Below are 57,671 nucleotides of genomic sequence, written 5' to 3'. Positions count from 1 at the left end.
TTGCAAAATGATGTAAATCTCCGTGGTAGCGGTAGCTCTAATTTTTGCCCTTCGGCCTCACGCTCTCCATCATGTACCCTGTGCGGAAACCTATCCACTAGCTGAACCTGAATCTTTACGTTCCTCCACCACAAATTCATCGAGCAGCGCACGTGCTCCACTTGTTGACTTCGCGTTCATTAAGCTATTTCTTAATTCACCTGCTCCTCGGAATCCACGAACATAGATTTTGAAGAAACGCGTGAGAGCGCTGAACGAACGTGGAATCAGTGCTGAATAATGATCATGGAGATCCAGATGCAGCCGCAGCAGGTCTAGCAATTCATCACTGCTGTGCTCCTTCGGCTCCTTCTCAAAAGCAAACGGATTCTGGAAAATACCGCGTCCAATCATAACTCCATCTATACCGTATTGTTCAGCAAGCTTCAAGCCAGTCTGACGGTCAGGAATATCCCCGTTAATGGTTAAAAGGGTATCTGGTGCCACCTCGTCTCGAAGTTTCTTAATCTCGGGAATTAGTTCCCAGTGAGCGTCTACTTTGCTCATTTCCTCTCTTGTCCGCAGATGAATGGACAAATTAACAATATCCTGCTTCAGAATATGGGTTAACCAGTCGCGCCATTCGTCTACTTCAGTGAAGCCGAGCCTTGTTTTTACGCTGACGGGCAATCCTCCAGCTTTGGCAGCCTGGATAATATCCGCTGCAACTTGGGGACGGCAGATTAGACCGCTTCCCTTCCCATTCTCTGCGACATTCGCTACGGGACAACCCATATTGATATCGATGCCTTTAAACCCTGCTTTCGCCATGCCGATACTCATTTGACGGAAGAATTCCGGCTTATCTCCCCAGATATGAGCTACAATGGGCTGTTCATCCGCTGTAAAAGTCAAACGTCCGCGCACACTATGGTTCCCCTCCGGGTGGCAATAGCTCTCTGTATTCGCAAACTCCGTAAAAAACACATCCGGTCTGGCTGCTTCACTTACAACATGGCGAAACACAACATCCGTCACATCTTCCATGGGTGCCAGTACAAAAAAAGGTCGTGGTAGATCACGCCAAAAATTATCCATTATATCAAATACCTCTCTATACAATTTACGCGGCTAACCATTTATCCGACGATCATATTGATCTCTTCCAACTTTTCATCAAAAGAAATCGTCAGATCTTTGCTGTCCAAGTACCAAAGATTATCTTCTTCCATATAAAAATGAATGCCCTCTACCGTATGGGTAAGTCCGGGACTTGTAGGTTCATCCTTCGTAACACCAAGTGATAATCCAGGGCACACACTTCCGCAACCACCCATCTTTACGAAAATCCGCAAGTTGTCACCGTCTACTAACTCCATCTGCTCTTTGTACCAACGTGCCGCCATTGTTTCTACTACTAATTTCATCTCTCTCAACTCCTTGCTCTATTTCTGTTTCTTCTATTGTAACCCGATTGTACCATTATAAATGACAAATAGAGAAACAAAGCAACTTCTTGGCCATTTCCTAAAACAACCTTGCAGAATCGCTAGGAACAAGAGAAGCAAGTTGGGTTCGTAAACTCTACGGAGCGTTTATTGAAAGAGATACTTAGAATTGGTACTCTTCATGTACAGGAGGCGAACCCTATGGATTGCAGTAAAGTCGGAAGAGAAGCAGTTATTCGCTAGGTTACAAAGTAGAATTAGTTGAAGATTGCCATAGTACGTATCATTCCGATGTGTTAACCGCCGAGCAAATAATAGCCCATCATAATGAGATCCTTGCCCCATTTTCTACCCTTGTTCGCACAAATGACGTCCAATTTTAGAAGCCGACTTACGTTGGACGAACCACATAACCTTTTAGATTACAAATCACCCTCTGTATGAAGCGACCGACACCTTTACACTTAGTAATTTTGTCTTATCTAACCACAACACTCCATATGAATGAGGTGTCGGTCACTGTACGCTAAGCCTCTTCTTATTATTCAATGACTTTTCTAACTTACAATTCTCCAAATATATGATACTATCTCCGCATCAAATGTGAAAACTTTCACGGATAATAAGTGAATGCTTTCGCTATGAGGAGGATGGCTATGAGGACTGAGCAACTACTGTTAATCGGAAATGGCATGGCAGGCGTAAGAACGATTGAAGCAATCTTAGAACGCAACTCCACCAAATATGAAATCACGATTGTCGGCGAAGAGCCATACACCAACTACAATCGCATTATGTTATCCCACGTATTGCAGAACAAGATGACGGTCGATGAGATTATTACCCACCCCATGCAATGGTACAAAGACAATGACATTCAGCTAATCCACCACGATCCTGCGGCACGAATAGATACAGACAACAAACGAGTAATAACTGCAAGTGGAGTATGTATACCGTATAACAAATGTATTATAGCAACAGGCTCAAGATCGTTTATTTTACCCATTGAGGGTGCACAGCTTCAAGGAGTGGTAGGCTTCCGAACGATTGACGATACGATGCAAATGATAGAGCAGGCGAAAAGCTGCAAACGAGCAGCCGTCATTGGCGGAGGATTGTTAGGCCTTGAAGCAGCCAAAGGTTTAATCGATCAAGGCATGGAAGTAACCGTTGTACATTTGGAAAAATGGTTAATGGAAACCCAACTCAATGAGCAAGCAGGACAATTGCTGAAAAAGGATTTGGAACAGCAAGGCATCCAATTTTTAATGGAGAAAAAGACAGCTCGCATACGAGGCACTACAAAAGTAGAAGCACTTGAATTTAGTGACGGTACTGTTCTTGAAGCAGATTTGGTTGTAATGTCCGTTGGCATTAGACCCGTAACTGGGATGGCCAAAGAAGCGGGTCTGCATGTTGAACGTGGGATTGTTGTCGATGACTTTATGGCGACGAGTGCTGAGGGTGTCTACGCTGTAGGCGAATGCGCCGAGCATAATCAGATGACATACGGACTTGTGGCTCCACTTTATGAACAGGCAAACGTATTGGCAGATGTTTTGACAGGTCGAGTAACAGAAGGCTATCGCGGCAGCACCGTCTCCACTTCTTTGAAAGTATCGGGTTGTGATCTTTTTTCAGCAGGAATTATCCATGAGCGTGATGATATAAAAGCGATCGAAGCCTATAATGGCTTGGCTAATAGCTATAAGAAGCTGTTTATTCAAAATAATAAAGTGGTTGGCATCGTGCTTTATGGGGATACGACAGAGGAAAATCGATATTACAAAATGCTGCGAGATAAGGTGGATATTACGACACTGAATCCTGTGACACTACTCGCTTCAGCGTGTGGCGAGGCAAGCATAAGTGTTGCGAATTGGGATGATGCAGATACCGTGTGCGGCTGTAATGGGGTGACGAAAGGTACCATTGTTCAGGCGATTCATACGCAGCAATTAACATCTGTTGCGGAAGTTACACGCTGCACCAAGGCGGGCAATTCCTGTGGCAAATGTAAATCTACCATCAGCGAACTATTAACGCATGTGATCGGAGATAAAGTGACAGCAGCCCCTACGGGGATATGTGCATGTACGCATTTAACGAGAGACGAAATTGTACTACAGATCCATGAAAAAGGCTTAACGACAACGAAAGAGGTATTTCAAGCGCTCCATTTCCGTAACGCTGAGGGATGCTCCAAGTGTCGTCCTGCCATCAATTTTTACCTTCATGTTACCTTCCCCAGAGAACATACAGATGAAAAAGAATCTCGCTTTGTTAATGAACGTATGCATGGCAACATCCAAAAGGATGGTCGCTTCTCTGTCATTCCGAGAATGAGAGGCGGACAAACAACAGCACAACAATTGTTGAAAATCGCACAGGTTGCAGACAAATATAAGGTTCCACTTGTTAAAATAACAGGCAGTCAACGGATTGGCTTATTTGGTGTAAAGAAGGAAGATCTGCCTGATATGTGGGAGGAGCTAGATATGACATCTGCCTCCGCCTATGCCAAAGCAGTACGCTCGGTCAAAACTTGTGTCGGTGCTAATTTTTGTAGGTTTGGTACGCAGGATTCCATGGGGCTGGGCATTAAACTAGAGGAACGCTTCGAATATATTGATACACCTCATAAATTTAAAATGGGCATTTCCGCTTGCCCTCGCAGCTGCGTCGAGAGTGGAGTGAAAGATTTCGGGGTCATAGGCTTGGAGAACGGCTTCCAAATCTTTATCGGAGGAAATGGTGGAACCGAAATAAAAGAGGCACAGCTGCTAACAACGGTCGAGACGGAGCAGGAGGTAATTGATCTCTGTGGAGCGATGATTCAATACTACCGCAAAACGGGAATTTATACGGAACGTACTGCACCATGGGTGGAAAGACTTGGGTTCGAGCACATTAAATCCGTCCTGCTAGACCAAGAGCAGTGCAATAGTTTGCTTGCAGAGCTGGAAGAAGCCGTCGCTGGCAAACGCAATGATCCTTGGACAACGATTCGTGAGAATGAAAGCATGGAAAAAGAACTCTTTACTGTAGGGAGAGGATAACTATGGCCATGACTACATCCAAGCAAAAAGTATTTGTCGCAAACTTTGATGAGATGCAGCAGCGAATTGGACGTGAAATCGTTGTAGATGGCATTAAAATTGCCGTTTTTCGCTTGCTGGATAATCGTATCAAGGCAATTGGTGGGGTTTGTCCTCATACCCATGGGCCGCTTGCAGAAGGCATTGTTTCTGGTGAGTATGTGTTCTGCCCTCTTCATGATTACAAAGTTTCCTTGCTCGATGGAACCGTCCAAGAGCCAGATGATGGATCTGTAGCAACCTACGATACTTCCATTGATGAAGGCAAGGTATACATCTTTGTTTAGCCATGATTACACCTGAGTAGCTACGAGCTTGAAAGCTTGAAAGCTTGAAATCCTACGTGAAAGAGGAATAAACATGTACAAACAAAACGTAGAAACGATTGCTGAAGCAGGTGCAGCAAAGCGTGATCATATGAAGCAGCAGCCCTTCGGTTATTTTATTGCCACTTTATTAGCGGGAGCCTATGTCGGATTAGGCATTATTCTTATTTTTTCTATTGGAGCACCGTTAGCACAAGCGAGCTCGCCCTATCAATCGCTAGTTATGGGAGCGAGCTTCGGGATCGCGTTGACGTTAGTTATTATGGCTGGGGCAGAATTGTTTACGGGCAACAACATGATTTATACGATTAGTACGCTAGCAGGGAAAACAACGATAAAGGATACGTTGTTGAATTGGATCATTGTATTTCTCGGCAATTTGCTAGGAGCCCTTATACTTGCGTTACTTGTAAAAGCAGCAGGACTATTTGATGCCGCACCCGCTGATCATTTAATTTTCAACGCTGCTACCAAGAAGATGACGGCACCATTTAGCGAATTGTTTTTCCGAGGAATACTATGTAATTGGTTAGTTTGCTTGGCCATTTGGATGAGTATGCGCTTGAAAAGCGAAGGAGCGAAAATGTTCGCCATATGGTGGTGCTTATTTGCCTTTATTAGCAGCGGATATGAGCACAGTGTTGCCAATATGACGCTTCTAAGCGTTGCCATGCTTCTGCCTAATCATCCTGAAACCATTCATCTAGCAGGCTGGCTGCATAATATGCTGCCTGTCACACTTGGAAATATGGTTGGAGGTATTTTATTTGTAGGCTTCACCTATTGGACAATTTCACCCGTAAGAAAATGATAGATTCTCTTCAAAAATGAGTTGCATTCACATAGAGAGAAGGCCCGATTTTACTCGACACCTTCCAATTTCGTAACACGGTACACTCGACGCACATCATTCCCAATTTTGCATCCGCCTCCACAATTCAGAGAAAAAGCCTGTTCTACGGATAAACTCACGAACAGGCTTTTTCTGACGATCCGGTTGCCGTTATTCGTTCAAATAGGTTTTGGCCCGATTCTGAATCAGCTTTGCCACAGTATCCGCTGTTTTCTCTCCGGCAAAGAATGCAGCCGTTTCGGTTTCCACGATATCCATCAATCGGGGATCGCTGCCATGGAAATACCCTGGTTGGCCGATGAAGGCCATCAGTCGTTCCTTCTCTTGTGCCGTGACTTCTGTCGGTTCCTTCGCGTTTGCGCTCGACTTATCCGTGGTTTCAAACTCCATCATTCCCGATCCGTCCCTCTTCAGCTTAGCGGCGACGGCAGCTTTATTCATCGGTAACCCCGCCCACATGCCGGGATTCGACTGCGCCTTTTCCGATAGCAAATAGCTTATAAATTTCCACGCTTCTTCGGTCACTCCGGATTTGGCGTTGATCGCCAGCATCATGTTGGATGAGAAGCGTAATCCCGAATGCTTGCCGTTCCCGGGCGGGTTCCAAATTTGCCGCTTGGACTGCAGCGTTTCCAGACCAATCATGGGAGTAAAAAGCGACTGATCGCGAAAAATATCCCTGTTTTCTACGAACTTATTATGGTTGTCAGACAACATTCCCGTGCCATACAGTTCCTTCAACTGATTCAATAGCCCGATAAACTCCTCGGTATCAAAGCTGGCCGTTTTCTCCTCCTGGTTGATGTAATGGTCATAGTCGGACATCACGATCTTCCGCAGCAGCGCTGCAGGCGCAACACCTCCCATAATTTCCAGTTCTCCAGGCAGATCCTTCGCCAGCTCCGCCCCCTGATGCAGCAGATTACTCCACTTCCAGCTTGCGTCCTCCACCTTCAATTGCTTCGGCTCCAGTGCACTGCTCACGAAGTGAATGTCATACCAGATCGGTACGACCACCTTCTTGGCCCCTCCGTTGGCCGCCTCTATGACATTGCCAAACAGTTGCGCAGGGTCAAATTCCGGGTCCTTCTCCATCAAATCTCCAAGGTCGGCAAGTACTCCCTTGTCCGCATATTTCTCAACATTCAGCTCACTAACAGAGATAATGTCGGCTCCCTTGCCAGACATGAGATCGGTGTTTATCGCGTTCCGATATTTCTCTAGGTCAGCCGGGCTGACCTCGCCCATTACGTTTACAACCTTGCTGGGGGAGCGCTCAGGCAGCGCCACATACTCCTTGATGACGATATCCACATTCGGATTCTTGCTTTCATAAGCCTTCTCAGCTTGCTCCAGCCACCCTCCTGGGTCTTTCTGCACAACAGCCATCGTCACAACCGTTTTCCCTCCGGTTGATTCGTTCGATCTCTTATTCCCATCGATCTCATTAGTATCATTCGAGCTCGAGCAAGCCGTTACAGCAACAGCTAGCACAAGCAATCCAATCCCCCAAGTCCATCTTCTCATCTCACAAACTCCTCTCCTATTCTTCCACCTACATTCTGACCAAATCGCCATCTTTCACAGGCTCGCTGCTTTCCGCCACAATCTTCTCTTCCCCAATCAATCCGTCCAGTATCACCTGGTTCCGCTCATCCATATCTCCAAGCTTGATATAACGTTTCCGGATCATAAATGTATTCCCCAGCGGTCCCTTCCGTTCTTCCACGATGTATACAAAATGGCCTTGCGCATCGCTATGCACGACTTTTTTCGGCACCGTCGCCATCGCTAGTTCGGACTTTCGCTCCCAATGAATGCCTACAGCTTCACCCCCTTTCAGCTCCGCAGCGCTAACTCGAAAGGCAAGCTGCTTCCCGGCTGCGGCATTCGCAGTCGCTTCCGCATCCTTAATGTCGGCCACGATAGCTCGAATCAAGTCTTCCTGGTTCCCGTTCATATAGAGCTCGACCTCCTCGCCAACCTTTAGTCCGCGAACCTGTTCATTCGCAACCGCCAGCGTCCAGCCAAGGCCCTGGCTCAGATCCGCAATTTGGATGACAGGCTTCCCCGCCGCAGCGGGCACTCCAAGATCGGCAGCCACCTCGGTCACGATTCCGTCGAGCGGCGCAATCACATATTGCTGCTTACTTAAGGCTTCCCGCATACGACTCAGCTTTCGTTCCTGAATCTGCATATCCAGTTGCAGATTTTCCATATCCGTTCGTACCTGAAGATGATTTACTTCCGGCGATGGATTGTAGTGGGCGCCTTTATACTTAGTCTGCAACGTCTCCATCCCCAGTTGATTTTTCTTGTATAGCGCCTCTTCATCGAGCAGCGCGTTGCGGGCCTCGGTTGTATCAAGTGTCAGCAGCCTTTGCCCTTTCTTCACCTTATCCCCCACCTCCACTTCGATTTGGATCACCTTCCAACTGGAATTGTCGTATACCGATTTGATCTCTCGCGGCGTCAACGTGCCTTCCCCTTTAATCACATAGCTCAACTGCTGATACACGGCCTTCTCGGTTCGCACTTTCGGATACGTTAACTGCTGAATGGTGTTGGAGAAGAAGGTCGTCAGCAGCATTAGCCCGAAAAACAGAGCTGCAGCGATGCGGATGTTTCGTTTACGCCTAGTACGAAGTACATTCCCGATTTCCATCATTCAACCTGCCTTTCTACCCTTTCACACCCGATAACTGAATGCCTCCAATCAGATCATTCTCTGCGTACAAGAAGACGAACACCATCGGGAGCATATACAACACGGCTGCGGCAAAGGCCAACCCAAGCTCCCCTTCATTAATTCGGGACAAATAAATGGACAACGGCTGCTTGAACGCGTCATGCAGGAAGATCAGCGGCTGCTCCACCATATTCCAATAATCAACGAACGTCAGAATGACCAGCGCGGCAATGCCGGGACGCGACATGGGGATAATGATACTCACGAAGATGGTCACATAACCGGCACCGTCGATTTTCGCAGCCTCTACATAGGAGCGCGGGATTCCAATCATGAACTGCCGAAGCAAGAAGACACCGAAGGCAGAGAAGATGCCTGGAAGAATAATCGCCGCGCGGCTGTCCAGCAAGCCGAGCCAGTCCATGGCCAAATAATTCGGCACTAAGGTCACTTGAAAAGGCATCAGCATCGTTATTATGTAAAGGAAAAACAACGTTTCTCTGCCACGAAATTGAAATTGCGATAGCCCGAATGACGCCATGGTCGCCACGACGACTTGCCCCACCACAATTGGCACGACCAACAGCAAGGAATTCCAGAACATGATCAAAAATTGCATGCGGTCAAATATCAGCGCCTTGTACTGCTCCAGACTGACCCAGTCAGGAATCCATTTCAGATTGACGTAACCAGTATCTGTTTCTTCCTTGCTGTAATTAAACCGAATTTCACCTTCTGTCATAAAGGAATTACTGACCGTAAACACAAGCGGAAATAGCATGATCAATGCCAGGATGAGCAGAACGGAGAAGCGCGCGCCTATTTTCAACGTATCCTTCATACGTCCCTCCATTACGACACACTTCCGTGAAATTTCCGTTCAAAACGGAACAGGATCACGACCACAAGGATAATCGCCGCAGCCATCAGGAAGGATGCAGAAGTAAGCTTCTGGTAATCCAGAGCCTGGAACATATTATTCATGTAATGCTGGAGAAAATAGATGCTTTCATGTGGATAATCTCCCGCAATCAGATACGTCTCCCGAAACACCTTGAATGAACTAATGATCGACATGATCGCCACGAAAAACGTCGTTGGCGTCAAATAAACCAGTGTAATGGAACACAATTGCCGGAACGGCCCGGCACCATCCAGAGCGGCCGCCTCGTAGTAGTCCTTCGGAATGTTCTGCAATCCAGCTAGAAACAGGATCATGTTATAGCCAATCGTCTTCCACAGATAAACCAGCAGCACAACGACGCGAGCCCAAGGCGAGTTCATCCAGTCTACAGTCGCGCCTCCCCATAGCGTCCAGAGCGCATTGACTGCGCCAGAGCTATCGAACAACAGCTGCCAGACCAGAACAATCGAAGCCACCGGCACTACAAGCGGCATCACATACGTGGCCCTGAGCCAATTGCGCAAGGGCAAGGCGCGATCGAGCATCAAGGCCAGCGCCAGCGAGATCGCCATTACGAGAGGTACGCCCATTACGGTGAACAGTCCGGTGTTCTGTGCGGCAAGGCGGAAGGAGTCGCTCTGCAGTAGTTCCCTGTAGTTGGCCAAGCCAACAAACGAACCTTGTATGGGACTGTCCATCAAGGAGTAATAAAACCCGGCGCCAAACGGCAGCAAATAGAACAGGGCAAATCCCGCCAGACTAGGCGCCAGAAATAACAAGGCGATGTTCGTCTCGCGATAAAATATCTTTTTTACTATGTTCCTCATGGGCATCCCTCCTCGGAACCCATCTTACGGCGGCCATGTGAAATCCGTATGAAAACCGTTTGAAATTCACAAGAAGATGATTGGAAGGCTCTTTTTTCATATAAAATTCATATCGACATGGTATGATCAGGAAATAAAATCCCCCATTAAAGAAGGTGCCTTATGTCTGAAGCCATATTAATCGTTGAAGACGACCGCTATATTCAGGAATTGATTGCGGAATATCTAAAAGTGCAGGGGTACGATGTGGATGTTGCCAGCGACGGAGCTGAGGGATATCGGAAGTTTACCGAGGGGACATTCGATCTTGTGCTGTTGGATGTTATGCTGCCGAATATGGATGGATACTCGATCTGCCGAATGATTCGCAATCAGAGCCAGACACCAATTATTATGATGACTGCCTTAAGCGAGGAGAAGGATCAATTGCAGGCCTTCGAGCTTCTGGCCGATGATTATATTGCTAAGCCGTTCTCCTTCAATGTGCTGGTCAAAAGGGTCGAAGCAGTCTTGCGAAGATCGCGCTCGGAATTGAAACCGAGGGAATTGCAATACGGCCGCATTCGTCTGGATTGCGACAGCTATAAGGCTTTTGTCGATGACGCATTGGTTGAATTGACCGTCCGTGAGTTCTCAATCGTTGCCTATCTAATTGAAAATGCAGGGAGAACCATTACCCGCGAGATGATTCTGGATCGCGTATGGGGATACGACTTTTTCGGCGATACGCGTCTGGTCGATGCCCATATTAAAAACATTCGTAAAAAAATGAAAATCTCATGCATTGAAACGATTAAAGGTATCGGCTATTTGATGGAAGGGCGGTTGACATGAGCAAGTATAGAAGCATAGCTTTTAAAATTTTTGTGTTAACCAATCTCGTCCTTATTGCTTTCGCGCTATTGTTGTATATAACTTTGTATTTTATTTTGCCGTCCTTTTATTTGCAGAACAAATCCGACGACTTGAATCAGGGCATCACTCGCTTGCTAGAAACATTCCCGCAAAAAGACTGGACAGAAGCTGTCAAACGGCTGGATAACTTCTCCTTGCGTTACAATGCCTCCTTGTCGGTACAAGACAGCGAGGGCAAATGGGTGTACCCTGTCCATTTCACCAAAGTTCCTTTGCTGCCGAGTCAGGTATGGGAACCGATCACGCATAAGAAGGACGTTGCTTCCACTATCCTCATTTCCGCTCCAGAGTATCTGAGTGCACCGTCGTCTAAGGGTACAGAGTTGATATCCCATGCAAATCTACCCTTGCCCGGATACGAATCTAGCGGTTATACGTTATCTGTACTAGCTTCTCTGCAGCCGATTGATGAAGCGATGCAAATGCTCCTGCGGCTCCTCCCGTATATGGCACTTATCATTCTGGTGATTGCCGTACTGGGGGCACTTATCTACACACGCCTGATCGCCCGGCCGCTAATCGGCATCAGCCAAGTAGCCAAGCGACTGGCCCAACTGGATTTCTCGGAGCGCTCCCGCCATGATTCCCGTGATGAGATCGGCGATATTTCCCGCTCACTGAATGAGCTTTCCATGAATTTGCAGCATGCCATGCAGGATCTTACTGAGGCCAATGCGCAGTTGAAAGATGATATTCAACGGAAAGAGGAAGAGGAGGCATTAAGGCGGGAATTTATGGCCATGATCTCCCATGAGTTAAAAACGCCCATTACAGCCGTATCTGGACAGCTTGAAGCGATGTTGCACAATGTGGGGCCTTATAGGAATCGGGACAAATATTTGGCCCAATCCCATCACATTCTGAAAGGGATGGAGAAGTTGGTCTACGAAATTCTTGATATTTCGCGGCTGGAGAATCATCACTTTCAGCCGAGCATGGCTGCTGTGGATATGTCCGAACTCCTTCAGGATGCAACCGAACAAATCCAGTACATATGCGAGCTGAACGGCATTGAGCTGGAGGCCGAGCTCGCTCCCAACCTATGGATGACAGGAGACAAGAGTCTGCTGTCCAAGGCCGTCTCCAACATAATGAACAATGCGGTCCACTATACCCGCCGCGGTGAGCAAATTCGGATCACCCTGCAAGCCGATGCGGGACTTGTGCACTTACGTGTACTGAACACCGGAGCATATATAGAGCCAAGCGAAATATCCAAGCTGTTCAAGCCGTTCTACCGCATTGAGAAATCCCGTAGCCGCACAACCGGAGGCAGTGGTCTGGGGCTGTATATCGTCAAAACCACATTGAATATCCATCAGGCGAAATTCAGCCTGTCCAATACCGAAGAGGGGGTGCTGTTTTCAGTTCGATGGAAGATTGATAAATAACCTAGAGGCCGATTTTACAGCAAATTCACTCTCTCACCGCAACATTTAAAGCCCCTCCTCTCCGCCGCATTCAGCTGTGAGGAGGGACTTTGGCGGTACAGCACCGTACCTAGAACGAACGATGTAGCTCTTCCAGATACAGCGTCACTTTATTTTGCAGAACTGACGCAGCTGATTTGCGGGCTTCTCGCCGCATACAAATTTTAGCCTACATCATCACTAGCCGCCTGTCCATTTGACGAGCGGTACCTTGCCCATAAGTCCTCCATGACTATTCACGGATAACAGTATGCAAACAATCCACTTTGATATTTTTCAAGAATCAAGAAGCTTCCTGATCTATTTCATTTCATTATGAATGACGACGTAGTTCATAAAAATACTGCACAATAGGATGCTTTAACTTCATCTTCTCGGACATGTTTAAAATTCGCTTTTTTCCAACTCTTCTGTCCACCAAAGCTAAAATATTTAACATAATATCATTGCTCTCTATGCTTTCCTCTATAGAAGTAGATAGAAACTTATTAGCTACAACGATAAAGTTTGATTTACTTAATGCTGCCTGTGCGGATAAAAGCTCCTTCGCATATTCCGTTATTTTTCTATTTCTTGCAATTACTTTTAGACGATCCTCCGGAACACTCCCCTTGGTCTCTTTTCGGATCGCTTCAATTTCTTCATCACTGATAGGAATTCGGACATCTGGATCATTTTTAATTTCCTGCTCCGTCTGATACCATCTGATTGAGCTGGAACTATCACTCATACTGAATACGTTCTTTTTATCTACCGTAATATAACAAATTCCAGATTTCCCAGGTAAATAAAAGTAGCTAGTTGCACAGTACTCGACCTTTCCATTTAACGCTGGATAAAGAAAGCTCTCCAATTGTTTCTTCAATTTGCTCCAGGACATATACTCCTCCTATATTCTAAAAGCCTGACTACCCGCGTTTGTGGCTTTCTAGTATTGTTCAATTCCCTATTTATCGACGAGAAACAGCCTCTTATGCTTATTGAAAAAATCAAAGTATACTTTTGCGTTCTCCAATTCCCACCATTGCTTTATATCGACTGGATTCGTGTCTAGATCATATATTTTTGTAAACTCCATTGCCAGTAAAAATGGTGAGTGAGTTGCAATAATAAATTGACACCCACAATAGCGAGCCATTTGTTCTATCATTTTGACAAGTTCAAGCTGCATTCTAGGAGATAGACTATTCTCTGGCTCATCCAAACAATATAATGTGTCATTTTTTAATTTGGAATTAAAATAACTCAGGGCTGTCTCTCCATTACTGTTCAGCTTAACTTCAGTGCCAGCGACTCTGCGAATAAACTCCCTGCGCGAAATTGATTTTTTTCTTGAAAGCACCTGTAACCTCAGTGCTTCATAGTCGTCCAAACTATTCATTTTCACGGTTTGTCCGTATTTCAGACTTCCGTTCTTATCTCCCCATTCGGATCTTATATCTTCTACACTATCAGAGATTTCATCATTGTTTGTGCGGACTGTAAGCATATAATCAAAGATATCATCGCTTGTAATTATTCTGCTCCCATTGGGAATTCGATGTTTAAATCCCTCATCGTCAATTCCAAGTTCAAACTTACAATGTTCAACATATAAATCAAACATTTCGCTTGAATTGTATGGTGCAATGCGATTTAATTCTAATTTATTCGATATGAGATTTAGAAGTGTGCTTTTTCCCGAGCCGTTTCCTCCATATAAAATAGTGATTTTTGAAAAATTCAATTCGGAAAACTGACTTTTGGAGAAAATACCACATGGGTAAGCATTGTCGATATATCCAAAGCTACCACCATTGTGTGCCATTCTTTGTTCTATCAATGAGGATTCTTCATCAATTGGTAATGTGAATTTATTTAGATACATTGCGCTCCTCCTTGTAGCATTGATTCTAGTCTGGCGATCTACAGGCTATTTAACACATTTAAAAAAAACAATACCCAAACAATAATAGAAGATACTTTTCCCTACTAAGTTAAAGGAAGTAATTGCTTATTAGAAAAGAAGAAAAACCCTTGGTATAACAAGGGTTTTTCTTACTCAATTAAGTTGAAGTAGCGACACACACTCCACATGCGGTGTATGTGGGAACATGTCCACCGGCTGCACGATCTTAACCGTGTAGCCGCCGTCCGCTAGCACACGCAAATCGCGTGCAAGCGTCGATGGGTTGCACGATACGTAGACGATGCGCTCTGGGCGCATCTCAAGCATCGTGTCGAGCAATGCCGGGTCGCAGCCCTTACGGGGCGGATCGACCACGATCACGTCGGCGGTAATGCCAGCCGACTTCCATTGCGGGATTACCACTTCCGAGGCGCCAACGGCGAACTCGGTATTGGTGATCCCGTTCAGCGCCGCGTTGCGGCGCGCATCGGCGATGGCTTCCTCGACGATTTCAACGCCTAGCACGCGCTTCGCGCGCTGGGCGAGGAAGAGCGAGATCGTGCCGATGCCGCAGTAGGCGTCGATGACCGTCTCCTGACCGGTCAATCCCGCCAACTTCACAGCTTCCTCATACAGCACTTCGGTCTGTACCGGGTTCACTTGATAGAACGAACGCGCCGAGATCGCAAACTGCAAATCTCCGATATAATCGGTAATCGTCTCGCTGCCCCACAGTACTTTCGTTTTATCGCCCATAATAACATTCGTCTGCTTTGTATTAATATTTTGACAAATGCTCTTCAACTGCGGCAAACGATCCACAAGCGCATCAACGATCACTTCTTTTTGCGGCAGACGCTCGCCATTCGTCACAAGTACAATCATCATTTCATTCGTATGGAAACCGTAGCGAATAACGACATGGCGCAGTAATCCTGTATGCGTTTCTTCGTTATATGGCGCTACACCATATTGTCGCGCTACATCCTTAACTATCTTCATCGCCGCATCCATAGCTTCATGCTGAATCAAGGAAGCATCTGTATCAATAATGCGATGACTCGCACGCGCGAAGTAGCCACCGATCAGTTCACCTGTACGTGCATCTTTGCCTATCGGAATTTGCGCCTTATTGCGATAGCGCCACGGGTTGTCCATCCCAAGCGTAGGCAATACCTGAATTGATTCAATCGTAGCTCCTGTGTCAGCTGAATCTACACCATTCGTAGTTCCGTTAATTGCATCACTCATATCGAACGCACTTGCTCCACAGCCAACTCCAGCCTCACGATCGTTCGCCGCCTCAAGCTCAGTCGCACCTTCAACCTTTGAACCAGCCTCTGTCAGCTTGCTCACTTCAAATTTCCCGATCCGCTCCAGCACATCTACCACATGCTGCTGCTTCCAGCGAAGTTGCGCATCATAGGACATATACTCCAACTGGCAGCCGCCGTAGTGCTCAGGACGCCCCGTCACTTCTACCCGATCCTCACTATCTGTAAGACGCTTCTTCAATTTGGCATATCCATACTGCTTCTTCACTTTCAGTACATGCGCAACAATACGCTCACCTGGCAATGCATCCTCTACAAATAGCGTAAATCCTTCAACACGCCCTACACCGTCACCTTCATGCGTTAAGCCGATAATGTCCAATGTAACTTCATCATTTTTTTGCACGGGAGCTGTTGACGCCGCCTTAGAAGCTGCACTCGAATTGGCTCTTCCTCTTCCAGCGTTATTACGCATTCTTCCTTTTCCTTGTCCCTGCTCTTGCCCTCTTCTGCCTGACTGGCCAGGCTTCTTGCCTTGATTATTCATACCGTCCTCCAAGCTGCTGCTTCATTCGTTCTATTTGTAAACATACATAGTATCAAGAATCAAATTCATAATGTATCAACTAAAAAAGCGTACGCTTCTGCACTTCGATTTTTGTCATTTTTCAAACCTTATGTGGCCTGTTTCGACTTGTAGATCCGTATAATGAAAGTTTTTAACTTCCCTATCTTATATCATCACACCATACTCAGGAGCGACAGGCATTACTGTCTGTATGTTTCATAGTACTCCGCCCCTTCGTCCTCAATCTTTATAGAAGTTCGATTTTGGCTTTTCGTCTAAGATAGTGACAAATATGCAGTTATTTAATCTGAAAGTATCCTTATTCGGGATATTATCGGCAAAAATACAGTTATTTTAGTACCACTTCCTATTTTAAGTCCAAATCGAGAAAAATAACTGCACTTTTGTCCTTATCTGGCTAAAAATGATGATTTCTAACTAAAATAGCTGCATTTTTGTCCATAAGCCCCATTTTACACCGTATAAACAGCCATTGTGACTATGAACATCAAGAAGCGGCCATCTCCTTCATCCTGTGCTGTATCAGCTTAGGACTTCATATGAGATCGACCGCCATGTTCCGTTCTTTCTATCATACCTTAACTTGCTGCCTTCGTATACTAGCTGCCTTTTATTCGATGCTCACCATTGTTTATTAAACTTACACCGAAAGAGATATCGATAACTCTAATAGCAATAGCAATAGCAATAGCAATAGCAATAGCAATAGCAATAGCAATAGCAATAGCAATAGCAATAGCAGCACCTAATCAAACTACCTCATAGAAAAAGTGCCGGAGCTTCAACTTCAACTAATCAAACAACCTCATTGAAGCAGCGTCTGAGCTGTTAGCGTCAGCTTCAATTTCAACTAACCAACATTAACTTAACTACTCCACTTTAAGCCGCCCACACAAAAAAACACGCCTACTTCAAAAAGTAGACGCGCCCTCTCTTCAAGTCCATTACATTCGGCACATTCATTACAAACAATACACCCATTACATATGATACATTCTTTACATTCTTTACATTCTGTACATTCTTTACATCCATCGCATTCGCATATGTTCTACCCGTCAGCAGTAGCGGATTATATGATAATGTACAAGTAGCTACTCCCCCATGCAATTGAGGACAAAATGCCACCCCACTAACCTATTACCGATTCGCTATGCAATCAGCGATACGAAGAAGTCCCTGTCGGATCTGCGAAAATATGCAAATGACTCGGCAGCACCTGGAATACAGCAGGCAGCGTTCCACCTAACTCACCGTCCAGATTCAACTGGACATAATCCGGTGACGTCACTTCAATGCGCTTCGATTGCAAATGAACAATATGCGGATCATTCAAATGCTCCCCTCGCAATGCCAGCGTAGCAATACGCAGGAACTCCGCCAAGTTGCATTTTTTCATCATCAAAATGTCCAGCAATCCATCATTAATTACCGCATCTGGTGCCAGCTTCTCGAAGCCGCCAACCGAATTACTATTTGTAATTAAGAACAGCATGAACTCTCCGTTGAACTGACCGTGTCCTTCGATATTAAAATGCAGCTCCGTCGGAGCTAATCGAGCCACTTTCTCTAGCCCCTTCACATAGTAAGCCAGCTGCCCCATTAGCGTCTTCAGCTTGCTAGGCACTTCATACGTGAGCTCCGTAAGAGAGCCCCCACCTGCAATATTAATAAAATACTTATCATTCGCCTGACCAACGTCAATCGGCATCGTCTGCTGACGCACAATCAGGTCGCAAGCTTCCTCCCATTGACGAGGAATGCCTAATGCCCGTGCAAAATCATTCGTCGTGCCGAGCGGTATAATACCGAGCGGCGGACGATGCGCCTTAGCAGCCATGCCATTGATTACCTCGTTCAACGTTCCGTCCCCACCGGCAGCAATAATAATATCATAGCCATTATCTATCGCTTCACCGGCGCTACTAATGGCATCGCCTTCTCCTTCAGTCGCGCGCGTCGTCGTCTCAATTCCGCCTGCGTCCAATCGCTGCAAAATATCAGCCAATCGTCGCTTTCCTTCTTCGCGTCCCGACGTTGGGTTATAGATAAGCCTCGCTCTTTTAACCATCCATGCGTCACCCATTTACAATCTATTCAGAAACGATACGTTCCACAACCTCTAATGCTCATTTATCCATTAGATAGAGACTCTTCAAGCCTGCTTAATACACGTTGGCTCTCCTGTTCCAGCCATATCGACAATGCCGGATGCGGCAGAAGCGGCTCACCATCATAAAGGATTCGCCCTTCCCACGCCGTAACCAATGAGTGCGGCATAATAGTACCATTATCAACAGACGCACCAACACGAAAAGAGTGAGGTTGCAATTGAAGACGCTCAGGTATCGCCTTAGTCGTAAAATAGCCCTTACTAAGGAAGATAGGCACTACCGCTACCACAGCGCTATCAGCTCGCTCAAGCCCCTCATCGTGTGTATCTAGCTGTTCGCCCTGCTTATCCAGCTTAGCAGAATCCAAACTGTTCAACGCCTGCTGCACCGCATCAGGCAGCGAATCACAGCAAAGTAGAGCATGCGCAGCGCTTATGCATTTCTCATCCTCTACAAGTCTAGCCGCAATGCGATTCAAGCCCTCTCTCCACCAAGTCTGAAATGGCATATGGGGACTCCCGTGGGCTACTAACAGCACCGCATCACGTTGTGCCACCACACCTAAACTTTGTAATCGGTCACTTACCATAGCGATCATCGTGTCATCATCGTCAATAGGCTGACCATATATGATATGCGCCTTTGTATGAAACGGCTCTAAATCTGTCTCGCACAAAGGCTCGGACTTAGCACCAAGGGCATATGCGATCTCGTCCACATGCGTACTTCCAGATGAGACAAATAACGGTACGACTCCTATGTGGTCCACACCTAGGGCTTCCAACTGATCGATACCATCTTGAATGCTCCGATCTGGAACGCCCTCCAAAAAAGAAGAAGCGACCGGCAAGCCTTCCGGCCATCGTGCCCCTGCAATCGCTTCATCAACCAGTGTAACCCATGAACTGTCTTTCGAACCGTGGCTGACAATTAATAAGCCGATTCGCATCCCTTATCTACCCAAACGATCCAATGCCATCTTATAACCATCGTTACCATAGTTCAAGCAGCGTTTAACGCGAGAAATCGTCGCTGTACTCGCACCCGTCTCTGCTTCGATCTGGTTATACGTGCTGCCTTTTCCGAGCATACGTGCAACTTCAAGACGCTGTGAAAGAGATTGAATCTCGTTCACCGTGCACAGATCATCAAAGAAAATATAGCATTCTTCTACAGATTTAAGTGTAAGAATCGACTCAAATAACTGTTCAATCGATTTATCATTCAACTTTTTCAGTTGCACATCGTTCACTCCTAGTGTACAAAATATGTACTTCATTACCAATATTGTACGACCTTTAGATTACCTTTTCAAGCGGTAAAGTTTTTATGCGTTAGCGAACTACCGTACCTATTCAGGCCCTTTTTCACCGTACTTATTACGTTGGGCGTTCACCCACGGGCGAACGTCCACACGAGTTGTTCGCCTACGACATACAGTATAGCAAACAGGGGCATTTGCCAACCCCTAATCTCATTTGAAAAGGGTGATACCATGAATCAGTCGCGGCCCCCGTATGCATCGCCATCTATCCCGGGCATTCCTCATATCCCAACGATGCAGTCTCCATCTCAGCCAGTAGTGCCGCAGCCAGCTTACACAGTGCCTTCTTTTAACTACTCGCCTACGCCAGCGAACATACGGAACCAACCTGCTCCGTCGACATACAATTATCCTCCTGCAGCACCTGTTCAACCAGCGAGGAGTTTCACACCGCATCCGAACAACAATCCGGCCCCCATCACACCGCCTACAACCGAAGTCGTCCCGTACCAAGCACCAGAAGCAGCCGTAACGCCTGCAGCAACTGCTGACACAACTGCACCATCCAAGAAATCGAACTTCAATATAGGCGACATTAAAGGATTTATTGATCGAATGGGTGGTATCGATGGACTCGTTAGCACGATGCAAAAAGTCCAGAAAGTCGTGCAGGGGTTCCAACAAATCGCCCCTGTAGCCAAACTGCTGGTCGGATCATTTGCCTCAGGTAAATCGAAGAACAAAGATGAAGACAACGAAGAAATGTTCTACACACCACCCAAAAAACGTCCAAAAAAAAGACCTCCAGCAAACAAGCGCCGCCCGAATAAAAAACCTGCGTCCAATCTGAATGGGCAGCGTCCAAGAAAAGGCACCGCCAAAGCGTCCAGTCGCCAGAAATCTGTACCGAGTCAGCCGCACATCTTCTAATAGAAGATACTCATTTCCAAACTGTTCATAGGGCACATCATTTCATCTATATGGATATAGATACGTACAAAAAGAACCTTCTGCTCCACAGTTAGTGGTTGGAAGGTTCTTTTTGTACTCTATTTTAATACCTACCGTACTCCAATGAGCTTAGCGTAAGAATAAAAGATCAATCAATTTAAAGGTAACTATCGCTAGTCCCGCACAGATCGGAATCGTGATGAACCATGTAACAACGATTCGTCCTGCCACACCCCATTTAACAGCGGAGAAGCGCTTTGCAGAACCTACACCGAGAATGGAAGACGTGATCGCATGCGTTGTGCTTACTGGAAGACCTATAAATGTTGCACCCATAATGACGGACGCAGCGGAGAAGTCAGCTGCAAAGCCGTTAATCGGTTCAATTTTAAAAATCTTCGTACCCATCGTCTTGATAATCTTCCAACCACCGACAGCTGTACCTAATGCCATAGCAATCGCTGCAGAAAGTTTAACCCACGTTTGAATTTCCATATCACCACTAGCTTGGAATCCGCCAGCGATAAGTGCAAACGTGATGATACCCATCGCTTTTTGCGCATCATTCGTACCATGCGTAAACGCTTGGAATGCAGCTGTAACGATTTGCATAGAACGGAAGCCTTTATTGACAGTGTGCGGACTGCGTCTGCCAAATATCCATTTTAAAATCGTCATAATACAATAACCAATGGCAAAGGCAAGAATTGGTGAAACAATTAGCGCAATTACGATATTTTTGAACCCAGCCATATTCAGTGCATCCATACCTGCTCCTGCATAAACGCCACCTGCCAATGCACCGATAAGTGCGTGGGAGGAGGATGATGGAATACCGAACCACCATGTAACCAAGTTCCAAATGATCGCTGCAATAAGTGCAGCTGCTACGATTTCTACCCCAAACTCCAGCTGAGCAGGGTCAGCGATACTACCACCGATCGTCTTCGCAACACCTGTAAACGCAAGTGCACCAACAAAGTTCATCACCGAAGCCAAAATAATTGCTCTACGCGGTGTCAATGCACGTGTCGATACCGAAGTTGCAATCGCATTAGCTGTATCGTGGAAGCCGTTGATGAAGTCGAACGCCAAAGCCAAGAAGATGACGAACGAAATCACGATTAAACCCATATCTATTGTCATAGTAAACGATTGCTTAGCAATGCTCAAATGAGTGACTGCCCGCGCAACCCTAGACCTCCTTCAATCCTTAAAATACCTGCCAAGGGCTGCTTAGGAATTACGCATTACGATCGATTCAAGAATATGTGCAACGTCTTCACAGCTATCTGTCGTTTCTTCAAGACGCTCATAGATCTCTTTGTATTTAATGAGTGTAATAGGATCTGTAATTGTTGCGAACAAATGCTTAATACCGCGACGTAGAAGCTCGTCCCCTTCGTTCTCCAGATCATTCACTTTGATGCTATGTTCACGGATTGCCAACAGCTTCTTTTGAGTCATCAAACGAATTGCCTTTTGGATCTCATATGTGCTGCGTTTCAACACATCTGCAAAAAGAATACAGATTTCATCACGTTCGGTTACTTGATACATGTCAAAACGAGAAGCACACGCTTCCATACCATCTAGTACATCATCAAGCGCAGTTGTTAAAGCCATAATGTCGTCACGTTCGATAGGAGTAATGAACGTCTTGTTCAGCTCCTTCAAAATCGTATGTGTAAACACGTCACATTTGCTTTCAAGTTCTTTCATGTTTTTTGCAAACTCAGACACATTGTCCATCGTTTCTACACCTTTTACAAACACCTCAGACGCCTGCACCAGTGTATCCGCCATGTTTTGCAGCGTTTCAAAAAACACGTCTTTTTTCTTGAACATTTCTGAAATCTCCTTTGCAATCAAGTTGCATATGTGTTGGTTTATATTGGTTAAACCATAGGATATCTTATCACAAACTATAGCCTCTTTGTAAAGAATTATATGCGCATAATTCTGCAAAATTTGACGATTTATTTGAGATTAACGGATAATGCCTCGAAATAGGTACCAACTCTATCGACATTTATACGACAAAACGGCTAAAAACCGCGTCATATCGCCTTTTATTGCGCTTTCCACACAGCACGATCTTTACTCGATTTATCATCTGTAATGATTAACATATGAGTCGTTCCAGGCTTAAATAATGCTTTTTGTCCATCAACCTTGAATTCAAATGAACCATTTGACCGCAGCCATTCACCGTTTACCGCTTGTCCATCACGAATGATAACGGCTCGCCCGCCTGCGCGCACATCAACTTCAAGCCGTCCGACATCATCGAGTACTCGGTGCTTCGCATATATAAGAACAAGATTGGCTGCCTTTAGCGCTTCACCGCTAATTTTGTCCGTATGCGGAGCTCCTGCCATATGCCGGATATAATGTCCACTACGCTCTTCGTATTGATACTCAACCAATTCGGAATGATTGGAGAAGGCGACACGTAAGTGCTTGGCAGGCTCACCTGCCATAGCAGCGTTCGTATCGTCTGCACGATTATTGCTCACAAATGAAAATGCTGGGACATCTGCAGTCATCTCATATTTTTTCTTCGTCATGCCTTGCACGATCTTTTCTGCATTTGTATATAAGTTATGAGGAGCTCTCCGCTGCTTGTCTCTCCAAAAATAAGGTCCTGCGTTGCTGATTTCATCTAAATAGTCTTTATTTTGCCGCTGCAAAATACGATAGCCATCTGGGCTTCCACCCGCATGAACGAGCGCAGCACCAAAGCTCTCCCCAATATCGATCAGATACGGTCTAATACTGCGTACGGGGCCTATCTCACCTTTATAAGTACTGTCACTGTGATAAATAGCTACTAGTCTTGTTATACCGCCTTCCGCCAGTACTTCAACTAATACATCTGCCTGCTGTAGGCCAGACTGCGGGCGCGCTCGCTTCTGATTGTTTATCATCACTGCAATTGGGCGCTTCGTTGGTTCACCAGCTTCCCAAGCCAAACCGGTTAACGGTGCAATCACCGCCTCTTCTTGCGGTTCTTCTGGCGTTGGTATAGGTTCAGCAACTTGTGGGGGAACAACAGGTGTTGTTTCTTGAGGTTCTGGCTTGCTATTGCATGCGGATAATAAGATGGTCACACCTAATAATACGAACATCAACCTTTTTCTACGCTGTATAAAATGAGGCACATAAGAATAAAACGATGGTTCAGCCAAATGTGACACCTCCCTGATTATACTGCCGAACATTTCCAGCTATTTCACGCCTAATTATGGAGGAAAAACTACACCTTGTCTATGAACAACAAAAAGAGCAATCCTTGTTAGAGAATTGCTCACGTCTCTCATTTTTAAATACTCCAATGTGCCCAACTCTTCTGACGTTGTTCCCATTGATTCAACCATTCCACCGTACGTTCAAATACTACACTGCGATGCTCTCCCGACGAATACGTATGATCGGCTTGGAACACAATCTCCTTATCACATTGTCCGTCACTGCGCATCCAGAAAATTTTCTGGTACAAGAAACTGTAGTCCGCGGGTATGACATCATCAGATGTTCCGTGGATAAGCAGCACATCGCCTGCAAACCTCGATGCTTCTTGAAACGGCTGGTGCTTGCCAAGTGTATCAAAATATCGAGGTGTAAATGTATAGCCTGCATAGTCAGTCTCACCACGCTTAATGGATTCATCATACCGAGCACGACCAATAATGTTGACAATATCATTGAACGGGTAGGCAACAGGAGACCACAGCACAAGGCGCTTTACGCGTTGATCACGCACCGCAGTAAGCAAGGCAACGGCTCCACCCAGACTATGTCCGAGCAGCGTCACACGCTGTGGATCTACATCGCCGCAGCTCAATGCATAATCAAGTACCGCTTGAGTCTGTTCGATCATCGCATCGATACCGAGGTCACCGTATGTTCCCGTGCTCTCTCCGCAGCCTGCATAGTCAAAGCGCACAACAATATGCCCTTCATTCGCCAATCGTCGCGATGCATTTACGAACAATCGATCGACACCGATACGACTACCGATAAAGCCATGGCATATGACCGTCAAAGGCACTCGACGACTCGAACCTTCTTCGGATCGCTCCTCATACGGCCCTCGCTTCTCTGGATAATGGATCGATGCGACGATCCGTTCCTGATTCCACTTCAAATCAACTACCCGCTCCATACGTCACACCAGCCTCCATATATATCTTATAATTCCGATTAAATTACTTGTATTTAAGTTATAAGCATTTTATCATTCCAAACAAACGATGTCAATAAGCTTATTTCCATATGTTAACTCCCCTTGAACCCAATTACTTTAAGCTAAATGAACTCACCTCTTTCACTGACAATTGAACAATAAAAAGCCACACCTTCTTAAAAAGGTGTGGCTCACTGCTCCAGAATTGTTCCTCAATCATGCATTCCATAAAACCAATTGAGCATATGCTGGGTTTCCTTTGCCCCCGCTTGCCAGCCATCATCAGATGCCGTGTCAGACGACACGGGATCAGCGGCTCCAAACTGTGGTGCATGCTCCCCAGAACTAGATAGAGCTGCTTGCTGCCCCGCACTACTGTTAATACTAACACCCGCTTGTTCTGAACTGTTAGTGTCTACACCGTAACTTAACCCAGCCGTTCCGCTAGTCGACGCAGTTACAGCATGCAAGGAAGAGCCAGCGACTCCTTCCGTATCGATACTTAACGCTTGGCCAGGTTCACTTTGCACAAAAGACTGATAACGCACTGCCTCATCGGAACCTCGCAAGTTCTCCTCTGATAAAAACTGCTGAGTTAATGCCCAGCCTTCTTGATCGTAGTTGTCATATTCATAGTTAGTCATACGAAGTCCCCCTCCACTTGTTCACGCACAGTCCTATCGTTCAACATTATGATGATACGCAGGAATATGCGAATGCCTGTCGTTAGAATAGGCTTAGTATGAGATGGTTATGCTGCCGCTATTCGTCTATATGCTCAAGAGATGGAGGAACTTTTGCTCACTGACACAAAGTCGCCACAAGCTACAAACAAAGCAAAGAAGCCGTCTCCCCCATTCACAATCGAAAGGGAGAAACAGCTTCTTGACGTTAAGTCACCCTATTACAGCACCGTTCAGCGATTTTTCCGCAATGTCGTTTCGATACTGCATGCCTTGAAATGATACTGCCTTTACCGCTTCATAAGCAGCTTGCTGTGCACCACGAACATCTGCACCACGTCCGACTATGCCAAGCACACGCCCGCCATTTGTCACAAACTGACCTTCGCTATTACGCTTCGTACCTGCGTGGAAGACAAGTGCATGGCGAGCAGCTTCTTCTAATCCTTGAATGACATCGCCTTTGCGAGGCTTGTCTGGATAACCTTCTGCTGCCACAATCACACAAACAGCAGCTTCGTCATCCCACTCTAATTCGATCTGATGCAATGTACCATCGACAACCGCGTTAAAGACAGTAAGCAAATCTGTCTTCAAGCGTGGCAGTACAACCTGTGTCTCAGGATCACCGAAGCGAGCATTGAATTCAACTACCTTAGGCTTGCCTTGCGGCGTAATCATAAGACCTGCGAATAATATTCCTTTGAAAGGACGTCCTTCCGCAACCATCGCCTTAGCAGTTGGCTCAATGATTGTGCGCATCGCTTCCTCTACAATACTATCCGAAATATGTGGCAAAGGACTGTATGTGCCCATACCACCCGTATTAGGTCCACGATCACCGTCGAATATCGGTTTATGATCTTGTGCAGGCGCACAAGCACGTACCGTTTCTCCATCTACGAAAGCCAAGATCGACATTTCCTGTCCCTGCATGAATTCCTCAATGACGATTCGACTTCCCGATGTACCAAATTTGCCGTCCACCATTATTTCTTGCAGCGTTTGCTCTGCTTCCGCCAACGTTTGGGCAATGATTACGCCTTTACCAGCCGCCAATCCATCCGCTTTGATGACAATCGGCAGCGCTTGTTGACGCACATACGCTAATGCAGCATTTATATCGTCGAACGTTTCATAAGCAGCCGTAGGAATCTCATATTTGCGAAGTAAATGCTTCATAAATACTTTGCTGCCCTCGATCTCTGCTGCCGCCTTATTCGGCCCGAACACGCGTAGATTATGACTTTCTAGCACATCTGTAATACCCCCTGCCAGAGGGTCATCCGGTCCTACGATGACTAATTCCACACCTGTTTCCACCGCATAGGCCGCCATTCCTTCAAAGTCGCTGACAGCGATGTCCACGCACTCAGCCATCTCTGCTATGCCCGCGTTTCCAGGCGCACAGATAACCTCTCTTACTTGATCGCTTTGCAGCAAAGACCATACTAATGTATGTTCACGTCCCCCGCTGCCGATAACCAATACTCTCACGTCGACACCTCCGCCTTTAATCGGTCCCTAACACACAATTTCTTAATGTTTAAAATGACGTACACCCGTCATGACCATGGCTATTCCGTAATCATTCGCCACTTGAATGGACTCTTCATCACGAATCGAGCCACCAGGCTGAATGACTGCTGTAATACCTGCTTTGGCAGCTAATTCAAGCGTATCTCCCATCGGGAAAAAGGCATCAGAAGCAAGTATCGCGCCGCGTGCCTTCTCTCCTGCTTGCTCAATCGCAATTTTCGCTGCTCCGACACGGTTCATTTGACCTGCTCCAATTCCTACCGTCATCCCATCTTTCACAAGTACGATTGCATTGGACTTCACATGCTTCACTACATTCCAGCCGAATTGCAGCTGCTCCAACTCAGACTCCGTTGCTTCACGGCTCGTAACCGTTTGAAGCTTGTCAGCTTGTAGCGTATGAACATCTGTCTCCTGAACGAGCAGGCCACCCGCAATGGAAGTATACTGCCAAGCTGCACGACGTGCCTCTGGCGTTGGCTGTACCCCTGTGCGAAGTAAGCGAAGATTTTTTTTCTGTTTCAATATATCCATTGCCTCTGTTGTAAAATCAGGTGCAATAACGATCTCAAGGAATATCTCATTAAGCATTTGTGCCGTATCAGCATCAATAGGACGATTGGCTGCCACGATACCACCAAAGATGGATGTCGGATCAGATTCATAGGCTTTGCGGTAAGCTTCATAAATGCTTGCTCCAATGCCAATTCCACAAGGATTCATGTGCTTAACAGCCGCAACAGCTGGACCTTCAAATTCAGACACGATCGCAATTGCCGCATTCGCATCCTGGATATTGTTGTAAGACAATTCTTTACCATGAAGCTGCTCCGCTGTAGGCAACGAACCACGCTCAGCTAATGGAGCACGATAAAAGGCGGCCTGTTGATGTGGATTCTCCCCATAGCGTAGAGATTGTGATTTTTCATAAGTTACCGTTAGACGTTCTGGGAAAGTCTCGCCTACTTGTTCAGTTAAATAGCCCGAGATAAGCGCATCATAAGAAGCTGTATGACGGAATACCTTCGCCGCCAAGCGCTTGCGTGTTTCAAGCGTCGTATCGCCTTCTGCTTGAAGTTCACTGATAACTTGGCCATAATCTGCCGCATCCACCACGACTGTCACAAAGGCATGGTTCTTTGCCGCAGAGCGAAGCATCGTTGGACCGCCAATATCGATGTTCTCGATTGCATCTTCATACGTTACATCTGGTTTCTCAATCGTTTCTTGGAAAGGATACAAATTCACGACAACGAGGTCGATATAAGAAAGCCCTAGTTCCTGCATTTGCGCCTGATGATCAGCATTGTCGCGCACCGCAAGCAATCCACTGTGTACCGCGGGATGCAGCGTCTTCACTCGCCCATCCATAATTTCAGGAAAGCCTGTCACTTCTGAAATGCCGATAACAGGTACTTGAGACTGCTCCAGCAGCGTTTTTGTGCCGCCTGTCGAAATAATTTCTACACCTGCATCTGCCAACGCACGCGCAAACTCTACCACACCAGATTTATCTGATACACTTATAAGCGCTCTCTTAATCGACATTACTTTCTCTCCTCCATGATAACTTGATTGAGATTTTCTATCATTTTACATGCGTTATCCCTTAGCATGCTACAACATCTACAGCAACGCTGCGAAAATGATTGCTATACGACTCTCTCTATAAATGGTAGTCAGCGGCTCGATAGCCTTTCATCTCTTTAGCTGCTCGATTCACAGCTTCTTCAAAACTATAAGTTTGCATCGGCGCTACACGCTTGACTCTACGCTCTACTTGGACTCAATTTGCCTGCCACTACGTCAGCTACCGCAGCTGGATAAAGCTCATGTTCAGCAGCATGAATACGAGCAGCTAGCATCTCCTCGGTGTCTTGCTCCTCCACAAAAACAACTCGCTGTGCCAATATAGCACCTGTATCCATTCCTTCATCAACGAGATGTACGGTAACCCCTGTCACACGCACCCCATAATCAAACGCTTGCTTCACTGCATTCAATCCAGGAAATGCAGGTAGCAGCGAAGGATGGATGTTCAGCATGCGCCCACCGTAAGCACTCAACAACACAGGTGTGATAAGACGCATGTACCCTGCCAGCACAATCCAATCAATCCGCTCTTCACGCAGCTTCAGCAATACATCTTTCTCATACTGTTCTCGACTCGAATAAGCCTTTGGTGTGAAGCATGCCGCAGGTACCCCCGCAGCCTCGGCACGCTTCACAACATTAGCTTGCGGCTTATCGCATATGAGCAGCATAATATCGCACCCGTATCGCGCTGGCTCTGCTTGAAAAGCATCAACGAGAGCTTGAAAGTTAGAACCTAATCCAGATGCAAACACAGCAATTCTCGGACGACGCTTCATGCTCTCCTCTTGCCTGATACTACTTCTATCCGTTCCATTCACAACTTGCAACCCCTGTAAACTCATAGCCCTAATGTAGGAATACGTACTTTTCGGGAACCTTCCTGTACCGTACCGATCCGGTACACCGCTTCTCCGTTCGCTTCCATTAGCTCCATCGCACGTACCGCATCAGACTCAGCCACAACAACAATCATACCGATTCCCATATTAAACGTCATGTACAATTCTTCTGCTGTTAGATTGCCCTCACGTTCCAACAGCTGGAATATCGGATGTACAGGCCATGAGCCTGCTTCGATCTCAACATCAACATGCTCAGGCAGCACACGTGGAATATTTTCCAAGAAGCCGCCTCCCGTAATATGCGCCAACCCTTTCACTTTGACATGCGCCATAAGTTGCAGAAGCGGCTTTACATAAATACGAGTAGGTGTCAGCAATACTTCGCCCAAGGTCTGCTCTGTCTCAAGCTCTGGCATCGCAGCCTTAAGCGAGTAGCCCGCTTGCTCCAAGAGCAGTTTACGAACGAGTGAAAAGCCATTGCTGTGCAGTCCGCTGGAAGAGAGTCCAAGCACGACATCACCAGCTTGAATCTCAGCGCCTGTAATCACATTTTTCTTGTCTACTACCCCGACACTGAAGCCGGCAATGTCATACTCCTCAGCACTATACATACCTGGCATTTCTGCTGTCTCTCCACCAATCAGTGAGCAACCTGCCTGAGCGCAGCCTTCCGCTATACCGCTCACAATGCTCTCTATCTTCGCTGGCTCTACTTTGCCGCAAGCAAGATAATCAAGGAAGAAGAGCGGCTCCGCCCCTTGCACGACGATATCATTAACACACATCGCAACCGCATCAATTCCAATCGTATCGTGCTTATCCGCTGCAAAAGCCAACATCAGCTTCGTTCCAACACCATCTGTTCCAGAGACGAGCACCGGCTCCTCGTATTGCTTCGCATTCAGTTGGAACAATGCGCCGAAACCACCAACATCCGTTAATACTTCTGGTCGGAATGTGCGACGCACATGTTTCTTCATGCGCTCAACGGCTTCATTGCCAGCTGCTATATCAACCCCTGCTTGCTTGTATGCTTCAGACATGGTTTCTCTCCTCTTCATGAGTAAAAGATAGTAAAGGGAAATATCATTTCGTATCGATTAAGAGACAGTTATCTCCGTTCGCTGTTGTAGTCGAGTTCTTTGATGACAAGTGCTAGCGTTACAACTCGACTACAGAGGCGAAGGCGATCACGGACGTTTCTCAAATAAAATTCTGCCTCCTACTAGCACCCGCAGCTGGTCATTTTTGCTGAATAACCAAGTGGTGTGGGATAATCGTTATCGAAGCAAGCGAGGCACAAGCCTCCGCTCGCTTCCTTACCAAATGCACCACCAATTGCATCAATCATGCCCGGCTGGGACAAAAATGCTAGCGAGTCCGCACCTGTCAATTCGCATATTTGCTCCACTGTGTGCGTGAAAGCAACAAGATCATCGCTCGTCGGCGTATCTATGCCATAGAAGCATGGATTTTTAAACGGCGGCGAGGCGATCCGCAGATGAACCTCCAATGCACCTGCATCCCGCAGCATCTTCACGATGCGACGAGAAGTTGTGCCGCGTACGATAGAGTCATCAATTAACACAACTCGCTTGCCCTCTACAACGCTGCGAACCGCGCTCAGCTTCATTTTCACACCTTGCTCACGAAGCTCTTGGCTTGGTTGAATAAAGGTGCGTCCGCTGTATTTGTTCTTAATCATGCCCATCTCATAAGGAATACCAGCTTTCTCTGCATAGCCAATCGCTGCAGATATACTTGAATCCGGCACCCCGGATACGAGATCCGCTTCAACTGGAAATTCCTCTGCCAAGCGCATCCCCATACGCTTGCGAGCAGTGTGCAAGTTGACATCGTACAATTGACTGTCAGGACGAGAGAAATAAATGAATTCCATCGAGCACAACGCTCGCTTGGCAACCGGAGCAAATCGCTCTGAACGATAACCCATTGCATCGAACACAAGCATTTCTCCTGGCTCAACCGCACGAACGAAGTCAGCTCCGATCGTATCAAAGGCACAAGACTCGGATGAAAATACCCATGCATCTCCGAGGCGACCCATCACGATCGGGCGAAGTCCATACGTATCTGAAGCAACGATCAATTTGTCATTCGTCAAAATTAAGAATGCGAAGCCACCTACCAACTGACGCAATGCATCTTTGGCCGCCGTAACAAAGTCCGACTCCGAGCGAGCGATCAGATGTGCGATAACCTCTGTATCACTCGTCGTCTGAAAGATCGAACCTTTCTGCTCCAATTCACGGCGAAGCATAGGCGCGTTAACAATATTGCCATTCGTCGCAACTGCCAAGTCGCCGTCCCGTGTCTTGAATACAAGCGGTTGAGCATTCGCTAGTCGGCTATCGCCAGACGTGGAGTACCTCACATGCCCGATAGCACGATCGCCTTCCAAGCTAGCAAGTCGATCTTTATCAAACACTTCTTTCACAAGTCCCATTCCGCGATGGTAGCGAAAGGTCTGACCATCAGACGTACATATTCCTGCACTCTCTTCCCCACGATGCTGCAAAGTATGAAGACCGTAATACGAAAGTGAAGCAGCATCCTCATAACCAAACACACCGAATACACCGCATTCTTCACGTAAGCGATCAAATGGACCATCCTGACCGCCGCCCTCATTAAAGTACGATCCGCTCGCTTCCATTTGAGCAAAGCCATATGCGCGTTCAATCTCAGATCCAGCAGAAAGCTGCTGCTCGATTACCTGACTCTGATGTTGAATATGACTCCCATTTCCACCCATCCGGACTTCCTTTCCGTCTGATTGCTGACGAATTATCGCATCAGACATGGGATCGCATCCTTCCATGCACGCTCCGCTTCTTCACGGGCTACATCGATTGCAGATACACCGTTCACTTTCAATTGAATACGTTCTCCACCGACAACACCAAGCTGCTGAACCGGAACTTCGTATGTTGCACATACAGCTTGAACCGCTTCTACATGTACTGGACGGATCGAAAGCAAGACACGAGACTGAGATTCGCTAAATAGGGCAATATCCGAACGTAACCCCTCCACAGACACATTACCAGTAGCTCCGGTGCGTCCGCTAATACAGCACTCTGCATAAGCTGCCGCCAAACCGCCCTCGGATAAGTCATGCGCCGATTGAACGTACCCTTGCTGAATGGACTCTAACACCGTACGCTGCAAACGACTCTCTACATCTAAATCGATAGCAGGCGGGCGACCTTCTGTCACACCATGCATAACAAGTTGGAATTCGCTACCGCCAAGCTCCGCTTTCGTTGCGCCGAGCAGCAAGACGATATCTCCTTCTTGCTTGAACCCTTGCGTCGTAATATGGTCGACATCATGAACGAGGCCGACCATGCCGACTACAGGAGTTGGGTAAATAGAGCCTTTGGTATTTTCGTTATACAAGCTGACATTTCCGCCGATAACAGGGGTGCTAAGATGACGGCAAGCTTCTGCCATACCATCTACAGACTGCTGCATTTGCCAGAAGTTATCCGGCTTCTCCGGGCTTCCGAAGTTCAAATTATCTGTAATCGCAAGTGGTTCTGCACCCGAACAAACGATGTTACGAGCTGCTTCTGCTACTGCAATTTTTCCGCCTACATTTGGATCAAGATATACATAACGTCCGTTGCAATCTGTCGTCATCGCCAATGCTTTGCGTGTACCACGTACGAGTACAACTGCTGCATCTGAGCCAGGCGATACCGATGTATTGGTGCCAACCATATGATCGTACTGGCTGTACACCCATTCCTTGCTCGCCACCGTTGGCGATCCAAGTATGCGAAGCAGGGCATCGTTCAGATCAGAAGCTGCTGGATAACTCGTTGTATCTACTGCTGCATTAGCTTGATAATAAGCAGGTTCTGATGCTGGCTTATCGTAAACTGGGCAATCATCAACCAAGCCCTTAACTGGCATATCAGCTACGACTTCTCCGTCGAACACAAGACGCAGACGTCCATCATCCGTAACACGGCCTACTTGTCGGCAAATAACACCCCAACGATTGAATATTTCCATTGCAATCGGTTCATTCTTCTCTTCAATAACGAACAGCATCCGCTCCTGGGATTCAGAAAGCATCATCTCGTACGGCGTCATACCCCGTTCACGCTGTGGAATTTCATCCAGATTCAACTCTAGACCGTTGCCTGCTTTGCTCGCCATCTCTGCACTAGAGCATGTAAGTCCCGCTGCTCCCATGTCTTGAATACCGATGACGATGCCAGACTTGATTAACTCTAGACACGATTCCATAACGAGCTTCTCCATAAACGGATCACCCACTTGTACCGCAGGACGCTTCGCTTCCGACTCTTCTGTCAGCTCTTCTGAAGCAAAAGTAGCACCATGAATACCGTCACGTCCTGTTGGCGGACCAACATAATAGACGGGGTTGCCGATTCCTTTTGCCACACCACTTTGAATATCTTTATGATCGATAAGTCCAACACACATTGCATTCACAAGTGGATTTCCTTCGTAGCTAGCATCAAACATCACTTCGCCACCAACCGTCGGAATTCCCATACAGTTACCGTAGCCTGCGATACCTTCTACAACATGCTCAAACAAATAACGAACGCGCTCATCGCTAAGCTGACCGAAACGCAAAGAGTTCAATAAAGCAACAGGACGTGCACCCATGGAGAAAATATCACGCAAAATACCGCCCACACCCGTCGCAGCCCCTTGGAATGGCTCGATAGCAGATGGATGGTTATGGCTCTCTATTTTGAAACAAACGGCTTGCCCATCACCGATATCTACGATACCTGCACCTTCTCCTGGACCAACCAATACGCGCTCACCTGTCGTTGGAAACCGTCTTAACAAAGGTTTAGAGTTCTTGTAAGCACAATGCTCCGACCACATAACGCTGAATACACCAATCTCGGTATAATTCGGCTTGCGGCCGCCGAGCAAGCTGCAAATAATTTCGTACTCACTGTCCGATACACCCATCGTGGCATAGATACGTTCCTCAGCTATCTGCTCCGGGGTTGGCTCTTTTGCTATGACGGCCTTTGCCATCTCCATCGATTGTTGCTCCGCTTTTGTCTTAGCCAACGATTGCATGACGTTCCCTCCAAGCCTTCATAATGGATGTAAAAAGACGAATGCCATCTTCATTGCGGAGCAGGCTGTTCACCGCTCGCTCTGGGTGCGGCATCATGCCGAGTACATTGCCCTGCTCATTAATAACACCTGCTATATCTGCAACCGATCCATTCGGATTATCGGTATACGTAAACACAATTTGATTGCGTGCCTTCAATTGCTCCAGCACAGCATCATCACAATAGTAATTGCCTTCGCCATGCGCAATTGGAATGTCGATGACTTCACCCGCTGCGTAGCCTGATGTGAATGCTGTATCCGCATTGGCTACATGCAATTGCGATGAATGACAGCGGAATTTCAAGCCTGTATTGCGGCGCAATGCCCCAGGTAGCAATCCTGCTTCGGTGAGAATTTGGAATCCATTGCAAATACCTAATACGTACACACCTTCCGCGGCAGCTTTCGCAACTGCCTGCATAACAGGCGCAAAACGAGCGATAGCTCCACTGCGTAGGTAATCTCCGTAAGAGAATCCGCCTGGAATCATGATGAGATCATAGCCTTCCAATGTATCCGTCGTATGCCATACACGATCGACAACGGCTCCCTCGATAGTTTGTTCTGCTGCGTGTACACAGTCCCAATCGCAGTTCGAGCCTGGAAATACAAGTACCGCTACCTTCATCGCTCAGTCCTCCAGCTCATAACGATAATCTTCAACGACCGGATTCGCGAGCAGCTTCTTGCACATTTGCTCCAACTCCGATTCCGCTTGAGCACGGTCTGTTGTATCAAAAGTAAGTTCCATGTATTTGCCGATACGTACATCATCCACAGCTGCATAGCCCATCGTATGAAGCGCTTGCTGCACAGCAGCTCCTTGCGGATCAAGTACATTTGCTTTCGTAGTGACATACACCTTTGCTTTGAACATCGGTAGGTTTCCTCCCCAGAATGAGTGTTGAAATGGTGGATTATTTAGCGGCTGATTGCCTTGCCGCATGGACATGCTCTTGATGTAAGTCGTGATGAGAGGCCTGCTATAGAAATTAAAAATAAACAAACGAGACTATGAAGCTTGCTTGAATACTTTCCGTGCTTCAATCGTTTCCCCAAAACGATTGTGCAGCTTGCTTACTTAGACTTATGCAGATTGTTTGATAGCTCAACATATAGCAAGGAAATGAGGTGGGATTACATCTTACGTAAGATTACGTAATAAACAAAAAAGCCCGCAGATAGCTATGAAAGCTCAACCGCAGACCAAGAGGACAAAAGAAAGAAAACGCGAGTATGATGGCCTGTAATCGCAATTGGCCATACCGTACTTGGACGCTTTCTCTCGTAGTCCAAAAATTTACGGTCTTTGGGTAGAAACTTTGGGCCATATCCCCGGAATTATACGAGAGCTATCATCATACGTCATATTTAAGTTTGGCTATAGTGTAACAAGTTTGAAACGCCCATGTCAATCGTAAAACACGAACATTCCAATATAAAATAAATATATAGTTCGTTTTTAACGCATTAAAGCATAAAGGATAATCGTATTCCGCTCATTCAAAATAAATGCCAATCGATATAAAACTAACGAAAAAGTACCACAAAGTGAAAAAGTTCCTGAACGGCACCGAGCCATTCAGGAACTTTTAAAGTTTCAGTCCAGAATATCAAATGAGGATTAACCAATAATGTACGCACAACTCTCAAATATAATTTCAGACTGCGCAACACTGCACGGCAACCTAATCAGACTATGCAGACTACATAGAATATGTAGAGTATGTAGAATATGTAGAGTATGTAGAATATGTAGAGTATGTAGAATATGTAGAATATGCACCTACGCAATCTATGCGGTTTTCTCTAACGATCGCCATTGACGTTATTTTCGTGAAATTGTCCATCGTAAAAATGTAAAGGTTGTAGGTGAGCTTATTTAAGCCGAAATGGTGAATTTGATCCCTCCATCTGACAAATAAGCTCCCTGACATCCGTTACATTTCAAAATACATCAATCTACGCTGAATAAGCTCTATGGCAACCGTTAGCGCCATGTCTCCTTGTTTTGCCCTTACTTCTTAACAAGAATAATCGTACCACCGTCATCCTTAGCAGGAATGTTCACCGTTACCGTACCATTTTTCTCTACCTTGTACTGCTTATTGTTATACACGTCTTTCACCTTTGTACCAGGCTTATAAGGAACTTTAATCTTAACCTGCTTCTTCGCTTGCTCGCTCGGATTCAAGCCAACAACAACTGACTCTCCCTTATAGCTCTTTGCAAATACCATGAAGCCTTCTGCATCACTGCCTGCCAGCTTCGTTCTATCTCCTTTGGAAAACAGTTTAGAGTAGTCTGCACGAATGTTCAGCAGCTTGCTGTAGTGGTTGTGCAGCTTCTTCTCTTTTTTCAACTGATCCCAAGGCATAGCACCACGGTTTTCGCTAAGTTCGCCCTTAGACATATCGCGAGCATTTGCACCAGAACGCCCAAGCTCTTCCCCGTAATAAATAACAGGCTGGCCTTTGGCCGTAATTTGCAGTGCGGCAGCAACCATTAACTTGCCTTTATCCCCATTCACATAATGACTTAGGAATCCATCTTCATCATGGCTGCTCAAAAATTGTCCCATTGTTGCCGTTTCATCCATGCGAGCTTCCCGTTCCTGCATCGCTTTCTCAACAGCATCCAACTGTCCATTAACGAAATCCTTCGCTTTGCCCTTAAAATCAAAGTCCAACAGGGAATCCATCTGCCCTGATTTCAAATACGAACCTGTGTTATCAACCGATGCGCCAAAATATTCTCCGATCAGCTTGAACTCAGGATCAATTTGGGTCAGCTCATTGCGGAACGCCTTCCATGTCGTCTCATCCACATGCTTCACCGTATCGACACGGAAGTAATCAATCGTATCGCCACGCTTCGTACGAGTACGCTCAATCCAGTCCGTTTGCCAAGCAATAACTTGCTCTCTTACTTTAGGGTCTTCTGTCTTAAAGTCTGGCAAACCTGCCAATTCACCACGTACAGGATCACCACTTACGGCATCTGTACGAAGCATATGTTCAAAACGCTTCTTGTCTTGCTCTGTAACACCCGGCTGCGTGTCCCCCGGTTTCAAGCCATAGCCCGTATGATTCAACACCACATCGACCATAATTTTGATGCCACGATCGTGAGCTTTGTTGATGAGTTCTTTGAACGTCTCTACATCACCAAGATGTTCATCGATCTTCGTGAAATCTTTTGCCCAGTAGCCGTGATATCCATACTGCTTGCCATTGAAGCTTGTTCCTTGGTTGAAATCAATATTGTCGACAATAGGTGTGATCCACAGTGTATTCACACCTAGATCCTCCAAGTAGTCCAACTTGTTGATCAACCCACGGAAGTCGCCGCCTTGGTAAGCTTCAAGATGATTCTTATCATAACCTTGCGCGGCTGTGCCATTGTTCTTCTTATCGCCATCAGAGAAGCGATCTGTCAGCACAAAGTAAATACGAGCCTCATCCCAATCGAAATCCAGTTTGCCATTTGCTTTTGGCTTCGCCTTCACCGTTACATTAGTTGTTGACATATGCTTATTTCCGTACTCATCAATAAGCGTGATCGGGATGGATTTCTGTCCAGGCTTCACATGCTCAGCTACTGTGATGGACTGCTCCATCAGTTCCAAATCAATCTTCGTATGAGCAAGGCCGCCCAATTCCGACAAATCTGCGGCAATCTCTCTTACAGCAAATGTATCACTGGATTGATATGCAACCTGCAGCAAACGCTGCTGACCAGCATGAATGGAATCTCCTTTAACCTTGCCCGTAATCTGGATCGCCGGTTTCTTATACTCCACAATGGATTGACCATTTTCCGTGTTATAAGGGTCTGTAATTTCTGCTGTCTTGCCGTCCTTCGTCACATGGAATGTGTATACATATTTGCCGCTCTTCGCATCCTTCAACGTATACGTACAACGCTCATTTTCAGCATCATAGTTCATCGGATACAAGGTGCCGTTTATATTGATCTTCACATCAGAGATACGATTCGGTTCTCCACTCTGGAAAATTTCTTGATCACGATAGTGGAATGTAACGCTTCCATCCTCCAGCACAGGTCCTGTCACCGGAGGAATTGTACGCATTTCCGTTTTACCGCTATATACGTATACTTTCGTGAGCGTATCATTCACATTCGTAACGACAAAGCGATCGGAATCGGTATCTTTTTGCTCCCAATTGCCTTTTTTAATAATAAATCCGATTTTTTCAGTATCCGGTCCGATTTCGATTAATGCTGTAGCCATACCATTATCGAACTTCTTGAACAGGTGCTCGTCATCTTTGATTCCTGTTTGCCATACCCATAAGCTCCAGTCCTTATAATTTTTGTCTGGACGCACATAGTTCAGCTCAATGTAACGCTTCAGCAGCGGCTTCACTGTAACTTTCATCGAAGCCGATACACTGCCTGCTGTTGCTGTAATCGTTGTCGTCCCTTCTTTGAAACCTGTCACCTTGCCCACACGATCAACTTGTGCAACAGCTGGCTCAGAGGAACTCCACTTCACATCTACAGTAGGCATCAGTTGATCAAACTGATCTTTTACCTCAACCGTAAATGGAACCGTCTGGTTCAGCCATACCGTAGACTTGCCTTTCAAATCTGCTTTTGTCTGTACAAGCTTCGCAACGTTCACATTCACTTGTGCTTGCAGCGGGCCGGAGGAAGCCGTTAATACTGCCTTACCTTCCTTCACAGCCGTTATTTTCCCTTTGCTATCAACTGTTACAATGGACTCGTCAGACGAAGTCCATGTCACTTTTGCTGTACGAATCAAATTGCCCTTTTGATCTAGCACTTTACCTGTTACCTGCTTAGAAGTAGTAGGTTCCAGCGCAATGTCTTTTGCATCAATAACCATTTTAGTTGGAGCCGCTGTATATGTGTTAGCTTCATCGTACAGCACCATCATCGACGTTCCTGCTACATCGACTTTGCCGCCTTCAACGGTACGAATTGGCTTCACACCAGCTGCTGTATGATCCACGACTACGTTCCATTTTCCATTCGACGGCAATGCTACATTGCGCGTATCTGCATTTCCATTGTAAATGACAACGATATTGCGCCATGCATCACCGTTTGCATGCTCTTTGAGCTTAAATGCCACGACATTACTGTCTTGACGATACACTTCCAAGCTCGAAGCGACTGCTTCCTTCGATGTCATTCGGAAGGCTGGATGTGAACGACGCAGTTCGATAAGTCCTTGTGTGTAATCAAATACAGGCTTATATTCTTTCTTCTGCTGCCACAGCATTTGGTTAATCGAATCCGGGCTCTGATAGCTGTTATGATCGCCGAATTTGCTGCGCAGCATTTCATCTCCAGCATGGATAAATGGAATGCCTTGCGACGTCAGAACAATCCCGTTAGCAAGCAGAGAACTTTTTACCGTAGGATTATCAAGGATATTAGCCTCAGTCAGCGTCACGAATGGATCGCGTTGAATATCTTTGTCTTTGCCTTGTGCTTTTAACATCTTATCCCACATGTTCAAGTTATCATGTGCTGTGACGTAGTTAATCGTCTCTGTTGGCGAAGATGTAAAATCATTCGTCGAACCGATTACACCGTTTACAATTCCCGCTTCACGAGAGCCTTCACCTGTAGCAAACCCTTTCGAAGCATCATCACTTCCGCCTTTAATCGCGCCACGGAAGTTGTCATTGAATACCGCAAAGCCTTCTCCACGCTGTGTTCCTTTTTCAATTTGTTGGTCGGCTGGTAATGGTGTGCTTCCGCCTGCCCACGGCTCTCCGTATACGATAATGCTAGGGTCGATTGCTTTCAAATCGTTCACAATACCGCGAGTGGTGTTCAAATCAATCAATTTCATCAAGTCAAAGCGGAATCCGTCCACTTTATACTCTTCTGCCCAGAACTCCACAGAATCGCGCACATACTTGCTAACCATCGGTCGATCGGTAGCCACTTCATTACCTACCCCAGAACCGTTAGAAAGCTCGCCTTTATTGTTCGTACGATAGTAATAGCCTGGCACTAATTTATCAAATACGGATAGATCCAATTCTTGCCCTGTTACAAACGTGTGATTGTAAACGACATCCAAAACGAGTCGCAAATCGTTCTTGTGCATCGCCTGCACCATTTGCTTGAATTCACGAATACGCTTTGCAGGGTCCTCTTGTGCAGAATCTGTTGCATAGGAACCTTCCGGTACATTGTAATTTACCGGATCGTAGCCCCAGTTGAATTTGCGATCCTTCGCAGTCGGATCGTCTACTTTCTTCTCATTGACGGAACCGAAATCATATGTCGGCAGCAAATGTACATGTGTAATGCCAAGCTCTTTCAAATGATCGACACCCGTCTTAACAGCTGCATCTCCCTTAAGCTTCGTTCCTTCTTCCGTAAACGCAGTGAATTTCCCGCGATTTTTTTCAGATACTCCAGAGTTCGAGTCAATTGAGAAGTCGCGCGTATGCAGCTCGTAAATGATCGCATCGGTTGGCTCTAGCATTTCTGGCTTGCTGTCATTTTCCCAGCCTACTGGATTTGTAGCTGCCAAGTCGACAACTGCAGACTTTGCACTATTTACCGATGATGCACGTGCGTACGGATCGATAGCATGCAGCACTTTACCGTCTGGGAATGTTACTTTATACATGTAGTACTTGTTGTTCAAGTCACCTTCAGCAGCTCCAGACCATACGCCTGTGCTTGCATCACGCTGCATTGGAATCTCTCTCGTAGGCGTCTCCTTCGGCATATCCGCCGTGTCATAGAGAGATAGTGTCATAGTAGCAGCAGTAGGTGCCCATACTTTGAATGTACTGCCTGTTTTCGTATACGTAACCCCTAAATCATCGCCTGAATATACGTACGTATCCAATATGCCGCGCATCGTAACAGGCTGATCGGCATATACGCCTTGCGGTGCGCCTTCATAGCGTACGATGTAAGGATGAGATACATCCGCAATTGGTTCGTCTAATTGAATGATGATCGATTGATCATCGCTGCCTTTCATGGACGTACCTTTGAGCTTCGTGCCCCCGTTGTAAAGAGCAAATGCCCCATAGTCGATCCCAGGAACGATATCTTTCAGCGCTACCGACACAACGTTGTTCTGATCAGCGATAGCTGCAGCTAACGCTGGCTGCTCCTTCGTCGTGAAGGAGAATGAGTAGGCTTCATTACGCGTCTTGGTATCCATACCTTCCAGCATATGAGCGGACATCTTTACTTGATAGGGCGTCTTGTAGGCCAATGGCTTAACTGGCTTAATAACCAACTGCTGCCCGTCACTCTTGATGTCTGCCGCAACTGCATTACCCTTATCATCTACAAGAATAACACCGGAGGTATTCACAACTGTAATTGCTTCGCTGTACGTTAGCGTAATCGGCTGCTCGACTTCAATTTTCTTCGAAAAGTCTGCCGGCACTGTGCTGATCAATTCCAATTGATCATTCATCTGATTAATCACGTAAGCGTTACCAAATGTCGACTGCACATTTTGTGCGCTAGCTTGATTCCAGCCCTTTGCAAGCTCATTGCCTGCTGCATTCGGGATGACTTGAAATGCACCGTGCTCTGCTGGCTTATTGCCGCTCAACACGACATGCGGGCGAACCTGATCCCCATTTTTCAACTGCAAATGATGAAGCGGAATCGCTGCCTCAAAGCCTTCTTTGCCACTTGCTGCAAATTGAGCACCTTTCATATCCGCCCAAGTTGCTAAGATCGGGTCAGACATCCGCTTCGCATCATACAAAGCTGCTCCCTCTATACCCTGATCCTGTTTCAAACGCATAGCAAGATGATACTGAGGTTTCTTATCTGCACCGCTGAAATTATATTGAGCATTCCATGGATTGCCCTCCACAGCAGAATCTGCTTCATTTACATTCAACGCGATATTAATAAATGGACCTTGATCGCCCCAGTTCGGCAGCTCTGCATCCACCCATACATACAATTGCTTGCCATCGTTCGTCAGCTTGATGCTGCCAAGCTTACCAGGGATGCCATGTGTCGTATTTGTTACCGATATCCCTAAATCAGGCACTTGCTCCCATAGACTGTCTTTCGATCCGTCAATCTTAGGCTTGTGCGTAATGACATAAGCTTCGCTATAGTCGGTCATACGGTTCGGATTGGCTTTCATATTCCAATCGTTAGCTACTGTATTTTTAGCTGTCTCTGGCACAGCATCAAATACACCGTGCTCATCCGCACGATCACCGCTCAAGATAGCGATTGCTTTAACCTTGTCTCCATTTTGTAAACCTAACTGCTTCAATGGAATCGAACCTGTGAAACGACTACGATCCGGTGCAACTTCGAACGAAGCACCTTTCAAGTCGGATGAGGACAATAACGGGCTTGCTGATCCACTGCGATAGAGGGATGCTTTGCCGCCGGCCTTTGCCTCCATAGTGATATGGTAGCTTGGCTTTGCTGTCGTGCCCTCGTAGTTATATCGATGATTGGACGGATTGCTAGATACATTCGAATCCGCGTCATTCACATTCAATGCAATATTGATATGCTGCCATTCTTCTGCATGGGCAGCTTCTAACTGGAAGTGCAGATGGTCGCCGTCATTTGTCAGCTTCAACTGCCCCAGTTGGTAGCCTTGCCAGCCTGACGTAGGTGATTGACCAAGTGGTTTAACCATACTCCAATTGATGTTCGGCTTCGTTGATGTTTGTTGAGTAGTTGCTTGAGCATGGGTATTTGTAACGAATACACTTGAAAGTGTACTCCATAGCATCATGCAGACAAGCAGTCGAGAAATGTTAGCTTTCCATGTCCTCGTCATGCCACGACCCTCTTCCCTATAATTTTTGCAAACGTTTGCATGAATGAGCGAAAATGATTGCACGAATCCTTATTTACGATCCGTTCCGTCGTGTATACCGTGCAAGAAAACAGTCCATACATAAACCATGATCTTGCAGCGTCGCTCATTAAAACAAATACATGATCATATATGCATAATAATGCGTTACTAGTACCCTATTCATTGACGCATTACTACGCTAGTTCACATCATCCTATTCTTGCTACTTTCACTTTATGAAAACGATTGCATAACTAGCATAACGATACCATTATTTTCTGTCAATCCTCTTTTTTGATCATTATCTGATCATACTCACAAAAAAACAGACCCCTTCCTTATAAGATGAATAAGTCCATTTACCTAGCTATTTCGAAGTTGCTCCGTAACGTATTCACGAACGAAATAGCCAAAAATGATCCTTTTCACTTAGATGATTCCAAGAAAGGAGGTCTGTTTTATTACTGGTCATGCATCATAGCATACCATATATAAATTGCTCTTAAATAAGTTACCGAACATGAAGTTCAAGTGACTAACTGTCACCCATCAATCTCGTACGGATGTCCACGTAACGAAGACTCGTTTCTATAATAACTGCTTCAGGTAACGGATTAGGTCGGCTGTTTTGATCCCAGTCGGTACTGGCCAAATACGTGCGTACAGGCTCTTTATCCATACTGTCGATCTCAATATCCAACTCCACTTTATCTTGCGCCCAGAAGCGTGAGCAGTCAGGTGTAAATATTTCATCAATTAAAATGACTTCGCCATCTACAATGCCGAACTCAAACTTACAATCGACCAGCACAATGCCACGCGCGTCACAATAATCACGTGCATATTCATATAGAGCGATGCTCTTGTCACGCAGCATTTCAGCCAACTCTGCACCAACCCGCTGCTGCATTTCCTCATACGAAATATCTTCATCGTGGCCGATGTCATTTTTGGCTGCTGGTGTAAAAATCGGGTTCGGGAAACGTTCGTTCTTCCGTAAGCCAGCTGGAAGCTCGATTCCGTTCACCGCTTGTGTTTGTGCGTACTGCCGCCATCCGCCGCCAGTTATGTATCCTCGTACGACACACTCAATATCAATTCGATCTGCCTTTTTCGTCACCATAATTCGATCACGCAATAATTCCTTGTCTACAAGGATATCGTCTAGACGATCTACGTCGCTATGAACAACATGGTTGCCGATGATGGACTTCGTCTTCTCGAACCAAAATGCACTTAACCGATTGAGCACGTTCCCTTTCTCAGGAACAGCAGGCTCCAATACATAATCAAATGCAGAAATGCGGTCTGTCACTACGATGAGAAAGTTCTCCCCCAAATCGTAAAGTTCACGTACTTTGCCTTTGTAAATAAGCGGGGCTTTCACTAGATCCACTGCGGTAGATATTACGGCGGTCGTTCGCACAATACACATCCTCCCTGAGCATATGCTTCTATAGAATTGCTCCGTTACAAATAACCTACACCAAGCTTGCATAACCTATCTTACGAACATACTGTATATACGTACACTGCATTTGCTAAATCTTCTTAGAGCAAATCATATTTCCAATTACGATTGCAGTCAAGCTCTTTGCACTAACTATCTCTAGCTCAATACTATTCGTTAAGCAAGCCTACTTGACGGAAGATGGTGTCTACATTTTTCAAATGCCAAGCTGGATTAAATGCATCTTCGATCTCTTCAGCAGACAACGCTTCTGTAATCTCAGCCGTTTGTTCGATAATGTCTTTAAAACTGCGCTGTTCTTCCCACGCCTGCATCGCACGCGGCTGCACCGTATCATAAGCTTGCTCACGGCTCCAACCTTTATCGATCAGCTTCGTCATCACGCGACCGGAGAATGGCACTCCAAACGTACGTTGCATATTGCGCTTCATGTTCTCAGGGAACACCGTCAAATTCTTAACAATGTTCATAAAGCGGTTCAACATATAGTTAAGTAGCATCGTCGCATCTGGCAAAATAACACGCTCAACCGAGCTGTGCGAGATATCGCGCTCATGCCAGAGCGGAACGTTCTCATAAGCAGACACCATATGACCGCGAATAACACGGGACAAGCCAGAAATGTTCTCACAACCAATTGGATTACGCTTGTGCGGCATAGCAGAAGAGCCTTTTTGACCTTTAGCAAATGCCTCTTCTACCTCGCGGAATTCACTCTTCTGCAAAGCACGAATTTCCGTTGCAAACTTATCCAATGATGTTGCGATAAGCGCTAGCGTAGCCATATATTCAGCATGGCGGTCACGCTGCAGCGTCTGCGTGGAAATTGGAGCAGCTTTTGTCCCCAGCTTCTCACATACAAACTTTTCTACAAATGGATCGATGTTCGCGTACGTTCCTACTGCACCAGACATTTTACCGAACTGTACACTGTCTGCCGCGTGACGGAAACGCTCAAGATTACGCTGCATCTCTGTGTACCAAAGAGCCATTTTCAAACCAAAAGTCGTTGGCTCAGCATGAACACCATGCGTACGCCCCATCATCGGTGTATCTTTATATTCAAGCGCTTTATTTTTCAAAATCTCAATAAAGTTCACAATGTCTCGCTCTAAAATTTCATTGGCTTGCTTCAACAAATAGCCTAGCGCAGTATCTACTACGTCTGTAGAAGTCAAACCATAATGAACCCATTTGCGCTCAGGTCCCAATGTCTCAGATACCGCACGTGTGAATGCGATCACGTCATGACGAGTCTCTGCTTCAATCTCATAAATGCGATCCATATCAAAGCTAGCCTTTTCACGCAATACTTTCGTATCTTCCTTCGGAATAACGCCAAGCTCCGCCCATGCTTCACATGCACAAAGTTCTACTTCCAACCAAGCCTTGAATTTGTTTTCTTCTGTCCAAATAGCCCGCATTTCGGGACGTGAATAACGTTCGATCATCTTTGTTGATTCCTCCACATCTTGTTGTGCTGCACCCAATTCAGCGCTGCATCTATATCATCTGCCAGTACGTTGATATGTCCCATCTTACGTTTGGCGATTGCTTCTGTCTTGCCATACCAGTGCAGTTTCGGCGTAACACCGAGTGATTGCGCTGCTGTATCTTCTATCTTGAACCATTGTAACATGTCCTGTGCATGCTCTCCGAGCAAATTTACCATAACGACAGGTGTCACGAGTGACGGGTCGCCTAACGGCAAATTACAGATCGCACGAATATGCTGCTCGAATTGCGATGTGCGACATGCATCCATCGTATAATGCCCTGAATTGTGCGGACGAGGCGCCAGCTCATTAACGAGCAAACTGCCATCTGCCGTCATAAACAATTCCACAGCAATAAGCCCTACTACTTCAAGTGAAGAAGCAACTTGTCGTGCAATTCGTTCCGCTTCTACGATTACCTTATCTGGTACACGAGCAGGTACAATAGATAAGTGTAAAATATGATCAACGTGAATGTTTTCAGCAATCGGGAAAATAGCAATATCTCCTCGCGGATTGCGTGCTGCGATTACAGATAGCTCCCGTTCAAACGGTATATACGCTTCCAGTACAAGTTCTGTTCCAAGCGAAGCCAACGCATCGTATGCTCCCTCAGCAGCATCCGCTGTACGGATCATTTGCTGGCCTTTGCCATCATATCCGCCTGTTGCCGTCTTCAGCACCCCTTGGCCGCCAAATGCTTCAAGATGATGCTTTAATTCCTCCAACGACTGCACCTGAGCATAAGGTGCTACCGGAATGCCTGCCGCCGAAAGGGCATCTTTCTCGCGCAGACGATGCTGCGTAAGATGCAGCAACCTGCTCCCCTGCGGCAAATACGCATCCCGCTCCAGTTGCTCCGCAATCTCCAGCGAAACATTTTCAAACTCATACGTCACGACATCAGCTTTAGCTGCAAGCTGCTTTGCCGCTTCCAGATCACTATATTCAGCTCGAATGTGCTGCGCAGCCTCCGCACACGGCGGTGTGTCAGCCGGATCAAGCGTAACGAACGTATAGCCCATACGCAAACCTTCCAAAGCAAGCATCCTACCTAGCTGCCCGCCGCCCAAAACACCTATTTTAGAGCCTGGCAGCAGTACATGGTCCGCATTCTGTCCCTGTATACCATTGTTCATACATACAGCTCCAGCCTGAGAGGCAGATCCTAGTTTATCATTCATCTCCAGTGTACCCATAGTCATCACACCAGCACTCCCGATGCCACGACCTGCTCACGCTTCTGTTCACGAAGCTGCTTCAATTGTTCATTGATCCGTTTATCTGTAATGCCAAGTATTTGTGCCGCCAACAAGCCTGCATTCGCAGCTCCTGCCTCACCTATCGCAACCGTCGCAACAGGAACACCAGCTGGCATTTGAACGATGGACAACAAAGAATCCCAACCGCTAAGTGTAGAAGATTTCACAGGTACACCGATCACGGGAACTACTGTCTTCGCAGCTACCATGCCTGGCAAATGCGCAGCTCCACCTGCTCCTGCAATAATTACGCGAATACCTCGCTCTTCTGCTTGCTCCGCATAACGGAACATTTCATCAGGTGTCCGATGGGCAGATACAACGCGTGCTTCATAAGGAATGTGTAGTTCCTCCAAAATATCGCACGCCTTCTTCATCGTATTCCAATCACTTGTACTTCCCATAATGACACCAACATGAACCTGTTCTTGATCGCCACCATGCTGCTGCGGAACATCCTGTTCCGATCCACATTGTTGTCCATCCTGTTGCTGCTTCTGCAATGCTTCCTGCTGTGAGACGTTGCTCATCGATTCAACCCGCTTTCGTTGAGATGCTTGCTATAAGAATGTACTTATATACCAATACAACATACGCAGTTTACGAAGTGTCTTATCGTGAAACCTGACTAAAGTAAGCTCAACTAAGACACAAAAAAGCCCAACGGACTTCCTTCCGTTGAACCTTCGCCTATCGAAGAAATGACAGCAACTGCCTCACAGCGAACCTATACCCGTACCTTCCACATAACCCATGCCCATCATTCGCCTACATGCATGAGAGGACGCACAGCATAAGCCCCCAACAACGTCTGCCATTCTCGTAGTCCGAAGATTTACGGTCCTCAGGTAGAAACTTCCGTCCATATTTACGAAATTATACGAGAATCTATTGTTGCAACTCTTGAATTATTCGACAATCTCTTAGGATAGTCTTAGTTTATCAATCAGCAATTGCTTATGTCAACCAATAATACGAACATTAATAACTCAACAACCATCAATGTTCGCCATTTGCTTATTTATTAATAAACATAAAAATGAACCAGCCCTCAACACGCAGAATGTCATAAGACATCAGCATTAGGTGAAGACTGGCTCACTTACACATCATATTTCATCATTCATATTCTTTACTCTTTTTCCTTTATGACAAGGACAGGACATTTCGCGCTTTGGACAACATGATGGCTGACGCTACCAAGGACAAATTCTTTCAGCCCGCTTAATCCTCTACTCCCTATCACAACTAGATCAATATGGTTCTTTTCCGCATAATCGACAATAGATGGTCCTAACGGTCCTTGAACCGTCTCTACAACAGCCCGCCCACCAAGGAACACAACTTCCTCTCGTGCACGATTTTCTACCTTTGTAGAAAACTCGACTAATTCTTGATTCACCTTCGGGGAGCCCGTCATAAATGCATCACCAAGAAAATATTGCGGTAGTTGATAAACATGCACGACATGGAGACTAGCCTCAGCATCTGCCTGAACAAGCTCGATTCCTTGTCTGAGTGCAAGTTGTGAAGGGTTCGATCCGTCATACGCTACTAAAATACGTTTGAATGCCATTGCTTTCACCTCTCCGCTAGCTTGTATATATGAATGTATCTCACTTCGCATCCATAGCGAGAGCGACATACACTGCATATTTTTGCTTAAAGGCTAATTACCCGAGCTTTACAATGACGAAACCATATACAAATAAATTCACAAGCAATATAAAAGGTATGCCTGCCGTAAACGTCGTATGCTGTGTCTTGTGACGTTTTTGGTACATCCCTGTCAACACACCTAGTGCACCGCCTAGCCAAGCTACCATGAACAGATTGCGTTCAGGAATGCGGCGTTTATTGCGAGTGGCGCGACGCTTATCATTGGACATCATTCCATATCCAACAAGATTCAAAATACATATATACACAAATACGATAATCGTCATTTCTTTCATCGCCCTCCCTATTTCTATTATACAAGACAAGACCAAGCTTTCGTGGATAATTCACACTTGTTCACAAAAAAGTAAGCCGCAGAACATGATCTGCGACTTCTCTCCTTCGTGAAGAACACCGTTGTGCTCCCGATACTGTTTTTCTTTTGATATGTCTGATCTGTGTATCATTACCTTCGCTACATCCAAGTTGATTTGTCATGCGCTCTAAGCCGCTCTATTTTGTTTAAGCGTGTGTTGAGCATAAACTAATGGCGTGTTAAGTGCCTGCTCAAGCTCCGTATCCGATATCCATCCAAGCGTGTTCATACGATGCAGCACCACACTTTGACGTCTTTCAGCCAACTCTTGATTTTTATAAGGCGAGTAATGCTCTGGTGCTTTAAGAAGGCCGACAAGTACCGCCGTTTCTGCTAAATTAATCGTGGGAAGCTCCCCATTCCGCATTGTTGTTTTGCCAAAATAAAAACGAGCTGCACTCTCAATCCCATACTTTCCGTGTCCAAAATATACTTTGTTCATATACATATCCACTAACTCTTGCTTCGTATAGCGAAGTTCCAGATTCGCTGATATCGCTATCTCCTTGAGTTTGCGTATATATGTTTTCTCATGAGTGAGGAACATGTTGCGTGCTAGCTGCATCGTCACTGTACTTCCGCCCTGAGCTTTCTTGCCTTTTACAAGATCAACCCATATAGAGTGTGCTATTCCTACCGGATCAACACCTGGATGCAAATAATAACGATGATCTTCGATCGCTAACAACGTATCCGCCACATAACTAGGCATATCTATCGTTCGTACAACAGGCTGGCCATTGGGTAAATGAGAAGCTTCCTATAAAATGTATTCAACTGTTTAGTATCTATCCATACGTTCCCGAGAATCGCAAGTGCGAACCATCCCACTAACGGTATCAGTATAGCAGCAAGGAGCATACCAGCAACAGCTTTCATCCACGGTGTTGATTTATTAGAAGCAGAAGCTTGTTCTTGCTGTTCGGTAGCATTCATATCTGCTGCTTGAGCCAATCTACTTCTATGGTTTATCCGACTCGTCTGGCGTATTGGCATTAACACTGTGGCTTGAACTGTAGCGTTACGCTTGTGGTGATGTTGATTGTTCATTGTCATGCGACCTCCTTTCTATACGTATAACTGTATCCAAAATAGGATTGTGGTGCTATCGATTTCCCAAACAGTAATCTTACATTTATGAAAGGTCAGAGGTCATACGTGCTGTTAGCTACATCAGAAAAATAAAAAAAGCTTGAATCTATTGTTAGATTCAAGCTCATCCTTTATGAATCGATTTCATTAGTATGACTGAAACGGTTGCTGCTTCTGCTGTAACTGCTGCGTCTCTTGATGCTGATCCTGACATTGGTTCTGCTGCTGAGGCTGCTGACCTTGAAGCTGTGTATCCTCTTGCTGAGTTGACTGCTGTGCTGAATTTTGTGCGTGTTGAGATTGCGGCTGTGTTTGTGATTGCCCCTGAACTTGTTGCTGCTGAGTTTGCTGTTGTCCCTGAGACTGTCCTGCTCCTTGTGACTGTTGCTGATTATGCTGCTGTCCCTGAGACTGTCCTACTCCTTGTGACTGTTGCTGATTATGCTGCTGTCCTTGAGGTAGCCTCTGACCTTGCAACTGTTGCTGATTATACGGTTGTCCCTGAGATAGCCCCTGACTTTGTGACTGTTGTTGAATCTGCTGCTGCCCCTGTTGTCCTTGTTGTGCCATCTGTAAGCCTTGTGTTACCCAAGTAGCGATTTGAACTGTCCGCATCGCTTGATGCTTCACCGCTTGCTGCACATCCTCTTGCATTTTTCCATTTTGATTAACAGTTACACTCACTCCATATGGATTGCCACCTGCTTCAAAAATTGTAGGGTCTGTATAGCCTGGTGCAGCAACAATAGCTCCCCAATGATACATCGAAGTATACAGGCTGAGCAATGTCGCCTCCTGACCACCATGCGGATTCTGCGCACTAGTCATCCCACTCACGACTTTATTCATCAGTTTGCCTTGAAACCATAAGCCGCCGGTCATATCAAGGAATTGCTTGAATGGAGCTGCTACATTTCCAAATCGAGTCGGCACACTAAATATAATCGCATCCGCGCATTCCAAATCTGTAAGTTGAACAACTGCAATGTTTTCAGTGGATTCCACATGAGCCTTCCAAGCTGGATTTGCATCAATAGCCGTTTGCGGTGCTAGTTCTTGTATTTTAAACAATTTCACCTCTGCACCAGCCGATTCCGCGCCTTCTTTCGCCCATTCCGCCAACTGATAGTTCGTTCCTGTTGCACTATAGTAAATAACAGCAAGCTTAACGTTCGACATTCCGTTCTATTCCCCCCGTAATTGCACGTACTATGAATAGCAATAAGCACTTCATGCATGCCCATAAGCATTTCCAATTTTGGCGGGAAACATGTAGTCCATCTGGGATGCAGCGATAAATGAATTCGACTCTCGTTGTTTCTATATTCCTTGCACATATAACTTATCTATCTTAAAACATAAAGAAGCTGACCCTAAGGCCAGCTTCATCACTCATGATTTACTTTGCTCGTTCTTGATCTAGACTTGCCTGCGTTATTTGCTGCAACTCCCACTTTTCTTTCAAAAATAAGGGATTGAAATCACAAAATGAACTGGATATTAAGTATAATTTTGGAGCGTGAAACTGTGTAAATAATGCTATTTCTTTATTGACACCGCTTACAACGAGGTGTACGATTATTGCATGAGTTTGGTAAAACGTTTTATCAAATCATTCTCTAGTCTGAAAGAGGGGATCGACTATGAATCAAATCTCGCAGTTACACATCTCATCGAATACCCTAACGCCTCAGATTTATTCTGATTTACGTCAGAAATGTTCTAATCTATTTCAGCCTTACGAAACTGCGGATATCGAGATTGCTTTACAAAACACGCTATACTCTGTCGTCATATTCGATAAACAGCAACCTGTAGGCATTGGTAGAGTCGTCGGTGATGATCGTATCGTTTTTTTCATTAAAGACGTCGTTGTGGATCCAGCCTACCAGAAGCGATCAATCGGTACGATGCTCATGCGATCCATACTGGACTATATATATAAGCAAGCTTGTCCATCTGCATATATAGGGTTAATGTCTACACCAGATAAAGAGTCATTCTATGAGAAATTCGGTTTCATTCGTCGTCCCAATGAACTACAAGGATGTGGAATGGTCAAATTTGTGGAGTGACAACAGAAGCAAGGAGGCGTACATCGTGAACAAGTTAATTGTATTTGGAAGCTTAAACATGGATTTATCAATCGAGGCTGATCATGTTCCCCAACAAGGAGAAACGATTGTTGGACGTAATTTCATGACCAGTTCGGGTGGTAAAGGTGGTAATCAAGCGGTAGCCGCTGCAAAGATGGGAGCAGCTACTTTCATAATCGGAAGTGTGGGCAAGGATTTGTTTGGCGAACAGCTGATTCGAGAGCTCTCTGCTACAGGTGTTGATTGCTCTTACCTTCGCTCTAGTGATCACAATCCTACAGGTGTTGCCATGATTACATGTACAGACGGCGACAATCGAATCATTCTCAATCCGGGTGCTAATCATGAACTAACATCTGCTGATATCGAGGAGATGGTAAATAAGATTGGACAACCCGGTGATCTATTCTTAACACAATTTGAGTGTGATTACGAATCAACGATGTCATCGTTGATTATGGCCAAGCAAAAAGGGTTATATACGATGCTTAACGCTGCGCCAGCCCACTCCATATCCGATGAAGCTTATAAGAACATCGACTTGCTGATCGTGAATCAGACAGAGTGTGCATATCTGACTAACATTCATCCACATCACGTTGAAGACTGTAAGGAACCAATAGCGTATTTCCAAGAAAGAGGCGTTTCCTCCATCTTGATTACACTTGGCTCTGAAGGCAGCGTAACGATGATTGATGGAAAACTCATTCACATTCCTAGTCAGAAGATTGAACACGTTGTAGACACAACCGCAGCAGGTGATGCTTATATAGGAGCACTCTCAAGCGCCTTGCTCCAACAACAAGATTTGCCGAATGCGATGCAATTGGCAACGAACACAGCAGCACTCACGATTATGAAGCGTGGAGCTCAACAATCTATTCCCACGCAACATGAAGTACAACAATATTTTGGGGAGGCAAAACAATATGCTTAAAAGACCAATTATTATTGATACGGACCCAGGAATTGATGATGCAGCGGCACTTGCCATTGCATTGTTCAGTGACAAACTGGATGTGAAGCTGATTACAACGATAGCAGGAAATGTCGGTGTCGATAAAGTTACCGATAACGCACTTAAACTCCTTACGTTCTTCAATAAGAACATTCCAGTAGCAGTCGGTGTAAATGACCCTTTAATCGTTGCTTTTGAAGATGCGAGTAATGTCCATGGTCAGAGCGGTATGGATGGCTATGACTTTGATGAACCGGCTCAGGAATTATTGTTGGACGAGCATGCTGTAAATGCGATGCGCCGCACAATAATGGACAGCGATGTTCCTATCACCCTCGTGCCAATCGGGCCTCTTACGAACATTGCGTTGCTGTTGAAGATGTACCCAGAAGTAAAAGGAAACATCGATGAAATTGTGTTGATGGGCGGTTCTGTTACACGTGGTAACAAAGGAGTAATGTCCGAATTCAACATTGCAACTGACCCTGAAGCAGCAAAAATCGTATTCAATAGCGGCGTTCCAATTGCCATGGCAGGCTTAGATGTAGGTTGGAAAGCACTTGTTCATCCAGAAGAATGCAACCTTCTGAAAGACATGAACAAAACAGGAAACATGATACACTCGCTCTTCCAGCATTATCGTGGCGGCAGCATGAAGACAGGCTTGAGAATGTATGATGCCTGTGCAATTGCCTACTTACTGAAACCTGAAATGTTCGAGATCGTCGATACGTTTGTCGATATCGAATTGAATGGCAGCTTAACGGCCGGCTGTACGGTGGTCGATCTAAAGGGATATTTAAAGAAACCAAACAACGCAAAGGTATGTTTGGATCTCGATCCTCAAATGTTCAAAGAATGGTTCATTGATAGCTTCAAAGCATGTGATTAAACCTTTTCGCCAGTATGCAGGACAAAACATAACCATTACTATCAGATTGGGGATCCGCTATGAATCCAATAATTATGTATGGCTCTGCTCTTATTGCCGTATCCATCGTTATCTACATGTTAATTAAACAAATGGACATTAAAATTACAATGTTCCTCATGGGTATCGTGCTCATGTTCGTCGGAATTGCTGCAGGTAATGGTATTGCAGTAAAAGACTTCGTAGGTACAGGTGCCGTTTGGCTCGATCCTTTGTTAGCAATAACTCAACAGTTCCAGCAAACGCTAACATCGGCTGGATTTATTATCTTAATTCTAGGTGGATATTCAGCGTACATGACCGCGATCGGTGCGAATGATGTAACTGTCAGTGTTATTACGAAACCCGTATCGAAGATCAAGTCTGCCTATGTACTCGTTCCAATTGTATTTTTATTAGGAAACCTGCTGTCTCTTGTTATTCCAAGTGCATCGAACTTAGCAATCATCTTGCTTGCGACGCTGTACCCTGTTATGCGTAAAGCAGGTATGAGCAAACTAACAGCTGCCGCAGTTATCGCAACAACGGCAACCGTTATGCCAACACCACTGGGTGGCGACAACGTTGCGATTTCACAAGAGCTGGCTAAGTATCCAGAATATTTAGGCCTAACAGTAACAGACTATGTATTTCAATATCATGCTATAATCTCGATTCCTACCATCTTGCTTATGGCTATCGTTCATTACTTCTGGCAGAAGTTCATGGATAAGCGTTCGAAGACGAAAGATACGGATGAAGTTGAAGTTCAGGAAATTAAAGCAATCGAGGGCGGTGCTCTCTACAAAACGGTATATGCTTTGCTTCCTATCTTCCCTATCATTCTGTTGATTGTTACTTACTGTCTAAAAACATTCGCCGATATTAATATTAACGTCAATGTAGAAGTAGCAACAATGTTCTCATTCGCCATCGCCATTCTCTGTGATGTCATTAAACGTAAGAGTGGAAAAGAAGCTCTTCAGCAGACGGAACACTTCTTTAAAGGTATGGGCGGTGCAATGCCAATTGTAGCCTTGCTCGTTGCAGCTACAATATTCGTAACTGGACTGAAATCGATTGGCTTAATTGAAGCACTGCAAGATGCGATGATGAACATTCAAGGATCAGGATTAGGATTCGTGTTGCCGTTAATTCTAGTATTACTGACAGCGCTAATCGTTCTCTTAAGCGGTAGTGGTACAGCGTTATTCTTTGCAATGGTTCCATTGATGGTAGCTCTCTCCACAGCTGCAGGTATCTCAGCTATTGCTGTATCCATTCCGATGGGACTCGCAGGCAACCTTTTACGTGCGGTGTCCCCGGTATCTGCGGTCGTTCTGATCGTAGCTGGATCCGTGAAAGTGAGTCCGCTAGACATCGTACGTCGTACATCTGTTCCAATGATTACGGGTGTTGTGTTTATGTTCGTGCTTTCGATGATACTATTCTTGTAATAGATACGTTATACAGGCGGCAGCAGTTAATTCCACAACTGCTGCCGTTTGTGTATGATTATATTGTGTTTCAAAAGATTAAAAATAAGTGTTCTAGTAATTTGAACTATCCACATAAACAATCTAAAATGGTTATTAACTCAATAATGAGGAGGATGAGTAACGCCTATTCCGCTCGAACGATACCCGATCAATTAAGATTAGCGTGAAATGGCCTATCTATTATGAAAATAACAATTAAAGATATTGCTCGTGAGGCCAATCTTTCCTTAAGTGCTGTTTCTCAAGTGTTAAATAACAAGCCTTGTCGCGTTTCAGAGGAAAAAAAAGAGCTGATTCGCAGCATCGCCAAAAAGTATAACTACTCACCCAATCAGATCGCCAGAAGTCTCGTAACGAAGAGAACGCATACCTTCGGGCTCATCATGCCCGATATTGAAAATATATTCTTTTCTTCATTCGCGAAACGACTTGAAGCGAATTGCCGGAGACACGGTTATGCATTAATTATAACGAACACGGATGACAAGTATGCTGAAGATCAAGAAATGATGGATCTGCTGATCGCAAGAGATGTGGATGGATTATTTTTAATCGTCAGTACCGAATCATATCAATATGTTGAAATGATGGCCGATCGTTTAAAAAGACTAAACATTCCTTACGTCATGGTCGATCGTGTTTATCCCGAGTTTAATTGTAATAAGGTATTTTTCAACCATGAAATGGGCGCTTATCTCGCTGTAAAACATTTGATCGAACAAGGTCACCGTAAAATTGGCTGTATCGCTAATAAACTATCCTCCGTAAATCGCGACTATCGCTTGGATGGCTACATGAAAGCAATGCGGGAATATGGATGTGAAGTTCATGACCATTATATTATGGAGGGTAATTATCGTATTCATAGTGGATACCATGCAACGCAGGAGCTGTTGAAGACCGATATTACTGCTTTCTTTGTGTGCAATGACATGATGACACTGGGCGTATTTCGTAAACTGCATGAGTCCGGATATGCTATCCCGCAAGACTATTCTATCGTTAGTTATGACAATACGATCGCACCATTTCTAAGCGATATTAAGCTCACTTCTATTGAGCAAAATGTTGGGGAGTTAGGTGATACAGCCTTTCAAGTGCTGTTCGACAAACTTAACAATGATCAACTTGCCCACCAAGAAATCTGCCTGCTTCCTAAATTGATTATCAATGCGTCAGTTAAACCTATTCTCTCCAATAAACGCTAACCATATCAACAGTCCTCTGTATTCCTCAAAATGCCTGCTGCAGACTTTCGTACAACAGCAGGCATTGGATTGCGGATGATATGACACCTCACAGAGTTCTCGTGAACGAAAAAAACCACCATTGATATATAATCAACAGTGGTTCTCGTTTGCTTGGCAACGTCCTACTCTCCCAGGACCCTGCGGTCCAAGTACCATCGGCGCTGGAGGACTTAACGTTCGTGTTCGGGATGGGTACGCGTGGAACCCCTCCGCCATCGTCACCAAACATGAT

45 protein-coding genes, 1 rRNA gene, 1 pseudogene and 2 riboswitches are annotated in these 57,671 nt (G+C 45.7%); of the genes and pseudogenes, 11 read left to right on the top strand and 36 right to left on the bottom strand.

The window, feature by feature from the left end; translation table 11 throughout:
• Positions 1-90: 90 nt before the first annotated feature.
• The gene (locus tag IFO66_RS19265) at positions 91-1,080 is read right to left on the bottom strand and encodes a tRNA-dihydrouridine synthase (RefSeq protein ID WP_192026746.1); all 990 of its coding nucleotides are present in this window, start codon (positions 1,078-1,080) and stop codon (positions 91-93) included.
• 38 nt (positions 1,081-1,118) lie between these two features.
• Entirely contained in the window at positions 1,119-1,406 is a 288-nt protein-coding gene (locus IFO66_RS19260) for a HesB/YadR/YfhF family protein (RefSeq protein ID WP_192026725.1), read from the bottom strand.
• A 677-nt stretch (positions 1,407-2,083) separates the two neighbouring features.
• On the opposite strand from IFO66_RS19260, the gene nirB reads away from it, so the two are divergent.
• The 3 genes from nirB to IFO66_RS19245 all read left to right on the top strand — a co-directional run bounded on the left by nirB (position 2,084) and on the right by IFO66_RS19245 (position 5,665).
• Complete coding sequence (gene nirB / locus IFO66_RS19255) at positions 2,084-4,489, top strand: nitrite reductase large subunit NirB (RefSeq protein WP_192026724.1); 2,406 nt, start codon at positions 2,084-2,086, stop codon at positions 4,487-4,489.
• A gap of 8 nt (positions 4,490-4,497) precedes the next feature.
• Positions 4,498-4,815: a nitrite reductase small subunit NirD gene (gene nirD, locus IFO66_RS19250; protein ID WP_420488685.1), complete on the top strand. Its 318-nt coding sequence runs from the start codon at positions 4,498-4,500 to the stop codon at positions 4,813-4,815.
• Positions 4,816-4,888: 73 nt separating this feature from the next.
• A complete protein-coding gene (locus IFO66_RS19245) occupies positions 4,889-5,665 on the top strand; it encodes a formate/nitrite transporter family protein (RefSeq protein ID WP_192026722.1) in 777 nt (258 codons plus the stop codon).
• A 192-nt stretch (positions 5,666-5,857) separates the two neighbouring features.
• Here IFO66_RS19245 and IFO66_RS19240 read toward each other — a convergent pair whose 3' ends face one another.
• The 4 genes from IFO66_RS19240 to IFO66_RS19225 are packed head-to-tail and all read right to left on the bottom strand — an operon-like array spanning position 5,858 to position 10,127.
• A complete protein-coding gene (locus IFO66_RS19240; RefSeq protein WP_192026721.1) occupies positions 5,858-7,234 on the bottom strand; it encodes an ABC transporter substrate-binding protein in 1,377 nt (458 codons plus the stop codon).
• A gap of 28 nt (positions 7,235-7,262) precedes the next feature.
• Positions 7,263-8,375 carry an efflux RND transporter periplasmic adaptor subunit gene (locus IFO66_RS19235; RefSeq protein ID WP_192026720.1) on the bottom strand — a complete coding sequence of 371 codons (1,113 nt, stop codon included), beginning with the start codon at positions 8,373-8,375 and terminating at the stop codon, positions 7,263-7,265.
• A 13-nt stretch (positions 8,376-8,388) separates the two neighbouring features.
• Complete coding sequence (locus tag IFO66_RS19230; protein WP_192026719.1) at positions 8,389-9,237, bottom strand: carbohydrate ABC transporter permease; 849 nt, start codon at positions 9,235-9,237, stop codon at positions 8,389-8,391.
• An 11-nt stretch (positions 9,238-9,248) separates the two neighbouring features.
• Complete coding sequence (locus tag IFO66_RS19225; RefSeq protein WP_192026718.1) at positions 9,249-10,127, bottom strand: carbohydrate ABC transporter permease; 879 nt, start codon at positions 10,125-10,127, stop codon at positions 9,249-9,251.
• A gap of 162 nt (positions 10,128-10,289) precedes the next feature.
• Here IFO66_RS19225 and IFO66_RS19220 point away from each other — a divergent pair, with 162 nt between their 5' ends.
• The gene (locus IFO66_RS19220) at positions 10,290-10,961 is read left to right on the top strand and encodes a response regulator transcription factor (RefSeq protein WP_192026717.1); all 672 of its coding nucleotides are present in this window, start codon (positions 10,290-10,292) and stop codon (positions 10,959-10,961) included.
• A complete protein-coding gene (locus IFO66_RS19215; RefSeq protein ID WP_192026716.1) occupies positions 10,958-12,433 on the top strand; it encodes a sensor histidine kinase in 1,476 nt (491 codons plus the stop codon). Before IFO66_RS19220 ends, IFO66_RS19215 begins: the two co-directional genes overlap by 4 nt.
• 352 nt (positions 12,434-12,785) lie before the next feature.
• Here the strand turns inward: IFO66_RS19215 and IFO66_RS19210 are convergent, their stop codons facing one another.
• From IFO66_RS19210 to IFO66_RS19185, 6 genes are all read right to left on the bottom strand, one after another.
• A complete protein-coding gene (locus IFO66_RS19210; RefSeq protein WP_192026715.1) occupies positions 12,786-13,352 on the bottom strand; it encodes an SF0329 family protein in 567 nt (188 codons plus the stop codon).
• A gap of 66 nt (positions 13,353-13,418) precedes the next feature.
• Positions 13,419-14,339 carry an AAA family ATPase gene (locus IFO66_RS19205; protein WP_192026714.1) on the bottom strand — a complete coding sequence of 307 codons (921 nt, stop codon included), beginning with the start codon at positions 14,337-14,339 and terminating at the stop codon, positions 13,419-13,421.
• A 174-nt stretch (positions 14,340-14,513) separates the two neighbouring features.
• Positions 14,514-16,181, bottom strand: coding sequence for a 23S rRNA (uracil(1939)-C(5))-methyltransferase RlmD (gene rlmD, locus IFO66_RS19200; protein ID WP_192026713.1), 1,668 nt, complete (start codon positions 16,179-16,181; stop codon positions 14,514-14,516).
• 1,201 nt (positions 16,182-17,382) lie between these two features.
• Positions 17,383-18,294: a diacylglycerol kinase gene (locus IFO66_RS19195; RefSeq protein WP_192026712.1), complete on the bottom strand. Its 912-nt coding sequence runs from the start codon at positions 18,292-18,294 to the stop codon at positions 17,383-17,385.
• A gap of 62 nt (positions 18,295-18,356) precedes the next feature.
• Positions 18,357-19,286: a CbiX/SirB N-terminal domain-containing protein gene (locus tag IFO66_RS19190; protein WP_192026711.1), complete on the bottom strand. Its 930-nt coding sequence runs from the start codon at positions 19,284-19,286 to the stop codon at positions 18,357-18,359.
• Between the two features lie 3 nt (positions 19,287-19,289).
• Entirely contained in the window at positions 19,290-19,580 is a 291-nt protein-coding gene (locus IFO66_RS19185; protein ID WP_192026710.1) for a YerC/YecD family TrpR-related protein, read from the bottom strand.
• 252 nt (positions 19,581-19,832) lie between these two features.
• Between IFO66_RS19185 and IFO66_RS19180 the strand changes: the two genes are divergently transcribed.
• A complete protein-coding gene (locus IFO66_RS19180; protein ID WP_192026709.1) occupies positions 19,833-20,531 on the top strand; it encodes a hypothetical protein in 699 nt (232 codons plus the stop codon).
• A 150-nt stretch (positions 20,532-20,681) separates the two neighbouring features.
• Here the strand turns inward: IFO66_RS19180 and IFO66_RS19175 are convergent, their stop codons facing one another.
• The 23 genes and pseudogenes from IFO66_RS19175 to wrbA form a co-directional block, all read right to left on the bottom strand.
• Complete coding sequence (locus IFO66_RS19175) at positions 20,682-21,692, bottom strand: inorganic phosphate transporter (RefSeq protein WP_192026745.1); 1,011 nt, start codon at positions 21,690-21,692, stop codon at positions 20,682-20,684.
• Between the two features lie 96 nt (positions 21,693-21,788).
• Entirely contained in the window at positions 21,789-22,400 is a 612-nt protein-coding gene (locus IFO66_RS19170; RefSeq protein WP_192026708.1) for a DUF47 domain-containing protein, read from the bottom strand.
• A 224-nt stretch (positions 22,401-22,624) separates the two neighbouring features.
• Entirely contained in the window at positions 22,625-23,743 is a 1,119-nt protein-coding gene (locus tag IFO66_RS19165) for a DUF3048 domain-containing protein (protein WP_225445904.1), read from the bottom strand.
• 134 nt (positions 23,744-23,877) lie between these two features.
• Complete coding sequence (locus IFO66_RS19160; protein WP_192026706.1) at positions 23,878-24,720, bottom strand: alpha/beta hydrolase family protein; 843 nt, start codon at positions 24,718-24,720, stop codon at positions 23,878-23,880.
• Positions 24,721-24,953: 233 nt separating this feature from the next.
• The gene (locus tag IFO66_RS19155; protein WP_192026705.1) at positions 24,954-25,385 is read right to left on the bottom strand and encodes a hypothetical protein; all 432 of its coding nucleotides are present in this window, start codon (positions 25,383-25,385) and stop codon (positions 24,954-24,956) included.
• Positions 25,386-25,637: 252 nt separating this feature from the next.
• Entirely contained in the window at positions 25,638-26,921 is a 1,284-nt protein-coding gene (purD, locus tag IFO66_RS19150; RefSeq protein WP_192026704.1) for a phosphoribosylamine--glycine ligase, read from the bottom strand.
• Between the two features lie 42 nt (positions 26,922-26,963).
• On the bottom strand, positions 26,964-28,511 hold the full coding sequence (gene purH, locus IFO66_RS19145) for a bifunctional phosphoribosylaminoimidazolecarboxamide formyltransferase/IMP cyclohydrolase (protein WP_192026703.1): 1,548 nt from the start codon (positions 28,509-28,511) through the stop codon (positions 26,964-26,966).
• 221 nt (positions 28,512-28,732) lie between these two features.
• The gene (gene purN / locus IFO66_RS19140) at positions 28,733-29,335 is read right to left on the bottom strand and encodes a phosphoribosylglycinamide formyltransferase (protein ID WP_192026702.1); all 603 of its coding nucleotides are present in this window, start codon (positions 29,333-29,335) and stop codon (positions 28,733-28,735) included.
• A gap of 62 nt (positions 29,336-29,397) precedes the next feature.
• On the bottom strand, positions 29,398-30,444 hold the full coding sequence (purM, locus tag IFO66_RS19135; RefSeq protein ID WP_192026701.1) for a phosphoribosylformylglycinamidine cyclo-ligase: 1,047 nt from the start codon (positions 30,442-30,444) through the stop codon (positions 29,398-29,400).
• A 182-nt stretch (positions 30,445-30,626) separates the two neighbouring features.
• Complete coding sequence (purF, locus tag IFO66_RS19130; RefSeq protein ID WP_192026744.1) at positions 30,627-32,078, bottom strand: amidophosphoribosyltransferase; 1,452 nt, start codon at positions 32,076-32,078, stop codon at positions 30,627-30,629.
• 131 nt (positions 32,079-32,209) lie between these two features.
• Positions 32,210-34,459, bottom strand: a complete 2,250-nt coding sequence (gene purL, locus IFO66_RS19125) for a phosphoribosylformylglycinamidine synthase subunit PurL (protein ID WP_192026743.1) — start codon at positions 34,457-34,459, stop codon at positions 32,210-32,212.
• A 28-nt stretch (positions 34,460-34,487) separates the two neighbouring features.
• Positions 34,488-35,174, bottom strand: coding sequence for a phosphoribosylformylglycinamidine synthase subunit PurQ (gene purQ / locus IFO66_RS19120; RefSeq protein ID WP_192026700.1), 687 nt, complete (start codon positions 35,172-35,174; stop codon positions 34,488-34,490).
• A gap of 3 nt (positions 35,175-35,177) precedes the next feature.
• On the bottom strand, positions 35,178-35,423 hold the full coding sequence (gene purS, locus IFO66_RS19115; protein ID WP_192026699.1) for a phosphoribosylformylglycinamidine synthase subunit PurS: 246 nt from the start codon (positions 35,421-35,423) through the stop codon (positions 35,178-35,180).
• A 391-nt stretch (positions 35,424-35,814) separates the two neighbouring features.
• A riboswitch (purine riboswitch) is annotated at positions 35,815-35,915 on the bottom strand.
• A 648-nt stretch (positions 35,916-36,563) separates the two neighbouring features.
• Positions 36,564-43,349, bottom strand: coding sequence for a type I pullulanase (gene pulA / locus IFO66_RS19110; protein ID WP_192026698.1), 6,786 nt, complete (start codon positions 43,347-43,349; stop codon positions 36,564-36,566).
• Positions 43,350-43,905: 556 nt separating this feature from the next.
• Positions 43,906-44,796 (bottom strand): phosphoribosylaminoimidazolesuccinocarboxamide synthase, encoded by an 891-nt coding sequence (locus IFO66_RS19105; RefSeq protein WP_337913402.1) that lies wholly within the window; start codon positions 44,794-44,796, stop codon positions 43,906-43,908.
• A 194-nt stretch (positions 44,797-44,990) separates the two neighbouring features.
• Positions 44,991-46,292 (bottom strand): adenylosuccinate lyase, encoded by a 1,302-nt coding sequence (gene purB, locus IFO66_RS19100; protein ID WP_192026696.1) that lies wholly within the window; start codon positions 46,290-46,292, stop codon positions 44,991-44,993.
• Positions 46,289-47,476 (bottom strand): 5-(carboxyamino)imidazole ribonucleotide synthase, encoded by a 1,188-nt coding sequence (gene purK, locus IFO66_RS19095; protein WP_192026742.1) that lies wholly within the window; start codon positions 47,474-47,476, stop codon positions 46,289-46,291. Before purK ends, purB begins: the two co-directional genes overlap by 4 nt.
• A gap of 65 nt (positions 47,477-47,541) precedes the next feature.
• Positions 47,542-48,003, bottom strand: a complete 462-nt coding sequence (purE, locus tag IFO66_RS19090) for a 5-(carboxyamino)imidazole ribonucleotide mutase (RefSeq protein WP_192026741.1) — start codon at positions 48,001-48,003, stop codon at positions 47,542-47,544.
• Between the two features lie 399 nt (positions 48,004-48,402).
• Positions 48,403-48,503: riboswitch (purine riboswitch) on the bottom strand.
• 228 nt (positions 48,504-48,731) lie between these two features.
• Complete coding sequence (locus tag IFO66_RS19085) at positions 48,732-49,175, bottom strand: universal stress protein (RefSeq protein ID WP_192026695.1); 444 nt, start codon at positions 49,173-49,175, stop codon at positions 48,732-48,734.
• Positions 49,176-49,272: 97 nt separating this feature from the next.
• Complete coding sequence (locus IFO66_RS19080) at positions 49,273-49,554, bottom strand: DUF1294 domain-containing protein (RefSeq protein WP_420488684.1); 282 nt, start codon at positions 49,552-49,554, stop codon at positions 49,273-49,275.
• A gap of 207 nt (positions 49,555-49,761) precedes the next feature.
• Positions 49,762-50,346, bottom strand: coding sequence for a transglycosylase domain-containing protein (locus IFO66_RS19075; protein ID WP_192026694.1), 585 nt, complete (start codon positions 50,344-50,346; stop codon positions 49,762-49,764).
• Positions 50,347-50,348: 2 nt separating this feature from the next.
• Complete coding sequence (locus tag IFO66_RS19070) at positions 50,349-50,684, bottom strand: hypothetical protein (RefSeq protein ID WP_192026693.1); 336 nt, start codon at positions 50,682-50,684, stop codon at positions 50,349-50,351.
• 612 nt (positions 50,685-51,296) lie between these two features.
• Positions 51,297-51,905 (bottom strand): annotated as a pseudogene (gene wrbA / locus IFO66_RS23895) (NAD(P)H:quinone oxidoreductase); the annotation flags it as partial.
• A gap of 464 nt (positions 51,906-52,369) precedes the next feature.
• Here wrbA and IFO66_RS19060 point away from each other — a divergent pair.
• The 5 genes from IFO66_RS19060 (at position 52,370) to IFO66_RS19040 (ending at position 57,397) form a co-directional block, all read left to right on the top strand.
• Positions 52,370-52,801, top strand: a complete 432-nt coding sequence (locus tag IFO66_RS19060) for a GNAT family N-acetyltransferase (protein ID WP_192026691.1) — start codon at positions 52,370-52,372, stop codon at positions 52,799-52,801.
• 25 nt (positions 52,802-52,826) lie between these two features.
• Complete coding sequence (gene rbsK / locus IFO66_RS19055) at positions 52,827-53,759, top strand: ribokinase (protein WP_192026690.1); 933 nt, start codon at positions 52,827-52,829, stop codon at positions 53,757-53,759.
• Positions 53,752-54,672 (top strand): ribonucleoside hydrolase RihC, encoded by a 921-nt coding sequence (gene rihC / locus IFO66_RS19050; RefSeq protein WP_028594849.1) that lies wholly within the window; start codon positions 53,752-53,754, stop codon positions 54,670-54,672. Before rbsK ends, rihC begins: the two co-directional genes overlap by 8 nt.
• Positions 54,673-54,731: 59 nt before the next feature.
• Positions 54,732-56,147, top strand: coding sequence for a C4-dicarboxylate transporter DcuC (dcuC, locus tag IFO66_RS19045; RefSeq protein ID WP_192026689.1), 1,416 nt, complete (start codon positions 54,732-54,734; stop codon positions 56,145-56,147).
• Positions 56,148-56,371: 224 nt separating this feature from the next.
• Positions 56,372-57,397: a LacI family DNA-binding transcriptional regulator gene (locus IFO66_RS19040; RefSeq protein WP_192026688.1), complete on the top strand. Its 1,026-nt coding sequence runs from the start codon at positions 56,372-56,374 to the stop codon at positions 57,395-57,397.
• 151 nt (positions 57,398-57,548) lie between these two features.
• On the opposite strand, the gene rrf is transcribed toward IFO66_RS19040, so the two are convergent.
• Positions 57,549-57,665 (bottom strand): 5S ribosomal RNA (gene rrf / locus IFO66_RS19035).
• Between the last annotated feature and the right edge of the window lie 6 nt (positions 57,666-57,671).

The sequence above is a fragment of the Paenibacillus arenosi genome (assembly GCF_014841135.1).
Lineage (GTDB): Bacteria > Bacillota > Bacilli > Paenibacillales > Paenibacillaceae > Paenibacillus_B > Paenibacillus_B arenosi.
The sequence above is the reverse complement of the archived record's forward strand: the minus strand, read 5'-3'. Positions and strand labels throughout refer to the sequence as shown.

Bases quoted from the DNA above. Each gene is read 5' to 3' on its own strand.
- IFO66_RS19260 (WP_192026725.1), bottom strand. From the start codon at position 1,406: ATGAAATTAGTAGTAGAAACAATGGCGGCACGTTGGTACAAAGAGCAG.
- nirB (WP_192026724.1), top strand. From the start codon at position 2,084: ATGAGGACTGAGCAACTACTGTTAATCGGAAATGGCATGGCAGGCGTA.
- nirD (WP_420488685.1), top strand. From the start codon at position 4,498: ATGACTACATCCAAGCAAAAAGTATTTGTCGCAAACTTTGATGAGATG.
- IFO66_RS19245 (WP_192026722.1), top strand. From the start codon at position 4,889: ATGTACAAACAAAACGTAGAAACGATTGCTGAAGCAGGTGCAGCAAAG.
- IFO66_RS19240 (WP_192026721.1), bottom strand. From the start codon at position 7,234: ATGAGAAGATGGACTTGGGGGATTGGATTGCTTGTGCTAGCTGTTGCT.
- IFO66_RS19235 (WP_192026720.1), bottom strand. From the start codon at position 8,375: ATGATGGAAATCGGGAATGTACTTCGTACTAGGCGTAAACGAAACATC.
- IFO66_RS19230 (WP_192026719.1), bottom strand. From the start codon at position 9,237: ATGAAGGATACGTTGAAAATAGGCGCGCGCTTCTCCGTTCTGCTCATC.
- IFO66_RS19225 (WP_192026718.1), bottom strand. From the start codon at position 10,127: ATGAGGAACATAGTAAAAAAGATATTTTATCGCGAGACGAACATCGCC.
- IFO66_RS19220 (WP_192026717.1), top strand. From the start codon at position 10,290: ATGTCTGAAGCCATATTAATCGTTGAAGACGACCGCTATATTCAGGAA.
- IFO66_RS19215 (WP_192026716.1), top strand. From the start codon at position 10,958: ATGAGCAAGTATAGAAGCATAGCTTTTAAAATTTTTGTGTTAACCAAT.
- IFO66_RS19210 (WP_192026715.1), bottom strand. From the start codon at position 13,352: ATGTCCTGGAGCAAATTGAAGAAACAATTGGAGAGCTTTCTTTATCCA.
- IFO66_RS19205 (WP_192026714.1), bottom strand. From the start codon at position 14,339: ATGTATCTAAATAAATTCACATTACCAATTGATGAAGAATCCTCATTG.
- rlmD (WP_192026713.1), bottom strand. From the start codon at position 16,181: ATGAATAATCAAGGCAAGAAGCCTGGCCAGTCAGGCAGAAGAGGGCAA.
- IFO66_RS19195 (WP_192026712.1), bottom strand. From the start codon at position 18,294: ATGGTTAAAAGAGCGAGGCTTATCTATAACCCAACGTCGGGACGCGAA.
- IFO66_RS19190 (WP_192026711.1), bottom strand. From the start codon at position 19,286: ATGCGAATCGGCTTATTAATTGTCAGCCACGGTTCGAAAGACAGTTCA.
- IFO66_RS19180 (WP_192026709.1), top strand. From the start codon at position 19,833: ATGAATCAGTCGCGGCCCCCGTATGCATCGCCATCTATCCCGGGCATT.
- IFO66_RS19170 (WP_192026708.1), bottom strand. From the start codon at position 22,400: ATGTTCAAGAAAAAAGACGTGTTTTTTGAAACGCTGCAAAACATGGCG.
- IFO66_RS19160 (WP_192026706.1), bottom strand. From the start codon at position 24,720: ATGGAGCGGGTAGTTGATTTGAAGTGGAATCAGGAACGGATCGTCGCA.
- IFO66_RS19155 (WP_192026705.1), bottom strand. From the start codon at position 25,385: ATGACTAACTATGAATATGACAACTACGATCAAGAAGGCTGGGCATTA.
- purH (WP_192026703.1), bottom strand. From the start codon at position 28,511: ATGTCGATTAAGAGAGCGCTTATAAGTGTATCAGATAAATCTGGTGTG.
- purN (WP_192026702.1), bottom strand. From the start codon at position 29,335: ATGAAGCGTCGTCCGAGAATTGCTGTGTTTGCATCTGGATTAGGTTCT.
- purM (WP_192026701.1), bottom strand. From the start codon at position 30,444: ATGTCTGAAGCATACAAGCAAGCAGGGGTTGATATAGCAGCTGGCAAT.
- purF (WP_192026744.1), bottom strand. From the start codon at position 32,078: ATGGAAGCGAGCGGATCGTACTTTAATGAGGGCGGCGGTCAGGATGGT.
- purL (WP_192026743.1), bottom strand. From the start codon at position 34,459: ATGGCAAAGGCCGTCATAGCAAAAGAGCCAACCCCGGAGCAGATAGCT.
- purQ (WP_192026700.1), bottom strand. From the start codon at position 35,174: ATGAAGGTAGCGGTACTTGTATTTCCAGGCTCGAACTGCGATTGGGAC.
- purS (WP_192026699.1), bottom strand. From the start codon at position 35,423: ATGTTCAAAGCAAAGGTGTATGTCACTACGAAAGCAAATGTACTTGAT.
- pulA (WP_192026698.1), bottom strand. From the start codon at position 43,349: ATGACGAGGACATGGAAAGCTAACATTTCTCGACTGCTTGTCTGCATG.
- purB (WP_192026696.1), bottom strand. From the start codon at position 46,292: ATGATCGAACGTTATTCACGTCCCGAAATGCGGGCTATTTGGACAGAA.
- purK (WP_192026742.1), bottom strand. From the start codon at position 47,476: ATGAACAATGGTATACAGGGACAGAATGCGGACCATGTACTGCTGCCA.
- purE (WP_192026741.1), bottom strand. From the start codon at position 48,003: ATGGGAAGTACAAGTGATTGGAATACGATGAAGAAGGCGTGCGATATT.
- IFO66_RS19085 (WP_192026695.1), bottom strand. From the start codon at position 49,175: ATGGCATTCAAACGTATTTTAGTAGCGTATGACGGATCGAACCCTTCA.
- IFO66_RS19080 (WP_420488684.1), bottom strand. From the start codon at position 49,554: ATGAAAGAAATGACGATTATCGTATTTGTGTATATATGTATTTTGAAT.
- IFO66_RS19075 (WP_192026694.1), bottom strand. From the start codon at position 50,346: ATGCCTAGTTATGTGGCGGATACGTTGTTAGCGATCGAAGATCATCGT.
- IFO66_RS19070 (WP_192026693.1), bottom strand. From the start codon at position 50,684: ATGAACAATCAACATCACCACAAGCGTAACGCTACAGTTCAAGCCACA.
- IFO66_RS19060 (WP_192026691.1), top strand. From the start codon at position 52,370: ATGAATCAAATCTCGCAGTTACACATCTCATCGAATACCCTAACGCCT.
- rihC (WP_028594849.1), top strand. From the start codon at position 53,752: ATGCTTAAAAGACCAATTATTATTGATACGGACCCAGGAATTGATGAT.
- dcuC (WP_192026689.1), top strand. From the start codon at position 54,732: ATGAATCCAATAATTATGTATGGCTCTGCTCTTATTGCCGTATCCATC.
- IFO66_RS19040 (WP_192026688.1), top strand. From the start codon at position 56,372: ATGAAAATAACAATTAAAGATATTGCTCGTGAGGCCAATCTTTCCTTA.